Annotated in this window: 49 protein-coding genes (2 of these 49 cut by a window edge); 21 read left to right on the plus strand and 28 right to left on the minus strand. The window is 41.6% G+C overall.

Translation table 11 applies throughout. The features are described from left to right. Positions 1-1,869, plus strand: the 3' portion of a protein-coding gene (locus LEP1GSC185_RS10625) for an Eco57I restriction-modification methylase domain-containing protein (protein WP_008591331.1). 1,098 nt of this gene lie to the left of the window's left edge; only the last 1,869 of its 2,967 coding nucleotides appear in the window; its start codon lies beyond the left edge, outside the window; the stop codon is at positions 1,867-1,869. A 70-nt stretch (positions 1,870-1,939) separates the two neighbouring features. On the opposite strand, the gene LEP1GSC185_RS10630 is transcribed toward LEP1GSC185_RS10625, so the two are convergent. Next, positions 1,940-4,144 carry an AAA family ATPase gene (locus LEP1GSC185_RS10630; protein WP_008590176.1) on the minus strand — a complete coding sequence of 735 codons (2,205 nt, stop codon included), beginning with the start codon at positions 4,142-4,144 and terminating at the stop codon, positions 1,940-1,942. A 117-nt stretch (positions 4,145-4,261) separates the two neighbouring features. Between LEP1GSC185_RS10630 and LEP1GSC185_RS10640 the strand changes: the two genes are divergently transcribed. Further along, entirely contained in the window at positions 4,262-5,590 is a 1,329-nt protein-coding gene (locus tag LEP1GSC185_RS10640; protein WP_008589846.1) for a transposase, read from the plus strand. On the opposite strand, the gene LEP1GSC185_RS10645 is transcribed toward LEP1GSC185_RS10640, so the two are convergent. Continuing rightward, complete coding sequence (locus LEP1GSC185_RS10645; protein WP_010515158.1) at positions 5,558-6,421, minus strand: flagellar hook-basal body protein; 864 nt, start codon at positions 6,419-6,421, stop codon at positions 5,558-5,560. The two genes, LEP1GSC185_RS10640 and LEP1GSC185_RS10645, sit on opposite strands and share 33 nt — an antisense overlap. A gap of 501 nt (positions 6,422-6,922) precedes the next feature. Between LEP1GSC185_RS10645 and LEP1GSC185_RS10650 the strand changes: the two genes are divergently transcribed. Genes LEP1GSC185_RS10650 through LEP1GSC185_RS10665 form a run of 4 tightly spaced genes read left to right on the plus strand, consistent with a single transcriptional unit; the run spans position 6,923 to position 11,907 of the window. Beyond that, positions 6,923-8,173, plus strand: coding sequence for an ATP-grasp domain-containing protein (locus LEP1GSC185_RS10650; protein ID WP_008589547.1), 1,251 nt, complete (start codon positions 6,923-6,925; stop codon positions 8,171-8,173). After that, the gene (locus LEP1GSC185_RS10655; RefSeq protein WP_008591249.1) at positions 8,160-8,795 is read left to right on the plus strand and encodes a class I SAM-dependent methyltransferase; all 636 of its coding nucleotides are present in this window, start codon (positions 8,160-8,162) and stop codon (positions 8,793-8,795) included. Before LEP1GSC185_RS10650 ends, LEP1GSC185_RS10655 begins: the two co-directional genes overlap by 14 nt. Further along, complete coding sequence (locus tag LEP1GSC185_RS10660) at positions 8,771-9,658, plus strand: class I SAM-dependent methyltransferase (protein WP_010515162.1); 888 nt, start codon at positions 8,771-8,773, stop codon at positions 9,656-9,658. Before LEP1GSC185_RS10655 ends, LEP1GSC185_RS10660 begins: the two co-directional genes overlap by 25 nt. Next, positions 9,655-11,907, plus strand: a complete 2,253-nt coding sequence (locus LEP1GSC185_RS10665; RefSeq protein ID WP_008590726.1) for a YhjD/YihY/BrkB family envelope integrity protein — start codon at positions 9,655-9,657, stop codon at positions 11,905-11,907. The genes LEP1GSC185_RS10660 and LEP1GSC185_RS10665 overlap by 4 nt, the downstream gene beginning before the upstream one ends. Positions 11,908-11,999: 92 nt before the next feature. Here the strand turns inward: LEP1GSC185_RS10665 and LEP1GSC185_RS10670 are convergent, their stop codons facing one another. Genes LEP1GSC185_RS10670 through LEP1GSC185_RS10680 form a run of 3 tightly spaced genes read right to left on the minus strand, consistent with a single transcriptional unit; the run spans position 12,000 to position 15,668 of the window. Further along, entirely contained in the window at positions 12,000-12,950 is a 951-nt protein-coding gene (locus tag LEP1GSC185_RS10670) for a fumarylacetoacetate hydrolase family protein (RefSeq protein WP_008589627.1), read from the minus strand. A 16-nt stretch (positions 12,951-12,966) separates the two neighbouring features. Further along, positions 12,967-14,076 (minus strand): VOC family protein, encoded by a 1,110-nt coding sequence (locus tag LEP1GSC185_RS10675; protein WP_008590946.1) that lies wholly within the window; start codon positions 14,074-14,076, stop codon positions 12,967-12,969. After that, the gene (locus tag LEP1GSC185_RS10680) at positions 14,073-15,668 is read right to left on the minus strand and encodes an FAD-dependent monooxygenase (RefSeq protein ID WP_008589526.1); all 1,596 of its coding nucleotides are present in this window, start codon (positions 15,666-15,668) and stop codon (positions 14,073-14,075) included. Before LEP1GSC185_RS10680 ends, LEP1GSC185_RS10675 begins: the two co-directional genes overlap by 4 nt. 131 nt (positions 15,669-15,799) lie before the next feature. On the opposite strand from LEP1GSC185_RS10680, the gene LEP1GSC185_RS10685 reads away from it, so the two are divergent. After that, positions 15,800-16,432, plus strand: coding sequence for a TetR/AcrR family transcriptional regulator (locus LEP1GSC185_RS10685; RefSeq protein ID WP_008591699.1), 633 nt, complete (start codon positions 15,800-15,802; stop codon positions 16,430-16,432). 5 nt (positions 16,433-16,437) lie between these two features. Here LEP1GSC185_RS10685 and LEP1GSC185_RS10690 read toward each other — a convergent pair whose 3' ends face one another. The 6 genes from LEP1GSC185_RS10690 to LEP1GSC185_RS10715 all read right to left on the minus strand — a co-directional run bounded on the left by LEP1GSC185_RS10690 (position 16,438) and on the right by LEP1GSC185_RS10715 (position 22,110). Beyond that, a complete protein-coding gene (locus LEP1GSC185_RS10690) occupies positions 16,438-16,911 on the minus strand; it encodes a rod-binding protein (protein WP_024864115.1) in 474 nt (157 codons plus the stop codon). Continuing rightward, positions 16,908-17,975, minus strand: coding sequence for a flagellar basal body P-ring protein FlgI (locus tag LEP1GSC185_RS10695; RefSeq protein WP_008589658.1), 1,068 nt, complete (start codon positions 17,973-17,975; stop codon positions 16,908-16,910). Before LEP1GSC185_RS10695 ends, LEP1GSC185_RS10690 begins: the two co-directional genes overlap by 4 nt. Next, complete coding sequence (locus tag LEP1GSC185_RS10700) at positions 17,972-18,637, minus strand: flagellar basal body L-ring protein FlgH (RefSeq protein ID WP_008591175.1); 666 nt, start codon at positions 18,635-18,637, stop codon at positions 17,972-17,974. Before LEP1GSC185_RS10700 ends, LEP1GSC185_RS10695 begins: the two co-directional genes overlap by 4 nt. A gap of 1 nt (position 18,638) precedes the next feature. Then, positions 18,639-19,547 carry a flagellar basal body P-ring formation chaperone FlgA gene (gene flgA, locus LEP1GSC185_RS10705; RefSeq protein ID WP_010515168.1) on the minus strand — a complete coding sequence of 303 codons (909 nt, stop codon included), beginning with the start codon at positions 19,545-19,547 and terminating at the stop codon, positions 18,639-18,641. A gap of 5 nt (positions 19,548-19,552) precedes the next feature. Then, complete coding sequence (flgG, locus tag LEP1GSC185_RS10710; protein WP_008590869.1) at positions 19,553-20,350, minus strand: flagellar basal-body rod protein FlgG; 798 nt, start codon at positions 20,348-20,350, stop codon at positions 19,553-19,555. Between the two features lie 461 nt (positions 20,351-20,811). After that, positions 20,812-22,110: a DNA methyltransferase gene (locus LEP1GSC185_RS10715; RefSeq protein WP_008589415.1), complete on the minus strand. Its 1,299-nt coding sequence runs from the start codon at positions 22,108-22,110 to the stop codon at positions 20,812-20,814. Positions 22,111-22,156: 46 nt separating this feature from the next. Between LEP1GSC185_RS10715 and LEP1GSC185_RS10720 the strand changes: the two genes are divergently transcribed. From LEP1GSC185_RS10720 to LEP1GSC185_RS10730, 3 genes are all read left to right on the plus strand, one after another. Continuing rightward, positions 22,157-22,663: a hypothetical protein gene (locus tag LEP1GSC185_RS10720; protein ID WP_008589901.1), complete on the plus strand. Its 507-nt coding sequence runs from the start codon at positions 22,157-22,159 to the stop codon at positions 22,661-22,663. Continuing rightward, entirely contained in the window at positions 22,660-23,520 is an 861-nt protein-coding gene (locus tag LEP1GSC185_RS10725) for a penicillin-binding transpeptidase domain-containing protein (RefSeq protein WP_008591237.1), read from the plus strand. The genes LEP1GSC185_RS10720 and LEP1GSC185_RS10725 overlap by 4 nt, the downstream gene beginning before the upstream one ends. Before the next feature lie 75 nt (positions 23,521-23,595). Beyond that, positions 23,596-25,755 carry a cation:proton antiporter domain-containing protein gene (locus tag LEP1GSC185_RS10730; RefSeq protein WP_010515173.1) on the plus strand — a complete coding sequence of 720 codons (2,160 nt, stop codon included), beginning with the start codon at positions 23,596-23,598 and terminating at the stop codon, positions 25,753-25,755. A gap of 13 nt (positions 25,756-25,768) precedes the next feature. On the opposite strand, the gene LEP1GSC185_RS10735 is transcribed toward LEP1GSC185_RS10730, so the two are convergent. From LEP1GSC185_RS10735 to LEP1GSC185_RS10760, 7 genes are all read right to left on the minus strand, one after another. Next, on the minus strand, positions 25,769-26,440 hold the full coding sequence (locus LEP1GSC185_RS10735) for a response regulator (RefSeq protein ID WP_008591758.1): 672 nt from the start codon (positions 26,438-26,440) through the stop codon (positions 25,769-25,771). A 10-nt stretch (positions 26,441-26,450) separates the two neighbouring features. Continuing rightward, complete coding sequence (locus LEP1GSC185_RS10740) at positions 26,451-29,126, minus strand: sensor histidine kinase (RefSeq protein WP_008589896.1); 2,676 nt, start codon at positions 29,124-29,126, stop codon at positions 26,451-26,453. Between the two features lie 12 nt (positions 29,127-29,138). Further along, entirely contained in the window at positions 29,139-29,708 is a 570-nt protein-coding gene (gene kdpC / locus LEP1GSC185_RS10745) for a potassium-transporting ATPase subunit KdpC (RefSeq protein ID WP_008591254.1), read from the minus strand. Next, the gene (gene kdpB / locus LEP1GSC185_RS10750) at positions 29,705-31,795 is read right to left on the minus strand and encodes a potassium-transporting ATPase subunit KdpB (RefSeq protein ID WP_008591266.1); all 2,091 of its coding nucleotides are present in this window, start codon (positions 31,793-31,795) and stop codon (positions 29,705-29,707) included. Before kdpB ends, kdpC begins: the two co-directional genes overlap by 4 nt. Positions 31,796-31,805: 10 nt before the next feature. Continuing rightward, positions 31,806-33,542: a potassium-transporting ATPase subunit KdpA gene (kdpA, locus tag LEP1GSC185_RS10755; RefSeq protein ID WP_008591352.1), complete on the minus strand. Its 1,737-nt coding sequence runs from the start codon at positions 33,540-33,542 to the stop codon at positions 31,806-31,808. Positions 33,543-33,551: 9 nt separating this feature from the next. After that, positions 33,552-33,635, minus strand: coding sequence for a K(+)-transporting ATPase subunit F (kdpF, locus tag LEP1GSC185_RS19715; RefSeq protein ID WP_008590037.1), 84 nt, complete (start codon positions 33,633-33,635; stop codon positions 33,552-33,554). Positions 33,636-33,752: 117 nt separating this feature from the next. Then, positions 33,753-34,466, minus strand: a complete 714-nt coding sequence (locus LEP1GSC185_RS10760; RefSeq protein ID WP_008590254.1) for a nitroreductase — start codon at positions 34,464-34,466, stop codon at positions 33,753-33,755. Positions 34,467-34,573: 107 nt separating this feature from the next. Here LEP1GSC185_RS10760 and LEP1GSC185_RS10765 point away from each other — a divergent pair, with 107 nt between their 5' ends. Next, entirely contained in the window at positions 34,574-35,167 is a 594-nt protein-coding gene (locus LEP1GSC185_RS10765; protein WP_008591728.1) for a TetR/AcrR family transcriptional regulator, read from the plus strand. Positions 35,168-35,203: 36 nt separating this feature from the next. Here LEP1GSC185_RS10765 and LEP1GSC185_RS10770 read toward each other — a convergent pair whose 3' ends face one another. From LEP1GSC185_RS10770 to LEP1GSC185_RS10785, 4 genes are all read right to left on the minus strand, one after another. After that, positions 35,204-35,740, minus strand: a complete 537-nt coding sequence (locus LEP1GSC185_RS10770) for an LIC20153 family lipoprotein (protein WP_008590891.1) — start codon at positions 35,738-35,740, stop codon at positions 35,204-35,206. 158 nt (positions 35,741-35,898) lie between these two features. Then, on the minus strand, positions 35,899-36,942 hold the full coding sequence (arsS, locus tag LEP1GSC185_RS10775; protein ID WP_008591625.1) for an arsenosugar biosynthesis radical SAM (seleno)protein ArsS: 1,044 nt from the start codon (positions 36,940-36,942) through the stop codon (positions 35,899-35,901). A 14-nt stretch (positions 36,943-36,956) separates the two neighbouring features. Next, complete coding sequence (locus LEP1GSC185_RS10780; RefSeq protein ID WP_008590515.1) at positions 36,957-37,298, minus strand: arsenosugar biosynthesis-associated peroxidase-like protein; 342 nt, start codon at positions 37,296-37,298, stop codon at positions 36,957-36,959. 20 nt (positions 37,299-37,318) lie between these two features. Next, positions 37,319-37,804: a DUF4395 domain-containing protein gene (locus LEP1GSC185_RS10785; protein ID WP_008591371.1), complete on the minus strand. Its 486-nt coding sequence runs from the start codon at positions 37,802-37,804 to the stop codon at positions 37,319-37,321. An 80-nt stretch (positions 37,805-37,884) separates the two neighbouring features. Between LEP1GSC185_RS10785 and LEP1GSC185_RS10790 the strand changes: the two genes are divergently transcribed. The 4 genes from LEP1GSC185_RS10790 (at position 37,885) to LEP1GSC185_RS10805 (ending at position 44,744) form a co-directional block, all read left to right on the plus strand. Continuing rightward, positions 37,885-39,288 (plus strand): MptA/MptB family glycosyltransferase, encoded by a 1,404-nt coding sequence (locus LEP1GSC185_RS10790; RefSeq protein ID WP_008590103.1) that lies wholly within the window; start codon positions 37,885-37,887, stop codon positions 39,286-39,288. A 9-nt stretch (positions 39,289-39,297) separates the two neighbouring features. After that, complete coding sequence (locus LEP1GSC185_RS10795; protein ID WP_008591783.1) at positions 39,298-40,602, plus strand: adenylate/guanylate cyclase domain-containing protein; 1,305 nt, start codon at positions 39,298-39,300, stop codon at positions 40,600-40,602. After that, positions 40,602-41,330, plus strand: coding sequence for a class I SAM-dependent methyltransferase (locus LEP1GSC185_RS10800; RefSeq protein WP_008590316.1), 729 nt, complete (start codon positions 40,602-40,604; stop codon positions 41,328-41,330). The genes LEP1GSC185_RS10795 and LEP1GSC185_RS10800 overlap by 1 nt, the downstream gene beginning before the upstream one ends. Before the next feature lie 126 nt (positions 41,331-41,456). Further along, positions 41,457-44,744: an efflux RND transporter permease subunit gene (locus LEP1GSC185_RS10805; protein ID WP_008590291.1), complete on the plus strand. Its 3,288-nt coding sequence runs from the start codon at positions 41,457-41,459 to the stop codon at positions 44,742-44,744. A gap of 128 nt (positions 44,745-44,872) precedes the next feature. Here the strand turns inward: LEP1GSC185_RS10805 and LEP1GSC185_RS10810 are convergent, their stop codons facing one another. Together LEP1GSC185_RS10810 and LEP1GSC185_RS10815 are read right to left on the minus strand one after the other, a co-directional pair. Further along, positions 44,873-45,472, minus strand: coding sequence for a TetR/AcrR family transcriptional regulator (locus LEP1GSC185_RS10810; RefSeq protein ID WP_008591396.1), 600 nt, complete (start codon positions 45,470-45,472; stop codon positions 44,873-44,875). 3 nt (positions 45,473-45,475) lie between these two features. Continuing rightward, on the minus strand, positions 45,476-46,465 hold the full coding sequence (locus LEP1GSC185_RS10815) for an aldo/keto reductase (protein ID WP_008590282.1): 990 nt from the start codon (positions 46,463-46,465) through the stop codon (positions 45,476-45,478). 150 nt (positions 46,466-46,615) lie between these two features. On the opposite strand from LEP1GSC185_RS10815, the gene LEP1GSC185_RS10820 reads away from it, so the two are divergent. Together LEP1GSC185_RS10820 and LEP1GSC185_RS10825 are read left to right on the plus strand one after the other, a co-directional pair. Continuing rightward, positions 46,616-48,190 (plus strand): FAD-dependent thymidylate synthase, encoded by a 1,575-nt coding sequence (locus tag LEP1GSC185_RS10820; protein WP_008591326.1) that lies wholly within the window; start codon positions 46,616-46,618, stop codon positions 48,188-48,190. Between the two features lie 166 nt (positions 48,191-48,356). Further along, complete coding sequence (locus LEP1GSC185_RS10825) at positions 48,357-49,535, plus strand: M20 metallopeptidase family protein (protein ID WP_008590091.1); 1,179 nt, start codon at positions 48,357-48,359, stop codon at positions 49,533-49,535. A 74-nt stretch (positions 49,536-49,609) separates the two neighbouring features. Here LEP1GSC185_RS10825 and LEP1GSC185_RS10830 read toward each other — a convergent pair whose 3' ends face one another. The 4 genes from LEP1GSC185_RS10830 to LEP1GSC185_RS10845 all read right to left on the minus strand — a co-directional run bounded on the left by LEP1GSC185_RS10830 (position 49,610) and on the right by LEP1GSC185_RS10845 (position 53,785). Next, positions 49,610-49,963, minus strand: a complete 354-nt coding sequence (locus tag LEP1GSC185_RS10830) for a hypothetical protein (RefSeq protein ID WP_232298407.1) — start codon at positions 49,961-49,963, stop codon at positions 49,610-49,612. A gap of 383 nt (positions 49,964-50,346) precedes the next feature. Then, positions 50,347-51,636, minus strand: a complete 1,290-nt coding sequence (locus LEP1GSC185_RS10835; RefSeq protein WP_008589750.1) for an aminopeptidase P N-terminal domain-containing protein — start codon at positions 51,634-51,636, stop codon at positions 50,347-50,349. A gap of 2 nt (positions 51,637-51,638) precedes the next feature. Next, positions 51,639-52,661, minus strand: a complete 1,023-nt coding sequence (locus LEP1GSC185_RS10840) for a glycosyltransferase family 9 protein (protein WP_008591626.1) — start codon at positions 52,659-52,661, stop codon at positions 51,639-51,641. Further along, positions 52,661-53,785, minus strand: coding sequence for a thiolase family protein (locus LEP1GSC185_RS10845; protein WP_008589986.1), 1,125 nt, complete (start codon positions 53,783-53,785; stop codon positions 52,661-52,663). The genes LEP1GSC185_RS10840 and LEP1GSC185_RS10845 overlap by 1 nt, the downstream gene beginning before the upstream one ends. 131 nt (positions 53,786-53,916) lie before the next feature. Here LEP1GSC185_RS10845 and bfr point away from each other — a divergent pair, with 131 nt between their 5' ends. The 4 genes from bfr to LEP1GSC185_RS10865 form a co-directional block, all read left to right on the plus strand. Then, positions 53,917-54,384, plus strand: a complete 468-nt coding sequence (gene bfr / locus LEP1GSC185_RS10850; RefSeq protein WP_008591764.1) for a bacterioferritin — start codon at positions 53,917-53,919, stop codon at positions 54,382-54,384. Between the two features lie 115 nt (positions 54,385-54,499). Beyond that, positions 54,500-55,549 (plus strand): hypothetical protein, encoded by a 1,050-nt coding sequence (locus LEP1GSC185_RS20030; protein ID WP_024864120.1) that lies wholly within the window; start codon positions 54,500-54,502, stop codon positions 55,547-55,549. A 95-nt stretch (positions 55,550-55,644) separates the two neighbouring features. Next, a complete protein-coding gene (locus LEP1GSC185_RS10860) occupies positions 55,645-56,610 on the plus strand; it encodes a THUMP domain-containing class I SAM-dependent RNA methyltransferase (RefSeq protein ID WP_008589567.1) in 966 nt (321 codons plus the stop codon). A gap of 18 nt (positions 56,611-56,628) precedes the next feature. Continuing rightward, positions 56,629-57,671, plus strand: the 5' portion of a protein-coding gene (locus LEP1GSC185_RS10865; protein ID WP_008591027.1) for a hypothetical protein. Its footprint extends 136 nt past the window's final position; only the first 1,043 of its 1,179 coding nucleotides appear in the window; the start codon lies at positions 56,629-56,631; the stop codon falls past the right edge of the window.

Consider the following 57,671-nt stretch of genomic DNA (forward strand, 5'->3'; position numbering starts at 1 on the left):
ATAGTATTAAGTAAATGTAAAACTTTGCATGAAATTAGCCAGGTAAAAGTTTTAGACCCCGCATGTGGTTCCGGTTCATTTCTTATTCGCGTATTTGATGAATTTCTAAAACACCATGAAAGGATTAGTCCTATCGGACTATATCATTTTGAAGTTAGAAAGAAAATTCTTCAAAATAATATCTACGGCATAGACCTGGACGAAAGGGCTGTCGAAATCGCAAAATTAAATTTATTAGTAAAAGCGTTAGAAGGAAGTGCAAGAACTTCATTGACCGGAAGAAAACTTTTGCCAAACCTTAAGCTAAACATTCGCTGCGGAAACAGCCTAATCTTCGGAGAAGGCAATAGCTCGCAAATGGAATTGTTTCGAAATCAACATTTTCGAGATCTTGCCGAACTAACGAAACTCACTGAGCAATACCATCATGAAAAATACGATGATAGTGAGAAGGAAAAACTGTATAGTCAGATTCAAATAATTGAAGATACAGTGAATCGTAAGTTAAACAAAAATCTATTTAACTATTTTGAAAACCCAGATAACGTTAGACCGATGAATTACTCTGTGCTATTTCCACAGGTAAAAGCTGCTGGAGGATTTGATTGCATTGTGGGAAATCCTCCATATTTAAGCTACTACGCCCGATTTAAACAAGAAATGTTAAAAAAGGAAGAAATCTATTATAAAGAACATTATGAATTCATATCAGAATCCAATCGAATTATTGATAAAAATCAAATTAAAGGAAAATTCAATACGGTAATGTTCTTCTTTGAAAGATCGATTCACCTTTTGAAAGACAGAGGATTATGCTCATTTATCGTTGATTTAAATATTATCAAAGAGCCTTACAAAGATATTCGTCAATATTTAGTGAATACAGCTTCAATTAGTGAAATAGTTACTGATATTGAAGGGTGGGGAGAAGTCGGATCTGGCCAAATAATTATCAATTATCAAAAGGGGTTAAATAGTAATAAAAAAATTAGAATTAAAAAAACTCTACTTGATAAAAGCCCAAGATATGAACAGCAATCGAGTTTTATTTCATTCTTTACCGACTTTAACAATCGAAAGAGTAAGAAAGACTCATTAGAATCAATAATTAAGAAAATTGAAAATAATTCCAAAAAGCTAAGCGAGATTTTTCCAAATAAATTAATTCGTACGTCTATAAATTTCGCGGGGAAAAAATCCACATTTCTGACCACACGAAATGCAAATGACGCAAAACCTCTTGCTGAAGGCGGCGACTCGATTACGCACAAATATTGCATACCTCAAATTAATTCGTATATAAAATATGATAAAAATATAATTCATTCCATTAATAAAAGTAATAATAAGAAGGAAATTGCGAAACAAAACAAACAGGGTAAGGTTGGCGGCCTTGGTGATATTTCAGTCTTCCTGAATCCAAAGATAATAGTTCGTCAGGCTGGAGAGTCTATAGTGGCAACTTTCTATGAAAAAGAACTTTATTTAGATTATAGTCTGTTTTCCATTTCAAAAGGAGACGGACCAAATTTTAAAAGCGTAGATTTAAAAGAAGTATTAGCTATATTAAATTCTAAATTAATATCATTCTATGCTTGGAATAAAAATATTATTGAACACGGTAAAGGAGGGACTCCACAGATTCGAATAAAGGGCCTAAGGAATATTCCGTATCCAAATTTAACGAAAGAGGCCTCGGTAGCTCTAAGTCAATTAACAGATTCCATTTTAAAACTCAACAAAGACACAAACACATTGCAGAATAATAAAATTCGCATACAATCACTTTCTAGAGAAATAGATCAAATTGTTTATCAAATTTACGGACTGACCGAAAGCGAAATTAATATTATTGAAAATTCGAAATAAATTTTTCAAGTTTCATTTTAGTTAGCATTATGTACCTATCGTATGCGCTCTTAGCTTATTTAGCCTAAGCTTAATTACTATCATTGCCCATCATCATATTATAGTGGGCTTCGTGTCCAGACCTGTTAAAAATTTCGCGAAAAACTTGTAGATAATTCTCAATCTGGATATCGTCAATTGCTACATAAAGATCGTCCTGTGCAAAATGAGATCCATCATGAACCCAAGAAAAAAGCGACTTGCAAATCAGTTTATCCCGACCTTCAAACATATCACATATTCGATCAGGATCTATACCTCCCAATATCTTAAAATAGTTTTCTAAAATTCTTCGTAAAGTATTCTGAATTGTAAGATTCGATCTACTCGGATTTCGTATCTCAGACCATAGCAATTCATAAGATGTTTTTATCGGATTGCTTGTATGTTTTTGAAGTTTTTGAGTATTTTCTAGTTTTCTAATGATCCAAAAGGATTCATCATTTACTCCTCGAGTTCGTCTCTTAGGATTAAAAGCTACCTCCTTTTGAAAATAGACATTATGAGTAAGGACAAATATCTGCTTAATAATTCCAGCTTCCGATCTCACCTCTTCAAATAATTTCTTAATCAATGAGCTAACAATAAAAAGAACTTCACTATCTAAACTTGAAATAGGATCATCGAATACGACAATACGATCCGTTATCATGCCACTTTCCGATTCACTACCTTTTAACAAATAATAAAAGTACAAAAAGCATACAAATGTCTTCTCGCCTTCACTGAGCGTATCTTTCGCATTTGCGCCATTCGATCGGATCAATTTATAGAAATTACCGGCATCTGACTTATCGAGCTTGAAATTTTGAAAACCAAATTTCAAAAGCAAATCGTTAATTCCGTCAATAGTTGGCTGAATAGTAGTCATCCTCATTTCTAAGTCACGCAATTGCTGAGATTTAGTTCCAATCTCTCTATCATTTTCATGAATCTTATCTTGAATATTTGAAATGGCCTTTTGAAGTTCATGCTTTTTCTTTTTATAAGAATCAAGAATATCCTTTAACTCAGAAAGAACTAAACACCAAACTTCTCCGATAAGTTTATCTTTTTCTATTGAAATATTTGCAATGACTTGATTGTAATTATTAATTTCCAAATTCACTGTTGAAATTAAAGTATTGAAAACTTCCAAAATACTCTCGAGAGGCTCTAACACTACAATCTGACTAGGTTCCTTAACTTTCTCAGTGATCCTCTGATTATTTATGACTATTTTTGTATTTAATAAATCACTTTGAAATTTCAATTTCTCGAGATCCAAAAAACGAGATGGGTTAGCGATAATTTGATTGATTGACTGTTGTAAAAGGTCTGCATCAGCAGAGTAACGGAAAGCTAAATCTTGAATTCCTTTGGTATCTTTAATAAAAGTTTCGTCAAAGTATTCAGTCAAACTTTTAGTAAATGACTCTTCTGTAGTCCGTTGACAAAAGGGGCAAACACTATTATTAAGTTCGAAATAATTAAGGCCAGCTCGAACCCAATCACTATTCCCTAACTTTTTAATCATTGCTGCTATATCTACATCATCCTTACCTATGATACGTTTTGATAAGATGGCATTGCTTTCGTGCTTTACAAGAGAATTTCCGTCGATCTCAATAACCTTGTCTTCCGGTAGAGACTCTTCACTGAAAACATTTTCCGCTTTCTTTAGCAATTCACTTAGATCAAGAAGAGTTGATTTATTAGATGAATCTTCAATTAAAACTTTATCGCGAAATCTATCTGCAGAATTTCGATATCCTATAAATGCGGTACCAAACGAATCATCATACTTTTTCTTCATTTCCCAACAATCATCTTTAAATTTGGATTCAATGATCGTCATGTCTTTAATCATTCCATTGGAATCTTCATTTCCATTCAATTCTTCGGAAAGTCTTATATTCTTTCTTCTTAATGTATCAATCTCACCTTTCTTATTTTCTATCTGAGATAAAACTTCTGCCTGTTCTTCACCTAGAGTAAAAACCCCTTTCATTTCACTCAATTGAACGAAATTACGATCAACAAAATCGGAATTATAGACCATAGGCTGAAGCTTTGTTCCTGCCTTCCATAATACTGAGCAAGATCCATATTCTTCTTCATTAGCAATAATACGACTTATCGTTGTTTTTCCCGAACCATTAGAGCCAAAAATAAAATTAATTCTAGAAAGACTGCTAAGTTCCTCAGGTGTGGAACCAAAAGCCGCAACGTCGGAAATTCTAATCAACTCAATCATAGCACCCTACTGTTATTTGCACTTTATCGAAATAACTTTTTCAATATCCATTTTTTTTACTTTCTTTTTCTATGTGTCTACCGTTTTGCTTCCTTAAAAAACAAAAAAGTAATACTCATGCAAGCAGCCTTAAAATACACGGAAATCAACTCTCGCAGACAATCCTTCACTCCTACTCGACCTTGGATTGAATTCGGAATATTTAATACACGTAATCCGAACCGAGGACCACCTTTCCTCCAATCCAGAACCGCCCCTTCCATTAGAAATACCGAAAATATAAACCTCTTCCCAACACCCCTACCTAAACACTACAACCCAGCACTAAACACTGATTACTTCACGGAAATAACCAAGAAGATACTTAATGACTTCTACCCAAAACACTGTCCTACTCCTGAATGTAACAATAGAATCTTAGATAAGGAAATCTCAACAAGACCAGATCTAATTAGATGTCCTCAATGTAGATATCTAACATCAAGACTAAGTTACACTCCCCTTCATCATTTCAAACTTCCAATATGGATGTTCGGATATATCCTTTATGAATCACTAATACAATACCCAAAGGTAGTAACAGCAACAGAACTAAGTAAGAGGCTAAGAATAGGATATAATGCAGCCAGCTTACTAAAGAGAAGATTCCAACTCTTTGCATCAAACCAATTACCAAAGTATAAGAAGCTAACCTACGAGGCTCTAAATGATCAGTTCAAGGACTTCCTACTCCCTCCAAATGAGAATAGAGACATTACTAAGATCATGGCAAAGAAGCCTTATACTTGCGTAGACACTGTTGTATTATATTCAGCAGGTGAAAGAGCGAGCCAAGGTAGGAAACGTTACAGACATAGTGGACAAACCGCTTCTATATACCTTTCAGAGAAATTAGGAGGGAGACAAGTCGGAACTCTTGTACAGACTATAGCAATAAAGCAAGGACCAGTATTCTTCTCATCAGTATCTAATCAAAAAGCAGAGACTTTAGGACCTCTGATTAAAGAACACTTACCTACTACAACTCCACTTTTTACAGACCAAGGATACCCTTGGCTTTGGGAAATATACAAGAACCACAGATCAGTTAATCATTCTGCGAGATCGAAAGATAATAGATTCAGATTTGCTCGTAATCGGTGGAGTAAGAATGGAGTCCACAATCAAGTTGCAGAAGGAAACCATAGAGTTCTAAAAACCGCTTTTGCTGCTTACGGATATATAAAGCCAAAGTATTCCCAAATGTATCTGAATGAGTTTAGCTTCATTAAGAATGCTAACGTATTCGGACTGGATGTGCTGGTTAGTAATGATGATGCCAACAATGGAATGAGGTGTAGAGATAGGGATGCTTTTGCTGTCAATCCGAGAGCGCGACAGAGGGAGGCGGTTCGGATTGAGAGGAAAGGATTACTATCTCAATACGTCATTCAGAAGTTTACCTAACATCTGATCTTGGGTCTGAACAGTCTTCTGATTCGCCTCGTAAGAGCGGTTTACTTCGATCATTTCCACCATTTCGGTGACAACACTAACATTAGAAGCTTCTAAATAACCTTGGAGAAGGTTAGGCTCTTCTTCTAAAAGGAAAGGTCTTGGTTCACCAGACTCAGGAGTATCGTTATAGAAAGAATCGCCTTCTTTATCCAAATGACGAGGATTCTCTACGGTGCGGATCTTGATACGATCTAAAAGAACAGGAGTTTCGAATCTATTCTTATCGGCTCCAACGGAATTACGAGGATCATTACCGATCTCACCGTTAATCCAAACTTCTCCATTCTCTTTGATCAAAAAATTCCCACGAGCGACTTTGATCGGACCATTCTCGCCCATCAAAGGAAAACCTTGAGGAGTCACCAAGTAACCGTTCGTATCCAGGACAAATGCACCGGAGCGAGAAAGTCTTTCTCCTCTATTCGTCAAAACGCTAAAAAATGCAGGATGTTCGGTGCCAGGTCTATCTTGCAACATCATGTCGAAAGGATTGTCCGTCTTCTTCACTGCACCTTGTTCAAATCTAGTATAAATTTCATTTACCTCGGCGCCTAACCCGAGTTTGCCGACAACAGGAGCAGTATCAAAAGATCCCATAGGCACCTTCCCCACTCCGTCCTCACTAAATCTATGGATCAAAAGTTCAGGAAAAGTTTTGAACAACGTTGTGTCCCTTTTGAAGGCGGTCTTGTCAACGTTCGCAAGATTGTTGGAAATCACATCCATACGTGTTTGCTGCACGATCATCCCGTTGGATCCGGTGTACATTCCTCTTAACATTCTACTTTCTCCCGCTCTTTTTAAGGATCGGAGTTTTCCAAAAATCCCATTACGCTTTTGAAGACATAAAAAGAAAAAATAAGAAGGAGTTCCTACCAATTTTAAAAACCATATCGGGGAATTGGCCGCCCCCCTCCCTGGCGGGCGGGACCGGGCTGCTACGGATTCGGCGAGACCGCCTCATCCCACCTCCGGTGGGACAAAGTCCTTCGCATCCCTGGCGGAATACTAATTCGGCAAATCTATCCTAAATCAAGGCCGTTCACCGGAATTCAGAATCTACATTCCATCCCGGAAGCCCAAAACGAAACTTGAAAATCCGAAAAATTTCTGATATAGAACTTGGAAGCAACCTCCCCACGAGCCCTCCTCCACCACCCAAACTCGGGTGGGGGCCGCCTCTTTCGCAACCCTGTTGGAATTCCTACAAAGGAGCCGGATTTTGTCTCATTCCCAAAAAACCTTTGACATCTCTTGTTCAGGGCACTATCTATCCAGGGGATGAAGAAAAAAGGGTATTTTCTCTCCTTAGGAGCCGGCAAAAACCAGGTACCCTTGATCTCTGCAGCAAGAGCCTTAGGCCTAGAAGTAGCAGCGGTAGATAAAAACGATAAGGCCCCCGGATTTGCAATGGCGAGTCTACGAATCATAGAGTCCACCTTCGAATACAGAAGGATCTTGAGAGCCGTCGCCGAAAATCCTTTGCCCACCCCGATCATTGGGATCGGAACAAGATCCTTCGGCAAGGCAACCTATAGCGCGGCTTATCTTGCGGAAAAATTAAAACTCAAATATGCAAGCACAGAGTCCGTATTAAAATTTTCTGATAAACAAATCTTGAAAGAGACCTTAGCCCCTAAAGGAATAAGAGTACCTCGAGAAATCCCGTCTTCGGAGATCAAAGCAAAATCTAAATCATTTCCTTATCCATGGATCTTAAAACCGAGCCAAGGCAGCGGCAAATCCGGGATCCAACTAGTAGAATCCGATTCGGATCTTAAATCTATCGTAAATATAATATCACCCAAAAAACAATCCAAGTCAAAGACCTCTGCAAATTCCCCTCATCCGGAAACTTGGCTTTTAGAAGAATACATTCCAGGTCCTGAATATACCGTTTTGGGATTGGTAGATGAATCCGATTTTCATCTTGTAAATATTTCCTTAAAGGAAACTTCTTCCTTTCCTCCATTTCTGGAAGCAGCTCATAGACTCCCCTTCCCTAAATCCGAATTGGAAGGTGAGATCAAAATGTTATGTAGAGCGATCGTTAAGGCAACAGGTCTCAAAAACTGTCCTTTTGTAGCGGAGTTCAGATCGGATGAGAACGGAGATCTTGTTTTGATCGAAGCTGCTCCGGAAGTAGGCGGTGAATATCTGGCAGACGTTCTTGTGCCCGGTTATTCAGGTTACGATTATTTCACCAATCTGGTAAAACTTTTAGTGGGAGAGCCGATTATTCCGCCTCCTTCTAGTTTAGAAATTCCTAAAAAACTAAAATCTCAAGTTCGTTTCGATATTCCGCCAAGAGGCGTTTCCGTTCTGAAATCCTGGGAAGATTTTCCCGCAAATTACGGAGAGACGATTCTTTTCAACCAAAACTTAAAAGAACTCGGTTCTAAGTTAGATACATCTTTGGGCAATGAAACAAGAACAAGAGTTCTTTGTCTAAGATCAAAAGTATCTTCTTCCGAAGAAGAATGGAACGGTTCGGTAAAAAATCGTTTGAAGGCGGAATATGAAGCCCGCTGATCATCCTTCCAAAGAAGCTTGGGAAACTCATTATACCAGACCTAAAGCGAAACTTTCTTATCCGGATGAGAACTTAGTTCGAATGATCTCTAAGTTTCCATCTTCCTCTCCTTCCCCGAAAGCTTTGGATTTTGGGACCGGTTCTGGAAGACATTGTATTCTTCTAAAAGATTTCGGATATGAAGTGTATGCCGCAGATTACAGCGAAAATTCCATCCAATCGGTCAAAGATTCTTATCCTTGGGCTCATACTTTTCTTTTGAATTCTCCTCCTTATCCTTTTGAAGATGAAAAATTTGATCTCGTTGTTAGCTGGGGAGTATTACATTATAATTCTCCTGATCTCGCAAAATCCATGTTAGATGATACTTTCCGTATTTTAAAAAAAGACGGTTATCTTGCAGCCTCGGTAAGAGCGGAAGGTGATACTCACCTTAAGGCGGAAAAAGGTAAAATCGGAACTGCAGATCTTGCCGGCGGCGCCACCTGGTTTTATTCTCTGGAGAATGTAAAAGATCTTTTGAAAAAATTTTCTTCCTTCGAGATTGGTTATACTGAAAGAACTCCACTAGGAAAATTGGATGAGAGGATTTGTCATTGGATCTTTCTCGCCAAAAAATAATCCAAGAAGAATGTCCTTTAAACGGGGACTGCAATTGGGAACCGTTGTACCGTTCCGAATTCGGTGACTTTGACCTTCCCATCCAAATTTGTAAAACCTGCGGCTTCCAAGCACAATTTCCCAGACCTGAACCTGAATCATTATATACGGAAGAATATTATACGGGTAATCAGGAATTCACATATAGAGACGAAAGGCAAACCGAAAAATTCGATAGATATGTTTGGTTTGCTCGTTTAAAAAACATTTCCAAATTCAAATCTTCGGGAAATTTCCTGGATATAGGTTGTTCTTTTGGCGGTTTTTTAGAATGCGCTAAAGAAAAAGGATTTTCACCCTATGGAGTGGAAATTTCTCCCTTCTCCGCCAAACAAGCGGAGGCGAGAGGTTTCAAAGTCTGGCAAGGCCAATTCTTAGATGTAGATCTTCCTGAAAATTTTTTCGATGTGATCACTTTGATCGAGGTGATAGAACATTTGGAAAATCCGAAAGAAGTATTTAATAAACTTGCGAGGCTCCTGAAGCCCGGCGGATTACTTCTCATACAGACCGCGAATTTTGATGCCTGGCAGGCGATCGATGCCGGCAAAAAATATCACTATTATCTGCCGGGACATGTGTATTATTATTCTGCAAAAATGCTTCGGAAAATTCTTGCCATACGAGGATTCGAAAGACAGATTACCTACCTCGGAGTGGACTTCCCTCTTTCCGCTAAACTTTTAAAATCCAGGGGAAGTTTCTCAAGCTGGAAGGATTATTTAAAATGGTTTAGGATCTCTTTCTACCATTTCAAAAGTAAACTTTCCAAAAAAGGGATACCGCTCACTTCTTCTATGGTGCATTACGCAATTAAGAAATGAACTCTCATCCGAATACAAAGTATAGTAGATTTTTCGATTATATTCCGGACGCAGGCTTAGGAAGAAAACTAAACTTTACAGTCCGTGTCCTGGCGGCTTCCGCCTATCGTTTTGCCAAAGACGAATGTTTAATTAAAGCTTCCGGCATTTCTTACACTACCATCGTATCCCTGATCCCTATGCTCGTAGTGGCTCTTTCTCTTTTGACGATCACCTCCGGCCTAGACAATCGTAAAGAAGAAATATTCGATAAGATTAATGCGTTCTTCCTAGTTAGTAATATCAACTTAGACATCAATCCCTACCTGGATACTTTAGGAGAATTGATCGATGCAGCTAGACAGATAGGCGCTATCGGTTTTATTCTTTTAGTATTCTCCGCGACTACCGTGCTAAGGTCTTTAGAGAATTCCTTCAATTCTATCTGGAGGATAGAAGAGAAAAGATCTGTCCTGCAAGAGTTCGTATTTTACTTTTTTGTACTTTCTATCGGACCTCTACTTTTGGTGATCGGAGATAATCTTGCAAAGAAGGTAACCGATGTATTCCGTCCTCCTCATTATCTGAGCATGGACAAAGATCCAGAGAATCATATTTGGATTGCAGGAGAGAACGGAACACTCTTCCGAATGGATTCAGGTCTAAAACAGGATTATTATCTGGATGAAAAAGATATCGACCTCAAAAATATCCGTTGTTTGGATTCATTCGGAGTCAGGGCGGACTTTTGCGAAAAGCCGGACATTTCCAAAGAAAATTTTGTACGAGTTTCCATCAAAGACGGAAAAGTATATGCGCTCTCCGAAAAAGGCCTATTTCTTTCTAAACCCGTAGACGGCTCGGTATGGACTGCGATTTATTTCGATAATTCTAATTTTAAAGATTTCGAATATATCAACGAAGGGAATTTTTATCTAATCTTCTCCAACGGAGAAGTGTTACATTTTTTTGCCCAAGGAAGAAGTTACAAACCGGTATTTACGAATGTATTGAAGATCCGAGCAAATCGAGTTTATTTTCCGGAACCTTATCTCGGTTACATAGTAGACGAGGACGGGAATGTTTGGAAAAGTGAAGACGGCGGTTATACTTGGAATGCAACCAAGATCACCGGCCATGGCCTAAAAGATATTCATCGGATCAAACCAGAAGAACTTTTTGTAACAGGAGAAAGAGGTTCCGTTTTCAAAACGGAAGACGGAGGATACTCCTGGAAAAACCTAAGTCACAAAAGATATACATTTACTAAAGTCTGGTCCATAGAGAACGAAGAGTCTGCGGATATTTTCCTACTGGATGCTCTCGGAAACATCTTAGTCTCCATAGATGGAGGAGAACATTGGAATACTTTTTATATTCCGGCTAAGGGAAAAGTATTCGCTTCCGGCCTACTGGACAGAAGTGAGAACGGAAGATTCAGATTATTGAATATAGGTGAATATAGAAAGATCAGCCTTTCCGAATACAAAGACGTTAAATACGAAACAATTATCCTCCAAGGAGGAGAGTCGGTATTCTCACCTTATAATATTCTAAAATTCTTCTTTCCGTTGATCGGGATCTGGCTTTTCTTCTTGGCATTATTCACCCTGATCCCCAATACAAAAGTTCCGATCAGAGCCTCCGCCTGGGGAGCTGGATTTACTAGTGTGATCTTTTTGATCTTCCTGTATGGGTTCCAAGTGTATATTACATCCTTCTCCGAAACTACTATGATAGTGTATAAGGCGCTCGCTTCCATCCCTATCTTCTTAATCGGAGTATATTCTTTGTCATTGATCGTTTTGTTCGGAGCGGAGGTCACTGCCTGCGTCCAATATCCGGAAAGATATTACGCTCCTTTTCAATTGATAGAAGAACATCATACAGCATTTAGTTACGAATTCAGGAAGTTGATCGGAGTATTAAAAGCGGTCTACTCTGTCCAAAAAGAAAGTAAGATCGCTCCTCGAAACGGAGATCTTGCAGTAAAATCAGGACTTCATGCGGAAGAGATCCCAAGACTTACTAAAACGTTATCCGAAGCAGGATTACTTGTGGAAACAAACGAAAGCGGGGCTTGGTTACCCGTAGTCTCAGGCGAGGATCTGACTTTAGGAGATTTTTACAGAAGAATACCTGAGCCTCTTTTAAAAGAGGATCCTTCCTTCCACGTATATCCCGATAAAGTCAGGGAAAAAATGGATAAGGCGGAAACTTCTCTGCAAAAAGATCTGGATGCGATTAGTTTTAGAGACCTGATCGATTAAAAGATCCAATAGGTCCGATGTTGGCACTTCTACGATCTAAAAAGAAGTGCCTGTAATCCAAACCATCTTATCTTTAAAAAAATCGATCCGACTCAGGATCCCTGAACTACCTTTAAGAATTGGTCTCCCAGATCGATCCTCCGGTCCGCTGTTCTTATGGTAGAATGAATCGTATCCCCCGGCTGTAAATACTGGGATCTTTTACTTTGCCCTTTTACGAAAAGCTCCCATTTCTTTCTTTCTGATAAAAGTCCCGCGATCTTTTGCACCATCTTTCCGGGAGCCCTGAGAGCACATCCTGATGGAGTTCCTGTTAACAAAACGTCTCCAGGCGATATATTACAAAAGTTAGATAATTCAGTGATTGTTTCCTCCGGCTTGAATACCAAATTGGAAATAGTATCATGTTGTCTGACTTTATCGTTCACAAGCAAGGTCAGTTCCAGACTACCTAATATTTCAAAGTCTCTCGGTTCCAAAACGGCCAACACTGGTCCCGCTGGCAAAAAAGTCCGATAAGATTTTCCTTTATACCACTGCAATTGAGGAAGTTGTATGTCTCTTGCCGATACATCGTTCGCCATAAAGATAGCGGCTACATATTCCGATATATTTTGGGAATTTACTTCCGTATAAGAATCGATGGATTTGCCGAAAACAAGGCCGAGCTCGATCTCATAATCTAAAAGTTTGACAAGTTTAGGCCGGATCACTTCCCCCATGGGAGAAGTCAACGATGCGTCCGATTTGGTGAAAAAAAGATTATAACTCTTATCGTCGGGATCAAGTCCGGACTCGATCAGATGTTGTCTATAATTCGCACCCTGGCAGACGATCTGACAAGGTGAAGAAATCGGAGAAAGCAACTTTACTTCCGAAAGATTATAACTTTTGGATGCTGAATTAAAGTTATCTGTCCGGGAGAATTCCAAAAATTTTCGTGTATCCAAATCTCCTAGTCCGAGAGGATACACCTTACCTTCTGTGAATTTTGCCCAATCTATCTGTTTATCTTTTTCAAAACGTACGTAATTCCTCGCCATAGTCCATTCCCTTTTATTAATATTTAATCCAACTTCTAGGAGATTGTTCTGCGACCTTCTTTAACTCCATTAGCTTCCTCAACTCGATTTTCCTTCCGGAAAATAATCCTTTTACAAGCTGAATCAACTTAAACAAAGTAAGCTCAGTGTCTAAAAAGTCCTCAGGCATATCCTGTCCCCATTGGTATAAACTTTCCCTGCTGATAGGATGAAAGCCAACAGGAACGGTATCGTCGAATTTATCTCCGTCCGTATAATGCTCTACTAACATACCGCTCGGATCCCTCTGATAATCAAATATCTGGCTTCCTAAAATATGCCTTCCAATTCCCCAAGCTGGCTTCCAGCCTCTTTTCAAAAGCCATTCTCTTCCCTTAGCGACTTCATCTAAATCTTCCAATTCGAAAGCACAATGTTCCAATCTATCGTCTATGCCTAAGGCAATCACTATAGTATGATGGTCCGTAAGTGTCTCCCCCAGATCACATCTTAAAAAAGCGATCACAGGCTCCTTGGATTCCGGAAGTATTTGTATATCGGATGGGATCATACCGAACACGTCGCAATACCACTGTGCATTCTTTAAAAATTCCTGTTTTAAAAAAACGGCATGTCCCAATCGATTTACTTTAGCAGGCCCCACATCGTATGGTTGGGGCTGATTTTTACGTAATATCTTTCCATCACTATTCCAATCTCTACACTTTTTATCCTTCTTCTTTCCTTCAAAAGAAGAAGGAACTAATACTACATCTACCGGTAGACCGGAAGGATCTTTAATCGTTACAGTCGGAAAATATTCCGGGCCGAATCTTCCCCGAGGCAGGACTTCCGCCCCATCCATAAGTCTTAATCTTTCGAATTCTTGCGTAGAAGATATATATAATCCGAATCCTAGCAAAAAGTCCCTGTCGGCCTTTTCCAAAGACCAACAGGGCAGATTGGAGCTAAAGCCATGAAACAAAATCCTATTCTCAGACAATTCAAAGCGAGAAAGCCCGAAATCCTTATAGTATTCGGCCGTCAATTCCGGATTTTTTCTTCCCAACCTAACATAAGCTATATCTCTAGCCTTACTTATAGGATTCTTCGATCTTGTAGGACATTCGGAAGATAATTGTTTCATTGCATTTTTCCCTGATAGATTTCTGCAAATCTTAAAATAGCGTCGTCCGCTTCTTTTCCATAAAAGACTGCGGCGACAATCTTATCAGGACGAACGATTGCGAATCGGTCTGCTCCGCCAAAAAATTTCAAAAAAGAAGAAGTTACATCTTCAACTGAATCCGAGAGAATCCCAGTAGTCTGTTGTTGATTCGAAATATATAATATTCGTCCCCCCATTTTTTTCCAAACCTCCATACATGATCGACTTAGTGTCCCAGAAGGATGGACTCCGTAACCAACGAGGCAGAGATTTGGGCCCAATAAAGAGTCGGACAATTCCCAATTCCCTTTTTTCGATCTGAGAGGAGCTTGGGGGAAAACGGATCCGGGAGAAATGGAAGAATTTTTTAATGTATTCTTCTTTAAGAATAGGCCTTTGGAGAAAGAATTATCGGGTTTTAATCTCAGATCGGATAAATAAGGACGAGCAGGAGTAAAAGATAGGAACTTCATTAAAAAATCCCTAAAAAAAGCGGCGAGCCTACTTCTTGTCATGATGATCGATCCCAAAAAAACAGCCAAACGTATCATCTTTTTGGCATGTGGTTTTCTTTCCAGGTTATAGCTGGAAAGTATATCCTTCGAAGCTTCTTTACGTAAAACTGATGCGATTTTCCAGGCAAGATTGAAGGAGTCTCTCATTCCGCTCACCAATCCCTGACCGGCGAATGGAGGAGTTAAATGAGCAGCATCTCCCAGCAAAAATACTCGACCCTTTCCCATACATTCCGCCGTCTTTGCCTGAAATCTATAAACCGCTTTTCTCTGCACATTCATAGAAGAGAGCTCTCCCCAAGGACGAATGAGTTCTGCAACCTTTTCCGTCTTCTCCATCTCCTCCCTAGTTTCTCCGTTCCGAAGTAGAAACTCCCAGCGTTGGGATTTTCCAGGACCGGGAACATGTGCAATAGGTCTTTTTGGATCGCAGATAAATTCGACCTTATCTAGAACGTTAGGCATATCTTCTACATCTAAGATCAACCAATCTTCCTTGTAGGCAGAACCTTTCATTCTCCATCCTTGGTTTTCACGGATCCGGCTATGAGCACCGTCGCAACCTAAAAGAAAGCCTGTCGAAATTCTATAATTAGTTCCGTTACATTTTACTTTTACGATAACTTCCGAATCGGACTCTGTATGAGTTATATACGTACATTCTGACCAAAGTTTTACATGATCGAATCTTTCGAGTCCCTTTCTTAGAAGTCTTTCCAAGTCCGGCTGATAAATGGAAACCAAACGAGGATGCCCGTCCATAGATCCCATAGAGTTGATCTTAGCCAGTGTTCCTACATAAGGAGAGATCATTTCTACGTAGGAAATGGAGGGCATAATTTGAGAAGCCTCTTCTCCTAGTCCGGAAGCCTGGAGAATTCTCAAAGCGTCTTGGTCTAGGGAAATGGCTCTTGGAATTTCCAAAATTCCAGGATTCTCATCGATCAGCAGTACTGGAATTCCTTCGATTCCTAATAAGTTCGCTGTCAGAACTCCTACCGGCCCCCCGCCTACGATCAAAACGTTCGGTTTTTCCAATTCCTCAACTTCTCTCATACAATGAAATATTATTCAAAAATGACGAAATCGTCAATTAATTAAATTGAGGAAAATAAAGAAATGTCCATTTTTGATAAATTTATCAAAAATATAATTGTGTCACATTAAGGGGCCTGTATTGATATCTTATGGCCTCGCCACCCAAAAAACTACCCCCGAAAAGAGAGCGGACTCGTCACCAAATCCTAAAAGCGGCTCTCAAACTTTTCGCAAGAAAAGATGCTGGAGAAGCGTCCATCTCGGATGTGATCGCAGAAGCTGAAATCGCGAATGGAACCTTTTATAATCATTTCAAAACTAAAGAAGAACTTTTAGAAGCTTCCTCATTAACTTTGATAGAATCTTTAGCGTCCGAAGTGGAAACCATCATGGGAGATTTGGACGATCCCGCGGAAAGAATGGCGCTGGCGGGAATCTACTTTTTCAAAAAGGCAAGAATGGATTCAAATTGGGCCTGGGCACTTATCAGGATCGCTGCTGTGACTCCTAGAATGAGCGACATGCTTTTAAGTTATCCATTGAGAGATCTGCAAAGGGGGGTCTCATCAGGAAAATTCTCCATTGAATCAACGGAAACAGCACTCGGGCTTTTTGTTGGATCGTTACATTACGGGATCAGGAACATATTGGAAGGAAGAGCGAAAAATAAACTACACGATAGAGAGATGATGACCCTAGTGCTCAGAAGTTATGGAGTGAAGCCCAAGACCGCGAAGGACCTTTCTTCCAAAGGTTTCGAAAGAGCCTGGAAAGAAGACTGATTTTATTATACTTTAGAATCCAGCTTAGAAATTGGCGGAAGATTAGAAGATAAAGATTGGTAGATCTGTTCTGCCAGCCCCAAAGAAGAATTCGCAGATAAATTCTTAGAATATTCATCATAGAGCATATCTTCGAAAATTTCTTCCGCATATCCGCCGTCTATGAGCCCAGACTTGTGAACTGTGGCTTTCATTTCTTTCAACATCATCTTCACAAACATGGATTCGAATTCGCCGGAAGCATCGAATAACTTTTTGCGATAAGGGTCTGCAGCAATTTCCTCTTTTATGTTATGAGGCATTCTTACTTCGGAGGAAGAAACTTTTCCGGATAAAGTATTGTTAAATTCTTCTCTCAATTGATCCGGAAAAGTTTGGCCAGGCTTTAAGTTTTTTTCTTCACGTAAAAGTTTCTGTACTTCCGGTCGTTCCGTAAGATCCAATTTAGATCGATAGTCTTGGATTTTATCTATCATTATTGTATCTCCAGTTCCGCATGAAGTGCGCCCGCGGCCTTCAATGCTTCTAAAATTGCAATAATGTCTTTTGTAGAAGCTCCTACTTTGTTCAATGCTTCCACTACATCGGAGACTTGAGTGGCCTCCTCTATCACGAAAGATTCTTTTGTAGGAGGCTTCTCTCCGCTCAGTCTTGTTGGTCTTCTGTTCTTGTCCGCGACGGAAAGACTTAAACCTGATCTTGCAACGGCAACCTCGTCGATCGTGATATTCCCACCCATTACGATCACACCGGATCTTTCGTTAATCACTACTTTTGCTCTAGGATTTGATTCAACAGTGATGTTCTCCAGATCGGATAGAAGGTTCAGAAGTCCCGGAGACTTTGCGGAAAATCCTGGGCCCACTTCTATCACAATCTCGGAAGGGGTTAATGCCTGAATAGATTCCGTTTTTAATCCGAATTTTTCCGGAAGAGTTTCCTTGATACGATTGATCACGTTATTCATCAAAGAGAAGTCCTGGCTATTCAAACGGATCACCACTCTTTGGTTGGAAAAAAAATCTTCCTTCAATTCCGTTTCTACAATTGCACCCGCGTGGACAATCCCAACGGTCTTTTTGGAAGCTCTGCCTAGTCCGCCCGAGCTATTCTCTTTTCCGCCGAAAGAGATCACACCGCTTGCTACAGCGTAAATTTTATCGTTTGCAGTTTTCAAAGGAGATTGTAAAAGGACTCCGCCTTCCAAAGATTTTGCATCCCCAATAGAAGAAACAGTTACATCCAACCGATCTCCTTTACGCGCATAAGAAGGGATATTAGCGGTAATTAATACGGATGCGATGTTTTTAGTCTGTTCCGGTTTTAGGTTCGCATCCACTCCCAGATTTTTGAGATAATTTTTCATACTCTCTGTGGTCATTGGAGTTTTAGAATCCCCCGTTCCAGGAAGTCCGACTACGATCCCATAACCGGTGATCTGGTTGTCTCTGATCCCTTCTATCTTGGCAAGATCCTTCAAGCGGACCTCTGCTGCGGAAAGTGATGCGGAGAATATTATAAAAAGGAAAAATATTCTTTTCATTTAGACTCTCCCAACAATCGGTTCAACTGTTCCAGAATATATCTTTGTTTTTCTTCTTCCGAAAGTTCCGCTTTAACGGTCACGGTACCATCAGGGTTATTAATTGTTTTTAGAGTAATAGGAGGTTGTAGATTTTTAGGTTCTATTCTTCCCGTAAACTGGATCAGCAGGTCCGCGATCCGATCCGCATCCACGGAATTATCTCTCGCGATAAATTCAGGAGATAATCTGCCTGTCAATAGGACTTGGGAAGGTTCTCCGTTATAAGTGGAGGAACGTTGTCCTTGCAAGGTTAAAAGCCCGGTATTAGCGTCCACAGCGGTAACAACTGCAGTCAGATTTCCTTTTAATTTTCCGAGAGATTTGATCTTACCTTTATTCTTACGAACGATCGTACGATCCGTATTGTAAGTAGGATTATCAGGGATCACTTTTTTATCTGGCACAGCCTTGATGGTAATATTCTCATCCGCGGCAGATTCAATCTCAAACTCCGCCGTAAAACCTTCTTTCAATTTTACGAATATAGTAGACCCTACTCTTAGATTTTGGCTTCTGGAGTAAGGGTTTTTATCTTGCCATTGGGAAAGATCCTGTGCGAATAGAGCGATCATTCCGGATAAAAATAAAAGTGGGAGTAAAAATTTCAGGCTTCGGATCATATTAATTCTCTAAAAGGACAGTACCCTTCTCCACTACTCTGGCGGAAATTTTTCCCTCTTTAGAATGGGAAGAAACATCGACGATCTCTCCTATATTACCGGAACTTAATGCTTTTGTCTTGGACTTTACTACTAGGTTTCCCTTTGTATAGACAAGGTTCACATCCCCGCCTCTTTGTACATCGAATAGGAACCTAAATTGTTTTTTACGGAGAAGTTCCCCTGTTTGCAGATCTTTTAGCGCTGTGGAACCTATATCCTTACTGGAAATTCCGTCCGTAAAAGATTCTTCCATATAGACAGTTCTTTCTTCAAGATCGTCTGCTTGCAGTTTTTGTCCCTTGCGGATCTCTTTTTTGGCAAAGAGTGCGTTCGTTCTTCTTTCCAATTTAAATTTGATCCTTTGGGTATGCACCTTTCTACTCTCGAAGTAGAAATCCAAAGAAGCGACGATCTGTCCCGGATGGATTACTTGCGGAAGTCCCGCCCATTTTAATTCCACGCCTTGGCTTGGAACTAATCGTTCTCCGCTCAAATACGAAATTCTATACTCCCCTTCTCCATCTTGAGGAAGTTTAGAAACTTCTTTTTTCAAACTTTCCTCTAAGTCTTCCGGGTCCAATTCGGAATCCAAAGGTAAAACTAAGGTTTCTTTTCCGGAAACAGGGATACCTGCCAGGACTTCCTTCAGATTTTCAGGACGGATAACGACAGGAGCATTCAAATTTTTTAATACGACCCTATCTTTCATCCCGTCCGGAAGTTTTGCGATCTCGGATAATAAAACTTCTTTCTTTTGGGTTAAAAGTTTTCCGCGTAAATATACCGCTTCCATTCCTTCTATCTTGCCCAAACCGGACACAAAAAGTCCGATTAAGGCGCAGAATAGGATGTAAAAGCGAAAGCTCATATTAATTAACGTTTCAATCCGATCGCGGTAGATAACATGTTATCGGAAGTTTGGATGGCCTTAGAGTTGGACTCGTAAGCTCTTTGAGCCACGATCATATTCACCATCTCTTCCACGATTTTCACGTTAGACATCTCTAAGAATCCTTGCAGAACATTTCCGAAACCTTCCATACCGGGAGTTCCAGGAATTTCAGGACCGGAAGCGACAGTCTCTTGGAATAAGTTTTTACCGATCGCTTGGAGACCGGCCGGGTTTACGAAACGATATAATTCCACCTGTCCGATCACTGTAGGACGGATATCCGCCCCGATCTTTACGGTAACTTCTCCCTGTTCGGAGATCATCAGAGTATTCAAGATCGCTCCCTCAGGAAGGATCAGAGGCGGCTCCAACAAATAACCGTTAGACGTAACTACTTGTTGGTTAGAATCAATCTTATAAGAACCGTCACGAGTGAATGCAAAACTTCCGTCGGGCATTTGGATCTTGAAAAATCCCATCTCGCTTGTGATCGCAAGGTCTAGCTTGTTACCGGTCGCTTGGAAAGAACCGATCTCGAATAATTTCTGAGAAGCAGCTGCTCTCACCCCGTGCCCCACATTCACACCTGTAGGAATTTCACTCACGGAGGTTGCAGGAGTTCCTGCCAAAACCATATGTTGGTAAACTAAGTCCTCAAAATCCGCGCGGTTCTTTTTAAAACCCGTGGTATTTACGTTTGCCAAGTTGTTGGAAATTGTATCTATATGAAATTGCTGAGCGATCATTCCAGTCGCGGCAGTCCAAAGGGAACGCATCATTTGAGTTTATACCTCGATCCCTTTACCTATCGGCCATTCCCAAAAAATCCCCAGGGGTATTTAGGGATTTTTGAGACAAAATACCGGTTTTTCGGTAGTTGGACGGTTCTCGGGAAATCCATCTAAGATTTCCCAAATCCGATTTTAAACCCCTCGACCAGGCTGCTACGGGTTCGGCGAGTCCGCCTCATCCCGCTTTCAGCGGGACAAGCCCTACGCATCCTTACCGCGTGTTGGAAATCCTGAAAACAACCTTGAACAAATAAATCTATTCTTACACTTCTTGGTTCACGCAGAGGCGCTAAGACGCGGAGAAAAAGCTGTTGTGTAGGAGTTCCTACATTACTTTATAAGCTTTGCAATCTACTTGTTGGAATTCCAACAATACCCTCTATGGCTCCGTGACTCTGCGTGCAATTTCCCTGTGTCTCTAACTTCTCAGCGAACTCTGTGCGAGAATCCTATTTCAAATTACGGAACACAACGCAACGATTAGAATTCGTGCCTTTTTCGTTATTCGAAACATTCCAGCAATTGGCAAGTTTTGTGAACTTCTGGTCGTTGATGTATGTATTTTCCCAAACAAGACCTGTGGACTCCGCACATTTGATTACATATTCGTCTAAGTTGAAGACAGTCTTACCTTTTCGGACTTCTCCCACTTCCATAACCACTGTTCCGCCCGGTTTCACTACTCTGGAAAGTTCATCCAAAGTTCCTTGGATGAATTCGCACCAACCTGCCAAAGTCGCAAATATACTTGGCTTCTGATCCTTCTCCAATTCGATATCTAAGAACCAATATCTAAGCCAATTGTCCTCTTCGTAGTTGACCTTGTCCAAAAAAGGAGGGCTGGTCACTACAAGATCCACTGAATTCTCTTCCAAGCCGAAAAGATCCAAGGAAGAATGATTGGTGTATTCGTTTCTTGAAGAAAACTCATGATAAAAAGGTGTAAGAGATTCTTTCAAATCCCTTCTCATTTTCTGCAGAATCCTAGGTTTGATCTCCCTATAATCAGGAACGACTCCCTTTTTCTCATTATTCCTTTTTTGGGCCATAGGAGGAATAGAGATCTGAGGAAAACTATAAACGGAAAAAAAACCGTTACTATGGCCGTGAAGTCTGGATAATGCGGTTAGGCCCAAATATCTAATCTCAGGAGAATCCGAATCGGCTAAGATCTTTTTCAGGTTTTTGATCTCTTTTAAAGTATCTTTATGATAAAAATGTAAAAGACCCTCATCTTCTTTTTCTTCCTTAACCTTCGTATTCAGGTTAAGAGAATCAAGAGTTCTCTCCAGTCTTTCTAGAGAAGGAACAGTCTGTCTGGACTTCGCCAAGAACAAGGACATAGGACTGATATCGTTATGGATGGCAGCATAACCTTCTAAATTCGCCTGGACTGCCGTAGTCCCTCTTCCACCGAAAGGATCGAATACGATCCCTTTACGATTCTCCAAATATTTTCCAATAAAGAAGGCAGGCAATTCAGGCTTGAACGAGGCTCTGTAACTGACCACATAATGGATTGGATGAGACTGTCTTTGTTTTGAGGTCCAAAATTCCCCGGTGAGTATCTTTCTTTCTTTTTTACGAACAGTGCTGTTCATCCGCTCCGCCTTTTCTTTTTTCTTATTTTCGGAAGAAGGCGCGATTTTCAGTTTTGCTTTTTGAGATCTTGTCGGGACATAAGAAACGAATGGCGGAAGTGAGGACAGAAATACTTGTCTCCCTACCGAATCCAAAAATCTTAGCATTCAGATCCGGATTTTCCGGGAAGCTCAAGTTCAGATCGATAAGAGAATGAAAACCGTATCCTCTCAGCTTTACGAAGAATTTATAAAAGAGAAAAAGACGAATCGAAGATTCGAACTCGCCGGATTATACATAGGATACGGAGCTTATGTGGTAAGCCTTGGGATCGTATTCGGACTAAAGAGAGAAAATCCACTCTTCTCTGCAATGTTCTTCTTAGGATTATTCACAAGAGCTTCTAGCCTGATGATCGGAAGGGTATTCTTGGTCCCGAAAGTTTTTCTACAACTTCTCTCCTCCGACAATTCCGAAAAGGAAGAAGCTTGGGAGACTATCCAAGCTCATAAAGACGAGATGATAGGAAGACTCGCAGGAAATATTTTCGGTTGGAATGATTCGAGCGAGTTATTCTCCATGAACCGGGAAGAAATGATCGAATTCGTGAAAAAATATACCGTTACTGATTGGAGAAAGATCGGAAAAATTTTCATGATGTTTTACGTTCCACTTTTTCTATTCGTTACTTATCTCACAATTTACGCCTGGTTCCAATGAACCCAATCTTCCGTTTTTCTTTTGCGGTCCTTCTTCTTTCCTGTTCCACAAAAACAGGAACAGACTCGCCGATCATACAAAAAGAAGAACTAAATCTTTCCGACAAAAAGGTCTGCCTATTCCTAGCCGAAATGGAAGAAGGTACACTTTTAAAAGTCGGAGAAGATAACTGCAAAAAAAACTCCCCTTCTATGTATGTATTCCAACCGGTTCTAGCTCTGGCGGCATTGGAATTAGGAACATTAAAAGATCCTCATGGATATTTCCCTTGGGATAAAACTAAATTCCCTTACATTCGATGGCAGAAGGAACAGAACTTAAAGACTTCTCTGGAAAATTCCACAGTTTGGTATTTCCAAAAGATCTGGACGGATACAGGCACTACTAAGCTCAAACCTTGGCTGTCTTCCGTAGGACTTCCCACATCGGTCCCCTTCGAACCTTCCAGATCCTTTTGGATGGATGGAGGATATTCTTGGACCGCCGAAGAATTCTACTTATTCTTATGGAAATTATTCAACGGAGAGTTAGGTGTTAGAAAGAAAAACCTAAACTCAGTATTAGAAGGTCTGGAAAAAAATCCGGGAGAGATCAAAAACCCTACGGGCACCCATAAATTAGACGGGAACTTCGGGAACTACTCAGGTTTCTATTCCGATTCGGCAACAGGATATGCCCAAGGAAGATCGGTCTCTTGGTACTGGTTCTTTTGGAAGGGACCGAAAAGATCTTATCTATTCTTATCCAAAATAGAAAGTGAATCCGAAACTTTATCTCCCTTAGAGGCTGCAAAGTTTGGCATGGAATATTTAAGAGAAAAAGGGTTTTGGGAAAAATATTTCTCTTCCGCCAACTAAGTATTATTCTTTTCTCATTCTTTCCGTTTTTATAGTATGGAGGAACTCCAACATTTCGAGGGTTTCTTTCTAAGAATGAAACGAAACGCGATTTTCTATATAACACTATTAGTATTTTCTTTCGGAGCCTTCCTCTTCGTAGCGAAACAAGGCAAGTCATTAGAAATAGGTAAAGTTGCCATCGTCGAAACAAGTTCTTCCACTTCGGTCGAATCAACAGAAGATACGATAGAAATTTGGAAAAGAGCAGGTGCAAAACTATGGAAGGGTTTTCATGAGCCCCTTCCTCTCCTATTATTACAAATCGGAATCGTTATAGCCGCTACTCGAGTAATGGGTAAACTCGCAGTTCTAGTGAGGCAACCGTTCGTAGTTGGAGAGATCCTCGCAGGTATATTATTAGGTCCGTCCTTATTCGGATTATTATTCCCGGAACAGTATCAATTCTTATTCCCCAAAGTTTCCTTAAGCTCACTGCAACTATTAAGCCAGATCGGTCTGGTATTCTTTATGTTCGTGGTCGGAATGGAGTTGGATATAAAGATACTTAGGAACCAGGCAGACTCGGCGATACTTATCTCTCATGCAAGTATACTTCTTCCGTTTTTACTTGGTGCGATCTTAGCTCTCTCTATTTATAAAACGTTAGCTCCTCCTGAGGTAACTTTTCTATCCTTCTCCCTATTTATGGGGATAGGAATGAGCATCACCGCCTTTCCTGTACTTGCCAGGATCGTTCAGGAAAGAGGACTTACTAAAACAAAATTAGGCGGTCTCGCTCTCACCTGTGCAGCTTCCGATGATTTGACTGCTTGGTGTTTACTTGCGGTGGTGATCGCTCTTGTGCAAGCTGGCGGGATTTTAGCGGCGCTATTTACCATAATCCTCGCAATCATTTATGTTTTTGTAATGTGGAAGGTCGTACAACCTGCAATGCATAGAGCGGGCGGAATTTTCACAAACAGAGAAGCATTCACCAAAGTTGCAGTAGCAATGTTCTTACTCTTCCCGATCGCTTCTGCCTGGATTACCGAATCCATAGGAATCCATGCGTTATTTGGAGCGTTTCTAGCCGGGGTTGTTATGCCGGACAAACCCAAACTTAGGACACTTTTAGCGGAAAAGGTGGAAGACCTAAGCACTGCCATCTTTCTTCCATTATTCTTCGCGTTAACCGGAATTCGGACCCAGATCGGCCTATTGAACCAAGGCAATTTGTGGTGGGATTTCACAATGGTGCTTACGGTCGCGATAGTAGGAAAATTCGCAGGAAGTGCAATCGCCGCAAAAGCTTCCGGAAACAACTGGAAAGATTCCTTATCCTTAGGTGCGCTCATGAACACCAGAGGACTCATGGAATTGATCGTCCTAAATATCGGTTATGATATCGGAGTATTATCCTCTCAGATCTTCTCAATGATGGTGCTTATGGCATTGGTCACTACCTATATGACCGGCCCAAGTTTGAATTTGATAGAGAGAATTTTCTCGGTAGTCAAAGACAAGAGAGAAGAAGGTATACTGCTCGCATTCGCATTACATTCCAGAGGAGTGGATCTATTAAGACTTGCATCCGGATTATTCCAAAACGGGAATAAAACAAAAGAAGTAACTGCGCTTCACCTCACTCCTGATTCCTGGATCTCCGGTAAAACCGCTCAAAAATATGAGAAAAAAAGTTTTGAACCGTTATTCAGACTCTCCAAAGAACTCGGGATCAAACTTAACACTCTTTATAAACCTTCCGACAATGTCACAAGAGACATTCTAAAAACAATTCAATCAGGAAATTATAATATATTTCTAACAGGAGGGGCAAAATCCCTCTTTAGCGACGATGTTTTAGGGGGAAAGATCAGGACACTTCTTTCCGAGTCCGAAACGAATGCGGGAATATTGGTCGCGGAAAAATTAAAAAATTTAGATCGTTTTATCTTAGCAGTTTATTCCGAAAAGGACGTAAAACTATTAGGATTTTCTTTAGCAATGGCTAAAAACATTGGAGCCAAACTTTCGATTTGGGACCCTAATGGACGGGTTCCACAATTCTCCCAAAGAGAAAGAAATCTTCTCAAAAAAGAAAAGATCACTATCCTGAAAGGGGAAGATCCTCAAGTCCTTTCCGAGGCAGACCTAGTGATCTGCGATCTGGAAACCTGGGAAGAAGAAACAGAATTTAGGAATTGGGAACTAGCGGACGGCTCGGGTTTATTCTTGGTACGATATAAAGGATAATATTATAATATTATTAACTATCCGTTTTTAGAAAGTAACCTACTCCTGGCTCCGTGATCAGGATCTCAGGATTGCCGGGATCTTTCTCTATTTTTTTGCGGATCTGGTTCACATACACTCTCAAATAGCCGGATTCCGCCATTTGGTTCGGCCCCCAAAGTTCTTTTAAGATCTGAGTTTGGGTAACTATCTTTCCGGGATAAGTGGCTAATAATTTCAAAAAAGAATACTCTGTAGGCGTTAGTCGGATCTCTTTTCCTTCCTTTAAAACTTTTCTGGTCCCAAAATCCAGCTCCAAAAGTCCGATCCTTACTTTAACATCCGTTTTTTCAGGAGAAGAATGTCTCAATAATACTCTAATCCTAGCAAGCAACTCTCCGACGCCGAACGGTTTAGTGAGATAATCGTCCGCCCCGCTGTCCAACAAAAAGATCTTATCTTTTTCGGAATCCCTTACACTTAAAACCAATACTGGGATCTTAGAACCTGACTCTCTGATCTTTTTTAGGAACTCTTCTCCTCCCTTATCTGGTAAACCCAAATCCAAGATAATACTATCAGGACGGACCATATAAACTTTCGATAATGCATCATCGACAGAGATCGCCTCTTCTACCTTGTATCCTTCTTTTTCGAGAGCGACTCGGACCAATCGACGGATCTGGATCTCATCGTCTATGATCATAATGATTGGGCTAGACAATAGCATCCTCCAAAGGAGGGAAAGTAAGCACCGGAATTCTGATCAGGAATCTGGCCCCTCCTTCTTGTCGGTTCTCTGCCCAAATTTTTCCGCCTTGGGCTTCCACAAGACCTTTGCAGATAGAAAGTCCTAAACCAGTACCCTGCATAGAGCCGGAAACCTTAGTGAACTTCTCAAAAATCCTTTTCTCTTGTCCGTAAGGGATCCCAGGTCCGTTATCCTCTACCGTCAATAGAAGATGATCTTTCGGAACGCTTGCTCTTACAATAACCGTGCTATCCTTTTCAGTGTGTAAAAATGCGTTTTGCAAAAGATGGATCAATACTTGGATCATCAATCGTCTGTCCATCCTTACTAAGGGCATACTTTCATCGGTTTGGACAGTTAACGTATGTTCTCCTTTTTCATATTCCGCTATACGTATCGTTTCATTTACTAAATCGACAGGATCTTCCCATTGGAGGTCCAACATCAATCTTCCGGATTCCAACCTGGACATATCCAAAAGATCTCCCACCAATCTATCCAATTTTTTATACGCAATACGGATCTCCGAAAATAAGCCAGACTTCTCCTTTTCGTTTTTTACGCATCCAGATTCCAATAGATCCAAGGAGGCACGGATCACAGTCAAAGGTGTCCTAAAATCATGACTAACTGAATTGAATAACGCGGAATAAAATTTTTCAGATTCTTCCACCAACTTAGCGTTTGCACGAATTCCAAGTAGATGTATTCGTTCCAAGGCCAAAGCAATTTGGTTAAGCATAGAAAATAGAAGAGTCTCTTCCTCCAATTCCAAACTTTCTTTATATTCTCTGTCCAACCCGACTACCCCGAAACAGCCGCCCGGAGTAAGTAATGGAAGATACAACCCTTTAGACATTGGAACAGTGTCCGTATCTTTTCCGGAAGGTTTTCTATTTTGGAAGGTCCAAGCAGCCAAAGCGGACTCTTTCATGTCCGGCTTAAAACCGCTCTTAGGATGAGGAGTGCGGGAAAGTAAAGAATCTTGGTCCGCAAGTAAGATCAGAACTGAAGATTGGAATGTGTCCCCGATCGTTTCCACTGCCACGGATGCGATTTCATCCAAACTATGAGTTTTAGATAATGCAACTGAAAGTCTGTAAAGACCGGAAAGAGCTTCTTCTCCCGCTTGTAATGCTTCTTCTCTATCTCTTAATCTTGTGGTCAAGGCTCCTAGTACTAGGGCTAATACAAAATAGGTCCCGAACATCATCCAATCTTCCACTTTCTCTATATAGAAAGTAAATTTGGGAGGAATGAATAGAAAATTCCAAAAGATCGCACTTAATGAAGCTGTGATCAAGACAGGACCACGTCCCGCGAACAAGGACACAAACATTATGAAAAACAAATATACAAGTCCTATAGACCAATAACCTGTAATAATATTTAATAAAAGATTAAAGGAAGTGACTCCAAGCAAGGCCAGAAAAGAAATAAAATACTGAATAGGTTTGGATCTAGTTCCTTTCGTAAAAAAACCGAATCTAATCTTAGGTTTCTCTTTAGAAACTTCCGTAGGTGCCAAAAGGATCTGAAAATCCCCTGACTGCTCGCTCAGTTTATCTACAAAAGAGCCTCCTCTCAAAATCCTGGAAAATTTAGATTTGCCGCTTCTTCCTATAACTACATGGGTAGCTTTGCTACGATTGATCGCTCTTAAGATACCAAGAACAGGATCTCTGTCTGAAAAATTTAAAATCTCGGCTCCCAACTCTCTCGCAAGACCTAAGTTCTCTCTCAAGAGGCGCTTTTGATCGGGAGCCAAGATATTACCGTCATCTACATACACCGCTACCCAAGGACATTTTAATCCGAATGCAATTCGTTTCGCATAACGTATCAAATTGGCGGCTTGAGGAGAAGAAGATACTGCGACCAAAATTTTATCAGAAAGTTTAGAATCCTTAGTCGGCTCCAGTCTGGAAAGTTCCCGATCCACTAGTTTAGAAGTAAAATTTAAGGAAAGTTCCCTAAGAGCGGTCAGATTCGGGACTTTAAAAAAAGAATGTAATGCCTGCGGGACCTTATCCGAAGGATACACTTTTCCTTCCTTTAAACGTTTGATCAGATCGTCCGGAACGAGATCGACTAATTCCACTTCGTCGGCTATTTCTAAAATAGAATCGGGTACTCTTTCAGAAACGGGAGCTCCTGAAATTTCCTCCACGATACCCGCCCTACTTTCCAAATGTTGCACATTCAAAGTCGAATAAACATTTATGCCTTGGTCTAAAATTTCCAGAACGTCTTGGTATCTTTTAGGATGCCTGGAACCAGGAACATTGGTGTGCGCCAGCTCATCGACCAACACCAGATCCGGTTTTTTTTCCAGAATCGTATCTAGATCCATTTCTTCCAGATCTACGGATTTATATTTGAACCTTTTACGAGGTATGACGGGAAGTCCCTCTGCTTGTGCCTCGGTTTCCTTTCTATTATGAGTTTCTAAATAACCGATCCAAACATCGATCCCTTCCGACTTTGCTTTTTGGGCGTCTCGGAGCATTTCGAACGTTTTACCCACGCCTGCGGCCATCCCGAAGAAAATTTTCAATTTTCCTCTCGTATTAGTCTCTTCCCCTCCGATCCGAGAAAGTAATTCGTCAGGATCGGGTCTATTTTCTTCTGCAGGTCTCACTCAATAAATACTTTATTTTTTTAGAATATTCTCTTCCGAGTAAACTGATCTCAATTTCAGATTCAATTTCAAAATATTGATCTTAGAAGGACCGAATAATCCCAATTCGGGAGATTCTACACTCTCTTCGACCAATCGAGTTAATTTTTCTTCCGAAATTCCTCTCGTTTTCGCGACTAACGGAACTTGATATTTCACAGCTTCTATACTTAAATGCGGATCTAATCCGCTTCCGGAAGAATACAAAAGTTCGGAAGGTACAGTATCGGATCCTCCTCTATTAACCCAGTATTTTCTTCTTTCCTCCGCCTTTTTAGTAAGCTGGATACTCGTAGGCCCTAGATTAGAAGCTCCGGAAGAAGAAGTGTCATATCCGATTGCTGAAGGTCTAGGATGAAAATATTCCGGAGATTCGAAAGATTGAGCCAGTAACTCCGAACCGATCACTTTTCCGTCTAACTCAATTAAAGAACCTGAACTCTCTTTCGGAAAAACAAATTTAGCAAAACCGTATACAAGCGCCGGATAAAAGATACCGCATATAAAGGTCCAAAATCCGAATTGTAAAACTGCTCGTATCATACAAACACCCCCTTAGTAAAATTCAAAATCATATCTATCCCTTTGATCCCAAAAAAAGGAAGGATAAGCCCGCCAAATCCATAGATAAACACGTTTCGGGCCAAGACTGAATCCGCACCGGCTGGTCTATAACTCACACCTTTTAATGCAAGAGGTACTAAAAACACCAAGATCAGAGCGTTAAATATCACTGCGCTTAAAACCGCCGATTCAGGACTTGCAAAACCCAGAATATTCAGAATAGATAATGCACCTATTCCTCCTATGGGAAATAATCCCGCAAACATTGCGGGTAATATCACAAAATATTTGGATACGTCGTTCGCTATGCTAAAAGTAGTCAAAGATCCCCTTGTCATCAGAAGTTGTTTCCCGATCTCTACAATCTCGATGAGTTTGGTAGGATTACTATCCAGATCGATCATATTCCCGGCTTCCCTTGCAGTTTGAGTGCCTGTATTCATTGCAACACCCACGTCCGCTTGCGCTAAAGCAGGTGCGTCGTTCGTTCCGTCTCCGATCATCGCAACCAGCTTTCCGCCGGACTGTTCTTCTCGGATACGTTTCAGTTTTGTTTCGGGAGTTGCTTCTGCGATAAAATCATCCACTCCTGCTTCTGCCGCGATTGCTGCAGCAGTTAAAGGATTATCCCCTGTGATCATCACAGTTCTGATCCCCATTTGTCTGAGCCTTGCAAATCTTTCTTTGATCCCACCTTTTACGATGTCTTTTAAATGAATGACTCCTAAAATTTCTCTACCTTCTGAGACAACTAAAGGAGTTCCACCTTCTCTTGCGATCTCATCTACTATATCTGAAATTTCTTTTGGATATTCTCCCCCTAAGCCCGTAATATAATTTCGAACGGATTCGGAAGCACCCTTTCGGATGGGAGGTCTTGTTTTTCCTCCCAAGTCAGGATCAAAGTCCACACCACTCATTTTACTTTTAGCGGTGAAAGGAACAAATTGTCCTCCTAACTCGGATAAATTCCTTCCTCTTAAATCGAATTTTTCTTTCGCTAATACCACAATGGATCTTCCTTCCGGTGTTTCGTCAGAAAGAGACGCAAGTTGTGCAGCATCCGCTAAGTTCTTTTCGGAAATTCCAGGAGCGGGAACAAATCTGGTCGCCATTCTATTTCCCAAAGTGATGGTTCCCGTTTTGTCTAAGAGTAGAACGTCTATATCTCCCGCTGCTTCGATGGCTCTTCCTGATTTGGCAATGACGTTCCTTCTCATGAGCCTATCCATACCGCTGATCCCGATCGCAGACAATAATCCACCTATCGTAGTTGGGATCAAACATACCAAAAGGCCGACTAACGCGGGAAAAGAACCTGAGAGTCCCAAATTTCCTCCTCCTTCTTTTTGACTATAGAATACTGCAGGCACAAGAGAAGTGATCGCCACCAAAAACACCAAAGATAATGCGGAAAGAAGTATAGAGAGTGCAATCTCGTTCGGAGTTTTCTGTCTGGAAGCTCCTTCTACTAGAGAGATCATCTTATCTATAAAAGTCTTTCCAGGATCTGTAGTAATCTGAACTATGATCTTATCGCTTAAAACTTTTGTGCCTCCGGTGACAGCGGATCTATCTCCTCCCGATTCTCGGATTACCGGAGCAGACTCTCCTGTGATTGCAGATTCATCCACCGAAGCGATACCTTCTACCACTTCGCCGTCTCCCGGGATCTGATCTCCTGCTTGGCAAAGCACCTTGTCGCCCGTCCTGAGTTCGGAAGAAGGAACTATAACAACGGAACTTCCGTTTAATTTATTCGCCTTGGATTCCTTTCTCGTTTTTTTCAAGGACTCCGCCTTCGCTTTTCCTCTACCTTCTGCCAGCGCTTCCGCAAAATTAGCAAATAGGACCGTTGCCCATAACCAGATGGAAATCTGCAGACCGAAACTTAAATTTACCGGATGGAAGATTAAATCATAAGAACTTAATATTGCTCCTATATAAACTATGAACATGACCGGGTTTTTCCATTGAACCCTAGGATCTAATTTTATAAAGGAATCTAAGATCGCTTTTAGCAAAGACTTTGGATCTTGGAAAAAAGAAGTATTTTTGTTTTTCATAATTCTAAACCTAAAATTTCTGACCGTATTGCAGAAGGATATGCTCGCTACCAGGACCCAAAACCAAAACGGGCAGGAATGTCAAAGCTCCTACCAAGAAGATCACGGAAAGAAGAAGTAATACGAACAAAGGACTCTCCGTAGAGAATGTACCTTCTCCTTTTGGAGCGATCTTCTTGCCGGATAAAACTCCACCCAGTCCTAAGGCGGGAATGATCACTGCAAATCTTCCGACCAACATACAAAAAGAAAGAGTTAGATTATAAAATGGAGTATTCGCATTCAAACCTGCAAATGCGGATCCGTTATTCCCGGAAGCGGATGCAAATGAGTATAAAATTTCCGTTAGACCGTGGGGACCTAAATTCGTTCGAGAAGAAAGAGCAGATTCGTAAAGAAGAGAGAATGCAGTGAATAGCAGAATACAAAGCCCAGGTATCAAAACTCCCGCAAGTGCAAGCTTCACTTCTTTTGCTTCTATCTTTTTTCCCAAATATTCAGGAGTCCTTCCGACCATGAGCCCTGCGATAAATACGGTGAGGACCACATAAAATAACATTCCGATAAGTCCAACCCCTACACCTCCGAATACTACTTCGCCTAAAAGAATATTCCAAACCGCAATTCCTCCTGCGAGCGGAGAAAAGCTATCATGCATCGCATTCACTGAACCGTTAGACGCTGCTGTAGTCGCCATTCCCCAAAGAACGCTTTGGGCCACTCCAAACCTAGTCTCTTTACCTTCCCAATTCCCTATAAAGTTACTTTCCGACCAAAGAGACACGGAAAGACTTAGGACAAAAAGAAGAGTCATTCCTATGAATAAGGACAGACCGGCCTTCCAGGAGCCCACCCATCTTCCATAAGCAAAAGGTAATGCTCCAGGAAGAAGTAAGATCAAGATACACTGCAGCCAACTGGAAAAAACCGTAGGGTTCTCTAAAGGGTGAGCGGAGTTCACTCCAAAAAATCCTCCTCCATTCGTTCCTAATTGTTTGATCGCTATTTGAGAAGCAGCGGGCCCAAGCGGGATCTTTACCGATTGGCCTTCCATCCCGATCGCACTCACGTATCTGGAGAGATCCATAACAGTACCTTGCGAAACCAAAATGAATGAGGCGACTAATGAAATTGGTAAAAGAATATATAATATACTTCTGGTTAGATCGACGTAGAAGTTACCGATCCCGGAAGACTGTCCCGGTTTAGAAACTAGTCCCCTTGTCATAGCCGCAAGTACAGCGATCCCCGCCCCTGCACTCACAAAGTTCTGTACTCCCAAAAGTAACATTTGGCTAAAGTAAGAAAGAGAAACTTCTCCTGAATACGCCTGCCAATTCGTATTCGTCACAAAACTGACTGAGGTATTCCAGGCCAGATCCCAGGCAACTCCGGACTTACCCTCTGGATTTCCAGGAAGAATGTCCTGAAAATGGAGCCCCAATACCACCAGGGCCAAACTTAAAAGAGTAAAGATTCCAATATCTAAAAGATAAAATTTCCAATTAGAATTTTTATCTTCCTTGGTTTCGGAAATCTTATTGTCCGTTCCAAATCCACCGACTTCGAGAGCCTGAACCTTTAAGGAAAGGTTCTTAAATAGAAAAGATTCGAATTTAGAAAGAAATTTAAATCGTTTGGAAATTTCTCCCTTGAGAACATCGGCTATGTAAATTCCTAAGAATGGAGAGAGAAGAAATAATACCGCAAAATATAGAAAGAAGAAGATCGAGTCGTTTCCGTTCATTCCGATCTCCTAAAATTTTTCCGGTTTTAAAATTGAAAAGGAGAGATAACCGCATAATGCGATAACTAAAACGATTAAAAATGTATAAGACAAGATTCCTCCCAGGCGGAAACATTCCGTCTATTCCCAAAACCTAACCTGTTTTTGGAAATTCGTCAATGCGAACCCGCATGAGAGGAACCGATAAACGCGTTAATTTTGCGTTAAGATCTAAGCGTAAAATTTTACTAGATCGGAAACTTCTTCTCTAGGTGTATGAAACTTATTTAATGTGGAGTCCGGTTTAGGATAACCCAAGCTTAAACCGCAAACTATCTTTTCCGATTCTGCCAGACCTAATTCTTTTCGAACAACTTCAGGAAATGCGGATAACGCTGCCTGAGGAACAGTTCCGAGACCGTAACTTCTGGCAAGAAGCATCACCGTATTCAAAAAGCAGCCTATATCCAGTGCGATATAGAAATTAAGTTCGAATTCCGTCGTGATAAATACCGCTGTAGGAGCTCCAAAAAACTCGAAGTTCCGCAGCATAAACTTATCCCTGGCCTCCTTATCCTTTCTTTCGATCCCTGCCGCACCATAGATTTTCATACCTAGATCGAACATTCTACGTTTTGCATCCGCAGGAAAACCGGTGGGCCAAATCGTATCAGGCACGGGAGTTTCGGATTGTTTTGCCCTTTCTTGTAATAGCTCCGCCATTCTATCTCTTTTAGCACCGCTTACCACATGCACCTTCCAAGGCTGGCTGTTTTTCCAACTTGGAGCTCGCAAAGACTTAGCGAATAACTCTCTTAAGACGGAATCTTCCACAGGCTTGGAAAGATAATCCCGGATACTATGCCGGGTAAAAACCGCTTCTTCTACGCTGGAAGCTACTCCAGAAATATCTATGGATTCCGTTTCTGAGGATAAAGAAGACATATAGACCTCCGATTTAGACTTGCATTTTATCAAATTTCGGTCTTTCTGGAAGAAGAAAGAGTCGAACAGACAAGTCTGTCTGTTTATTCGATCTCAGGAAGAAAAAAATGTCAACCAAAGAAAAAGGGGTAAAAGACAGGATTTTGGAAACCGCAGTCAGGCTTTTTCAAACCCAAGGCTACGGGAACACAGGGATCAACCAGATCATCCAAGAATCCCAAACTGCAAAGGCCAGCTTTTACGATTATTACGCTTCCAAAGACCTATTAGGAAAAGCATATATAGAATTTTACGGAAAAGAGCAACTTGTCTTATTAGAAAAACTACGATCCAGATCGGAGAACGCTTTGGACTTTATACAAGCCTGGACACAAATCCTGAGAAGACAGACCAGAAATAGCGAGTTTGCAGGCTGCCCCATGGCAAACACCGCCGCTCAAATCGCATCCACTTCTCCCTCTATCTCCGAAGAAGTCAAAAAATTGGCCCTGAGAACCGTGGATTTTCTCTCCGTTTATTTAAAAGAAATGCAAAAGAAGGGACAGATCCCGAAAAATGCGGACACCCAATCTCTTGCGAGAAAGATATTCGCCTCTTACGAAGGCGTATTACAGATCTGGAAACTAACCGGAAAAATTTCCGCGTTAGACGATTTGCCGGATATGGTGGACGCGATCATTAAAAGTTCTGGAAAAAAGTGAATGGACCTGGTGTTCCACCAGGTCCAGAAAGAGCGATTAGTTGGAATAAGTCACAGTAGTTGTGATTTCAGTGGTTCCTACGATATAAAGCAGGAAGTAATAAGAACCTGCAACAGTGTTTGTCCAGGTATAAGTATCCGGCGCTGGATCTCCGAAATTCGGATTATTGAACTTAGTAAGTCCGTCCACGATCGCAGATTCTGCAAGAGGACAATCGGACGCTTCGTATACAGTAGCTTCCCCGGAGGCTTGCGGATTTTCCACAACGTTTGCTCCGTTCAGAACTACAGTATCTCCCACTTGGGCTCCTAAAATTTCAATGATCGCAATCGGGTGATTTACGAAAGGGATCCTTCCCCAAGTCACTGTGCTAGCTCCACCACCTTTAGTAGTTCGAGTACGGTTCACTCCAATAGCTGCCTTACCAGGGAAATCCACTAAGCAGTCTCCCCCTCCACTTAGAGCGCTGATGATTGCCAAATTATTCAGGTCGCCATCATCCTCCTTCTTACAATCAACGAATGAGGCCGAGAGTAAGAGCACCAATAATAACCAAATAGCTTTTTGTTTCATTTGAGTTTGTCTCCACAGAACAGTCGTTCCTAATACTCTTTTCCAAGAACGTGTCTGAGTTTCAATCTCAATATTTAAGAAAAAGCAGAAATTACTCTCAATTTATGCCATTATGGCTTTATATTTCAAAAAAAAGTCAGGTTTCTTACAATTTTTTCTTAGGCAATGGAACCACCGCAAGAAGAACCTTCTCCTGCAGTACATCCAAAACAATGTTGGTGCAATAAGATCTCTCTGGAATCTAGGACGGATTTGTTGAAGTCTGATATTTTGCTGACTCCACCTTCTATCTTCATATCCAACATTTGGTTAAAATCGCAATCATACAAGCTTCCATCCCAACCTACACTTAACGTGTTACGGCACATGACTGCAGTCGCCGCCATAGGATTAAATGCCGTTACTAGTCTTTCCAAATAAGAGTCTATATTATCTTTTTCTAGTAAGGATTCCAAAAAACGGCTGATTGGCATATTGGTCAGAGCGAATAATGAATTAAATTCGACACCATGGACCTGTTTTAGTTCCTTTTTAAAATCGTTTTCCAAAGTGGATTGTCCACCGGCGAGAAAGGGTCCCACCGGATTATAAACTAAATTTAATACAAGCCCGGAACCTGGGATACCGTATCCGACTGCATTCAGATTTTTTAATGCCTCTATAGAACGATCGAATACACCTTCTCCCCTTTGGGAATCAGTCCTTCTTTTTTGGAAATAAGGAAGACTGGAGACCACCTCTACTTTATGTTTTGCAAAAAACTCAGGAAGGTCTTTGTATTTTTCCCCTGCAAGAAGGATGGTGAGATTACAACGGACCATGATCTTTTTTCCTAATTTGGAAGCTTCTTCTACGAACCATCTGAAATTAGGATTCATCTCCGGAGCACCACCAGTGATGTCTAATGTGGTCACGCCTGGAGTCGCCAAGGCTAGCAGACATTCCTGCATGGTTTCCTTGTCCATGATCTCTCTGCGATCCGGACCTGCATCCACATGACAATGCTTGCAGGTCTGGTTACAGAGTTTTCCCACGTTCACTTGTAGTATGTCTACCCCTGTTGGGCGCAATGGATAGAGACCCACTTCCTTTAATTTTTCAGAAAAACCAGGCAGATTCAGTTTTTCGGAAACTTCCGTAAGAATTTTCAATTGTTCTTTGGAAGAAGCGAGTTCGCTCCCTCTTGCTAATAGGGATTTCATACTTTATAAACTTATTATATACCGAGTTCTTTAACTTTGTTTAATGCTTGAACGCTATGAACCAGACTTGCTCCCCCGCGGATAGCAGCACCTACATGGATCGCTTCCCAAATTTGTTCTTCGGTCACTCCTTTTTCCACCGTGTCCGTAGTATAAGCGTCAATACAGTAAGGACATTGTACCACGTGCGCTACCGCAAGAGCGATCAATGATTTTTCCTTAGCGGACAACGCTCCATCCGCAAAGACCGCTCCGTAATAGTCGAAAAACTTCTTTGCAAGATCAGGCTCAAATTCCCCGATATTCCCGAATTTTTTCAGATCTTCCGGTTTGTAATAAGTTGTTTCCTGTGCCACGAAGGCCTCCGTAGTCTCAATTATTCTTTAATTACGAATTGCAGGTTATTGCACTTCTCGCAGACTTCTTCCGGGATCCATCCCCATTTTATCAGAAATCCGAAAACAAAACAACCGGCGCAAAAACCTAAAATAGATTCTAAACTTGCAAAAATTACAAGAACTCCAAGCACAAATTGGAACGCTAACGACTGTCCTAAGGACAACAGAAGGAATGCAGTCCCGCTAAATATCACTCCCACAAATTGCGCGAATCTTTTAGGAGGACCGGCGACAACCTTGGACCCAAGACCGAATAACGGAACGATACCGTGTATCGCAAGTTTTGCGAATGGTGAATACTTTGGTCCATACAATACTCTGGCTGAAAATCCGTAGAAAAGCGCTCCCACCAACCAAAGCGATTGCGTAATTATTGCAGCCAAACTTAAGATGACAACTAGGCCTGCAACGGTCCTTGCTGCATATTCATTGACAGTGTCTGGAAAATTACCGATTCGAATCATTTTTTCTTGCCCGATGCCTTTTCACCTAGTTAGGCTTTGATCCCAGGGATTACAAGAATATTTTCGCTATATTGGACAAAATGGTTAATATAATTGCACAATATACAAGTAACTGCCGGGCTTTTGTAGGCACTTCTACCATTTTACTACTTTGGGCGGTCCCTCTCGCACTTTTCCCCTTATACTTCGAAAGAAAAGATATTTGGTTACTATGCGGAGCATTCTTCCTTAGCCTTTGTTTCTACTTCTTATTTCTAAAATTCCTTTCGAAAGGGAGAGAGAAGATCGGGATCTGGGCGGGGATCTTACTCAGGCTCTGGTTCTTATTTACTCCTGTATTTTTGTCCGAAGATACGTTTCGTTTTTTATGGGACGGGCTTTTGGTCTCGGAAGGTTTATCACCTTATTCAGAACTTCCCACAAATGTAAATTTAGGATTCAACCAAGAAATGGAGAAGGAACTGCTCTCCAACATGAATTCTCCCAATTATTACTCGGTATATCCTCCTGTATTGCAGGTTCTATTTTTAATTCCGGTATTCTTCTTAAAAAGAGGGCTTTCCGTTTTCTGGGCGATCTGCATTTGGAAAGGAATTTTAATTTTATTTGAATTAGGGATTCTTTATATATTTTTAAAAAAGAGAAAAGAAGAAGGTTCCGGGGATTTTTTGAAATACTGGCTCCATCCTCTCGTTCTTTGGGAAGGGATCGGGAACGGCCATCCGGAGCCTATCTTATTCTTCTTTTTATTCTTAGGGATAATCTTTTGGGAAAAAGGTAACGTTATTAGAGGATGCGTATTCTACATATCTTCCATACTTACCAAAATACTTCCATTACTCGCCCTGCCCTTTCTGTTCTTCTATTGGTGCAGAAGGTCCACTCCTCGTAAAATTTTCATCTTATTATTTTACTCTTTCCTAATATTCGGATCCGCTCTCATTTGGTTTTTATTCTCCGAGACTTGGGGAAAAATTATAATAGAACATTGGAGAAATGGGATCGGAGTATATTTTACATTATTCGAATTCCATGGAGGATTCTATTATCTTCTAAAAAATCTGATCAAATACACATGGTATCCCTATTCTGCCGGTATCGCATCTGCTATCTTAAGTATTTTTACGATCTGTTTTTATTCCTTTAGAGTTTCTAAGGTAGAAACAAACCGCAAGACGATCTTTCTTTTGACCGTATGGATCCATTTATGCGGGATCTATTATTTGTTCTCCAGTACAGTACATCCATGGTATTTTCTTCCGATCCTTGCTGCCTCCGTATTTACAAAAACGATCTGGCCATTGGTCGCTTCTTCCGTTTGGATACTATCCTACTCTACTTATTCGTCTTTTCCATTTTACGATAGGAACTGGGTCCTGGTATTGGAATATTCTGCAGTGCTTGGGACCTTCTTCTTGGAAAATTTTCTCTTGCTTAAAGAAAGAAGAAGGCAAAGATACATCGAAAATTCTCACCCTATTTAGGAATCATCTATGCTATCCAGACATTTTGAAACCCTGTCTAATACCTTGGAAAAAGAGATCCTGGCCAGCGAACAGATCCGAAGTAAGATCCTCCTGGCGGCCTTCGCATTTGCCGGAATTTCTTGGAGCGTTCTATTCCTATTTTTAAAAGAGGAATTTAATCGGAGCACCGGGATAGAATTCCCTTTCGAAGTTCTGATCGGCGCTCTTGCATTCGGCACAGTTTATGAATTCGGATTTTTAAAATTACTGAATTATCTGAAAGTAAGGGGATTTAAACTTCCGCTTCTACCTCGATTCGGGAATGCATTGATAGAAACTTCTTTGCCTGGGATCATATTATTTATTTTGATCCAAAAACATTCTCACCCGGTCGTCCCTTCCAATTCCCCTATCTCGAATCTATATTTCATTTTTATAATACTTTCAGTCTTAAGAATGGAATTCGGTCTTTCTTTTTTTACGGGAGCGATCGCAGCGATCCAATATTTGGTTACGGGTCTATTTTTTGTTCCAGACTCTCCTTTGGATGGAGAATCCGCTTATAGTTTCTTTTACTCCAAAGTCCCCACGTATATGCGCTCCGGATTGTTTTTAGCTTCCGGAATTGTCGCCGGCTTAGTCGGTCTCAGATTGAAAAAAATACTGAAAAACTCCGTAGAACGTTTGGAAGAAAGAAACGAAATTTTAGGAATGTTCGGGCAATATGTTTCCCCATCAGTAGTTGATAAATTGATGAGCCAGAAAACGGATACTGCTTCCGAAAACAAGGACGTATGTGTGATGTTCCTAGATATCCGCAACTTCACTAAATTCTCCGAAGATAAAAGTCCTTCCGAAGTGATCTCATATTTAAATACCCTATTCGAGGATATGATAGAGATAGTGAATAAGCATAACGGAATTATAAATAAATTTTTGGGAGACGGGTTTATGGCGGTCTTCGGAGCTCCGCTTTCCGACAATGGAAAAGACGCCAAGAATGCAGTCTCTGCCTCTTTAGAAATTCAGAAAAAAGTAATAGAGATGAATATCTCCGGCAAGATCCCTGAAACAAAAATCGGAATAGGCCTGCACTTCGGAGAGGCTATGACAGGAAGTGTAGGTTCTTCCCAAAGAAAGGAATATACCATCATCGGTGATACGGTCAATCTTGCGTCCAGAGTGGAACAACTGAACAAAGACTTCGGAAGCGAAATTTTGGCAACGGATACTGTTTACGAACATGTAAAACACTATTTGGAAGCGGAGTCCCTTCCACCTGTAAAAGTAAAAGGAAGAGAGAAAGAAGTCCTAATCTACAAATTGACCTAATGCAAACTCCAGAATCACATTACGAAAACTTTTTGGCCGAAAAATATTCCTGGATGTTGGGTGACCTTTCTGTCCGGGAAAAGGACCAACTCGAAGTATTTAGATCTTTCGAGATATTTCCGCAGGGAAACGGAGTTGCCTGGGACCTCGGAGCTGGAAGCGGGATACAATCCATTCCATTGGAAGATTTAGGATTTCAAGTTTTAGCGATCGATCTCAGTGAAAAATTATTATCCGAGATCAAGGCAAGGAAGCCGGATACCAAAATCAGGACCAAGGTTGCAGATATCAGATCCAGGGAATTATACCAAGGAGTTTCTCCCGAATTACTTTTATGCATGGGAGATACGATCACTCATTTGGGATCAGAAAAAGATTGGGAGGATACTGTAAGTCTTTGGTCTAGTTTTCTTTCTCCGGGAAGTAAATTAATTTTAGGATATAGAGATCTAAGTTACGGAAAACCGGGAGATCAAAATATTTTTGTGGTTCGTTCGGAGGAATCCAAAATTTTCACCTGCCAATTACAATTCACTCAAAACAAAGCGGAAGTTACGGATATATTTCACGAAAAGACCGACAAAGGTTGGACAGTATCTTCCAGTTCGTATAACAAACTCATTCTTCCGTTAGATGATTTGATCCGGACCGCATCTCGGAATAATTTTAAATTAGCAAAAAAGGATGAGAAAAACGGGATGAAGTTTTTACTTTTCGAAAAGCTTTGATTAGACCCACGTTCTTAGGATCCGTTCCTTTCTATCGTTCATTTTAAGAGATCCTTTTTCTCAAAAACCATTCGACAAGTCTGGACTGACTGGGAATTTGTTCGTATCCTTGCCAGGAATCCTTCCATGATAGATAAACTGATACGTATCTCCATTAAGAACAGGATTTTCGTCCTGATACTCACCGCTGGCGTGACCATTGTAGGTTTTTATAACGCGTATCAACTATCTATCGATGCAATCCCTGACATTACAAACGTTCAGGTTTCTGTAGTAACTCAATCTCCAGGACTTTCTCCAGTAGAGGTGGAACAGTTCATCACTTATCCGATCGAAATGGAACTGACCGGAGTTCCTCACGTAACGGAGATCCGTTCCATTTCCAGAACCGGAGTAAGTAGTGTTACCGTTATCTTCAAGGATGGAACGGATATTTACTTTGCAAGGCAATTGATCAACGAAAGATTGAGAGCCGCTGAAGCAGTGATCCCCAAAGGTTACGGTAGCCCGGAACTTTCTCCGATTGCAACCGGTCTTGGGGACATTTACGAATTCGTTTTAACAAGCGATCGTCATAATCCGGAAGAACTCAGAACCTATATGGAATGGGAACTTGCCAGAGAAATCAAATCTACCGAAGGGATTATCGACGTAAACATCATAGGCGGGGAAGCAAGACAATACCAGATCAAGATAGATCCCCAAAGATTAGCAGTTCATAATATTACATTATCGCAACTCTGCGATAAACTAGAGACCGCAAACCAAAACACAGGTGGTGGTTATATCTCAAAAGGCGCCGAGCAGATCGTGATCCGCGGAGAAAGCCAGTTCAAAACTCTGGATGAGATCCGTAACGTAGCGGTCCAAACCGAAAGAGACGGTGTTCCTCTACTTTTGGGACAGATTGCTACGGTGGAAACCGGCCCTGCGCTTCGTTTCGGACTTATGACCAAAGACGCAAAAGGAGAAGTTGTAGGCGCCACTGCAATGATGCTCATGGGCCAAAACTCCCTGGAGGTTGTAAAAAGGGTCAAAGAAAAGATAGAAATATTAAGAGCAAGACTTCCGGAAGGTATGAAGATCGTAACATTCTACGATCGTTCCGAATTTATCGGAAGAACGTTAGGCACTATTTTTACCAACCTGGCAGAAGCTGCGGTGCTCGTAATCATCGTTTTGATCTTTGCGCTGGGAACTGTAAAAGGTGCGCTCTTGGTCAGCTTATCCATTCCGATCCCGATGCTCGCCGCCACGATATTCATGAGAATGTTCGGAATCGTCGGTAACTTAATGTCTTTAGGAGCACTGGACTTCGGACTCTTAGTCGACGGAACCATCGTAATGTTGGAATCAGTTCTTCACGGTTTTATCCTAAAACAAGCATTCTACGAACAACAAAATTCGCAAGAAGACAGAAAACTCGCGGCAGAACAAATCATCACCGATTCTTGCGTGAGAGTCGCCAGAGCGGCGGCATTCTCCGTCGGGATTATCCTTTTAGTATACCTACCGCTCATGACATTAGAAGGTGTAGAAGGTAGAATGTTCAAACCTATGGCGATGACTGTCGCCATTTCCCTAGCAATGGCGCTTTTATTCTCTCTTACTACATTCCCTGCTGCTGCGAGTATACTTTTCCAAACTCCGGTATTCCATCATAGTAAGTTCTGGGACAGAGCGGAAGAGTTGTATATGCAACTTCTCGACTTTGGTATGGCTAACAAAAAACTTTTCCTAAGAGCAGGTTTAGGAGTATTTGCAGTTTCCCTAATATTGGGATCTACTTTAGGATCGGAGTTCCTTCCACGTATCGACGAGGGAGAATTTGCGATCGATATCAAAAGGCTTCCTTCCACATCCATCAATTATTCCAGAGATACGAATACTGAAATGGAAAAGGTTATCGCTCAGTTTCCGGAAGCAACAAGCGTTGTAAGCAAAATGGGTAGAGGTGAATCCGCTGCCGAGCCTATCGGAACGGAAGAAGGTGAATCCATGGTGAAACTCATTCCTTCTAAAGAATGGACTACTGCCTCTTCTCGCGACGAACTCATGGATAAGATGAAGGACGCAATCCTGAAATCCGTCCCTTCCAGTACGATTTCACTTTCTCAACCGATCGAGAACAGAGTGAACGCGCTTCTTTCAGGATCCAAAGCGGACGTCGTGATCAAAATTTACGGAGATGATCTGCAGACCTTAAAGGATACCGCGTCTAAATTTGCGGATAAGATCAAAAAAGTCCCTGGTGCAGCGGACTTAAGAGTGCAAAGAGTTCTTGGCCTTCCTTTAATTCAGATCAAATCGGACCGTCAAAAGATGGCGCGTTACGGCGTAGCCGCAGAGGAAATACTCACCACCGTCGAATCATTACGTATCGGAAGAAAGGCCGGAAAAGTTTTCGAAGGATTCAAACGATTCGACTTAGTCGTTCGCCTTCAATTGGATGTCTCCGATCTGGACAAATTGGAGAATATTCCAGTCATGACTTCTACCGGAGTTACGGTCCCTCTAGGTCAAGTTGCCACAATCGAATTCGTAGAAGGTCCCGCCGCTATTTACAGAGAATCCTTAAAACGTAGGATCATGGTAGAAGCGAACGTGCGAGGAAGAGACTTAGTAGGTTTCGTAAACGAAGCACAGAAAGTCACAGCAGATATCGAAAAAAATCTTCCGGAAGGATATAGAACGGACTGGGGAGGTCAATTCGAGAACTTCCAGAGAGCAAAAAACAGATTAATGCTCGTGGTTCCGATCGCACTCGGAATCATTTTCGTAATGTTAATAGCAGCATTCGGAAATATTTATTATGCTGCAGGAGTGTTCATCGTAGTCCCTCTTGCAGTCGCAGGAGGAATTATCGGCCTCGTGCTCAGAGGACTTCCGTTTAGTATTCCTGCAGGAGTTGGATTTATCGCAGTAAGCGGTATCGCGGTATTGAACGGGGTCGTATACGCCTCCACTCTCAAAGAAGAATTAGAAAAAGGTATAGCAGTTTCCAAAGCGGTATTGTCCGCAGGACTTCATTCACTTCGTCCAGTAATGACAACTGAGATCATCGCAGCAGTCGGATTTATTCCGATGGCGATCTCCACAATGGCGGGAGCAGAGGTACAAAGACCTTTGGCGACTGTGGTGATCTTCGGAGTAATCGTTGCGACCGTTCTATCTCGGGTGCTTCTTCCGATCGTGATGGAATTCCTACTGAATATCTACCAAGACCAGGAAAGAAGAAAAGAAGCTCGTAAAAGAAAATTAGAGTCCGAGTTCCAAGCCTCCAGAGCCCTAGAAAGAATACCGGAAACCTTAGAAGAAGTTTCCTGGGATTCAGAAGAGATCCAAGAAGAGCAGGAAGAAGTCCTAAGTTCTAAATCCAAACGTTCCAAAAATGGATTGAAGAAGAAAAAATAAGGGGGCGGCTCCTCACTTCGTTCGGACCGGGCTACTACGGGCTACGCTATCGCTCCGGTCCTTTCGCAGCGACCCATAGTAGCGAGAAAACGACCGCGAAGACGCAGAGGTTCAAGTTCCTATAGGTTTTACTTCTTACTCTTCAACCCGGATAGGATCGTAGTAACGACGGATCTTAAAAATTCGATCCGGTCCTCTTCTATATTATCGAATACCATGCGGGGATGGTGGAAAGCTGCTGTACCTTCGAAAATGATCCTTGCACCTTCTTTGGGAGTATTACAAAAAAATAATCCTTTTTGTATCCCTTCTTGGACCATGGCTTCCAGTTGCCCGTACATAGTCTGGATATGTTTTTTAACGAATGGTCTCGTTTTCTCTGCGGAATTATTAAATGCAGTGTAAATCCTAGGATCGGATAGGACCTTCTCCCGTTTCATCATATGAAGGGTCATTAGCCATTCTAAGATCCTTTCTTCCAACGGGTTAGTCTTTACGGAAATTTGAGAGAGAGCCAGATCGATACGGTCCAACCACCTTTTCGAAATGGAATCGAGTAACGCTTCTTTGTCCGCGAAATGTTTGTATAATGCGGCGTGGCTTAGATTCAGGTTTCTAGCCACGTCGGTCAGTTTCAAACGCTCGACGCCGTTCCTTCTGATCTCAATCTCAGCGGCATCGAGCACTTTTTCTTGTAGTTCTTCCGGTTTTAAACCTGTTTTAGGCATCTATCATTTAACGACGAGCTGCATTAAATGAGAAGGATATCTATCTCCTTGGAAGGCACCATCCGGAAAAGATTCGTCCAGGGTTTTCAGTTCTTCCGGACTTAATTGGACCGAAAGAGCTTCTAAATTTTCCCTAAGACTCGCTCTTCTTGTGGAACCGATCAGAGGAACAATATCCTCTCCTCTATGCAGCACCCAAGCGATAGCAAGTTGTGCAGTACTGCAACCTTTCTTCTTTGCAAGCTCTTGAAGCAGACTCACACGCTCCAAATTCGCTTCAAGGTTTTTTCCCAGAAAGCGTGGAGAATTAGATCTAAAATCAGGAACGCCCAGAGAGTTTTCTATCTTTCCGGTTAGAAGTCCCCGACCTACGATCCCATATGGAACGATCGCAACCCCAAGCTCTCTAGCGGTATCCAAGAGTTCCTTTTCGATTACGCGAGTGGCCAAAGAATATTCCACTTCCAAAGCGGAGACCGGATGAACTTTATGGGCTCTTCTCAAATTTTCAGGAGAAGCTTCCGAAAGTCCCAAATAGCGCACGTATCCTTCCTTGATCAGATCTGCAATTGCGCCTACTGTCTCCTCGATCGGAATTTCCGGGTCGACCCGAGATGCCTGGTAAATATCGATCACATCGACTCCAAGCCGAGTGAGAGAATGTGCCGCAAAGTTTTTTACAGAATTCGGACGGAAATCGTATCCGATGAATGCGCCGGAAGGACTGCGAAGTCCACCGAACTTCACGCTGATCATAGGTTTGTTCTTTCTTCCTTTCAGCGCTTCCGATATCAAAAGTTCGTTATGACCTGTTCCGTAAAAGTCTCCAGTATTTAGGAAATTGATCCCGGAATCTAATGCTTCATGGATGGTCGCAATGGATTCTTCCCTACTTCTGGTCTCTTTTGTTCCATAAAAATCCGACATCCCCATACAGCCTAAGCCGACTTGGGAAACTTCAGGGCCGTTTTTACCTAATTTTCTCAGTTTCATTCGAAACCTCCATTTAGTTACAGTTTACATTTTTTATTATTTGTAACTAAATACAAGCTTTTTTCGAAACTGTTTTGTCGGAGTTCCTACATTTCTTGCTTTTCGCTTTCCGACATAATACCATTTTAGTTTTCCGGAGTAGCAGATCCCATGGAACACCAGAAACCAATCGTCCAGCTTTTAGACGCGACCACAGAACCATTCAACCTAGCCATAGCGTCTGCGAGAACCTGCTATTCATCTAAGGGGATCCTTCTTCCGGAAGATATGATCCGCTCTGAAAAATCCCTGGAGATTAGGGACAAGGTGGCCAAATCCACTAAAAAGGCGGGCCATCTCACCACGAGACAACATCCTCATTTTATATTCACCCTGGACAAGGTATCCCGTCAGTTCGTTTGGTCCTTTTTACATTCTCATCCGTACTATAACTCGGAACAGGTGAGCCAAAGGTATGTGGAAGTTAAAAAGGAAAATTATTATATTCCACCTACTCTTTCCGGAAAGCAGAAGGAGCTCTATCTGGAAGCAGTTGAGTCTGCGTCTAACGCGTATTTTGAGTTTGTGGAACTACTGCATCCGTTCATCCAAGACGAATATTTCCTAGTATACAAGGCTCGGGCAAATTATCCGGAAAAATGGCAGCAACCGATTAAGAAGAAGTGTCTGGAAGTAGCACGTTACCTTCTTCCTTTGGGAACCTATACTTATTTATATCATTCAGTAAACGGACTCACCCTTCATAGATATAATCGTCTGATGAATTCGTTCGATGTTCCGGAAGAACAACGCTTGGTTGTAGAGGAGATGATCGAAAAGGTGAAAGAGATCGATCCTCTTTACGTAGAGGAAATGGACGATCCGATCCCTCTGGAAGAAACTGCAGAGTTTAAATTTTTCAAAGACTTCTACCAGGACAACGCTAACGAATATAGACCGGAAGCGGCTAAAAATTTCGTAAGAGAATTCGACGAGGATATGGATAACCGTTATTCAAGGTTAGTTTCCTATTCTTCTAACGGTCCGGAAGTTTTAGCTTCTTCTGTCCGAGCAGTTTTAGGTTTATCTAAAAATTCTCTAAACGATGAAGAAGCGATCCGGCTTGTGATGGATCCTTCCAAAAATAAACATCTGACCTCTACTCTGAACGAAACAACTATGAGTCCTCTTTCTAGAGCGATGTTCAATGTGCATTATTCTTTCAAAAAAAGGATCTCTCATTCCGCTGATAGCCAGGACCAAAGGCATAGAATGGTACCCGGTTCTCGCCCTGTGTTAATGAGCCAGTATACCGGAATGCCGGATTATATCGTTCCCAAAGTAGTATTAAAATATCCTCAATTAGAAGAAACTTATAGAAGAAGAATGGACGGCATTTTTAAAAGCTTGAACCGTTTTATAGAAGCAGGCGGATCTACTGAACATGCTTCTTATCTTCTACCGAACGCTTTTCCGGTACGTTTTTATGAAAGTGGGGATCTATTAAATCTTCATCATAAATGGAGAGCAAGGACTTGTTATAATGCTCAGGAAGAAATTTTCCAAGCTTCTATCAATGAACTTGTGGATCTAACAAAGGTACAACCTGAGATCGCAAAATGGATCAAGGCGCCATGTTGGATACGTCTGCAAGGCGATATCAAACCGTATTGTCCGGAAGGCGACCATTACTGCGGGACCCAAGTTTGGAAAAGAGAATTGGACGAGTATGATAGAACTCTGTGACTACAAGCTGCATTTTCGCACAAATGCACAGAGCTACAGCGACTATTAAGAAATCGTCCGAATTCGGATAAAAATTATCGGGCATCGATCCGATCGCTCACTCCAAAAAAATAAAAAAAGGCAGGACTAAAAACCGATTTCGGAGTAAATCATCCTATATATAATCATGAAAACAGTATCTCCTACAAGGGCCGAAGAACTAGTCCGATACCGCAGATTTATTCACAAACATCCCGAACTCAGATACGAAGAAGTCGGGACAGCGGATTTCGTCTCTAAACATCTCCAATCTTTAGGCTATACTTTTCAATCCGGGATCGCAAAAACAGGGATCGTTTGTTTGATAGATTCCGGAAAACCGGGTAAAACTCTTTTGGTTAGGGCTGATATGGATGCTCTTCCTATCTTTGAGGAGAACAAGACGGATTACACATCCGTTCACAATGGAGTTATGCATGCATGCGGTCATGACGCTCATACTTCCGTTTTAATGGGCCTTGCCTCCGAACTAAAAGAAAATCCAAGTGCGATCGTCCCAAAAGGAAGAGTCTTGTTGGTATTCCAACCTGCAGAAGAAGGCGGACAAGGCGCAGATCGAATGATCGAAGAAGGAATATTAGAAAAATACGATGTATCCGCTGCATTGGCGCTTCATGTGTGGAATCATATCCCTGTAGGAAAAGTGGGAGTTGTAGACGGTCCTATGATGGCCGCTGTGGATGAATTCCAGATCACTGTCCAGGGGATCAGCGGTCACGGTGCGATGCCCCAGCATACAGTGGATCCTATATTAGTAGGTTCTCATATAGTCACAGCTCTCCAAAGTATCGTGTCCAGAAACACCGACCCTCTGGATTCCTGTGTTGTCACAGTAGGCGCCTTTCATGCAGGACATGCATTCAATGTAATTTCCGAAACGGCTGAATTAAAGGGTACAATCCGAACATTCACAAAAGAAATGTTTGATAAAGCGCCAGATCTATTCAAAAGAGTCGTGGAAAATACTGCCTCCGCCTTTGGTGCTAAGGCAATAATCCATTACGAAAGGACAAATGCTCCGACGATCAATCATCCTGAAATGGCAAATATCGTCCGAAAAGCATCGGAAAATATTTTAGGTCCGAACTCTATAACAGAAGAACATGCTAAGACCATGGGCGGAGAAGATTTCTCCGCATTTTTGATGAGAGTCCCAGGATGTTACTTTTTTGTAGGCTCAATGAATGAGGAGAAGGGACTTGTACATCCGCATCATAGTTCCAAGTTCGATATAGATGAGACTTCTCTTCCGATCGGTTTGTCTGTGATGAAGGAAGCAATCCGACTTTATTTAGAAACTCATTGAGGATCTGATCCCCCGTAGGAATTCCAATGTGCAGACCAGGCCTTTTGTTGGAATTCCTACATAACATACTGGGTTCAAGCTCCCCAAGGCAAAAACTTCTCCTCATCTTTTGCAGTTTCCTTTTTCGGCCCCTGATTTCCCTCTCCGAATGGCCTAAATCCGGAATTCAAGTTCAATTCTATTTTCAAAAGCGAACTTAAAAAACTACTGGTGGAAACATTTCTCTCTTTGGCGTAACCCATCGCTTCCCAATAATCCGCACCATAAACTCGGACCCTTTTTCTGGAATCGCTACTCTTTACTTTTTCAAAATCTAATCTTGGGATCTTCCCTTTTTGTCTTTTTTCTCTAAAAGAAGAAATTATAGACTGAAGGATCATCTTTGGATCTCCCAAATGAAGTATAGCATCTCTCCAGATCGATTCCATTTCCATAGGAATTCTCCAATCAATTTGAATCGTCCCCCTATTCTCTAAAATTTGTTTCCTAAAAACTTCTTCCATGTTCGCCTCCGAATAATGGGATCGAATCCTTAACATGGAACCAATATCATCAAATTAAAAAAATATATAATATTAAAATTTTTGAATTTAGTTCGTCTTAGGCAAGAATTAGCGACTAAGACGAAAAGTTTGGAGACGTAAACAAGGATTTGCAGCAACCATCAACTCAAAAAATCGCATGACACAACGGATCGAAAAAATGACCGGAATCAATATTCCGGAGTATATTATAGAAATTTAATTGAAAAAATCGGATAAATCCCGGCCAAAGCTTTAGGATTTACAAAGACTCCCTTCCGTGCCACAGATTAAGACCTCATGGCCTCAATCTCATCTACTTCTTTTGCGATCATAGAAGTTAGGACCACCGGACTATCCCCGTTCACAAGTACGTCATCCTCTATTCGAACTCCGATCCCTCTGAAACCGACAGGGATTGTCTCATCGGCAGGATCAAAATACAACCCAGGTTCCACAGTTACGACCAGCCCGTTCTGCATAGGTTTACTTTTTCCGTTCTCAAAATAGCGCCCTACATCATGCACATCCATTCCGAGATAATGGCCTGTTCTATGCATGTAAAATCTGCGGTATTCTCCTTTCTCAATAATCTCCGAAAGATTTCCTTTTAACAAACCCAGATCCATCAATCCGGAAGTTAAATTTTTAACGGTCTTTTCATGAACCGCATTGAACTCTACACCTTGTTTTGTATCCAAGATTGCTTGTTTCTGCACATCCAATACGAGTTGATAAATCGTTCTTTGTTCTGAAGTGAATTTTTTCCCCGAAGGAAAGACTCGCGTAACGTCTGCGGTATAATAATCCTTCTCCGCTCCGCTATCTACTAAGATGAGTTCGTTATCGCCGATCTTTGCGCGATTGGTTGTATAATGAAGAATGGTTGCGTTCTTTCCTGCAGCGACTATATGGCCGTAACCTCCGCCCCAGGCACCATGTTTTAAATATTCGGATTCCAGAATGGACTCTAATTCGAATTCATACATTCCAACCCTCGTCTCTCTGAACAACCTTTCGTGTCCGAGAGCTGTTATCCGGGAAGATTCTTTTAATTTTTCGATCTCTTCCGGTGATTTTAACATTCTCATTTCATGAAGAAAATTAGGGATCTCCCATCTTTGTGGACCGAATTTACCTTCTCTCAATCTTCTATTCAAGGAGCTGATGAGTTCGAGTAATTCGGAATCTCTTTTAGAGTCCTTTCCAAAAAAATGATATAAGGTAAACTGATTGGTTAGAATATCAGAGATCTTGGAATCCCATTCTCCTAGATCAAAGCTTTGATCCAATTCTAATCTTTTTTTGATCTCTTCTTTTCCGAGACGGATGCCTGTCCAAATCTCTTTCTCCTTATCTTTTGGAAGAGCAAAATGAGAGGAGAAGTCCCTACGTAATACCAAAACACCGTCTTCTTCCTCGATACCTGTCAGATAATAATAATCGGAGTCCTGTCTAAACTTATACTCCACATCCCTATTACGGATCTTTTGAGGAGCGGCAAAAATGAGTAGGACTTCCGACTCTTTTAAAAGATTCTGAACTTCTCGGATCCGTTTTCTAAAAATGTTTTGGTCCATAATTATCCTTTAATTAGACGAATTCCCTCTTCCACCATTTTGTCTGTATCCTGTTCCAACATACAACGAAAATGTCTTTTAGGACAGACCCTTCCCCCATGAATACCACAAGGACGACAGTCTAGGCCGTTCACTTCCGAGATAAACACACTGCTAGCCAAAGGAGTATAACCGAATGCAGGAATTGTGGCGCCGAAAGCGGCCAAAGTCGGAATATTAAATGCGGAAGCAAAATGAATTGGAGAAGAATCGTTTGTCACAAGGAGGACCGCCCCGCTCATCAAATAGCTCATTTCAGGAAGAGAAGTTTTTCCCGCAAGATTGATCCCGAAATCCTGCGCTACTTCTTCGCAAAGTTTGGTATCTCCTTTGCCTCCGGTCAGAACGATTTTTAGTCCGGTCCTTTCATGTAGAAGTTTACTGACAGTTTTGAATTTATCCGCAGGCAAACGTTTTGTCTCCCAAACGGAAGAAGGAGAAACCAGGATATAATTCCCTTTTTCTAAACCGTTCTTTTTCATTTCTGATTGGATACCGGTAACGGATTCGGGTTTCCAAAATAGTTCAGGTTGTCTGGAAATATTTTTTCTTTCTTCTTCCGAATAGATCAATGAAAGAAGTTTGTCCACCTCGTGAGGTCCTCTTAACAACCTTGGCTTTCTTTCATTCAATAAGAATGAAAATCCTGCAGTCTTATATCCTATTCTCCTTTTGGCTCCGCTCAAAAATGAAATTATAGAAGAACGAAATGAAAAATGAGGAGAAATACAAATAGTAAAATTATGTTTTCTTAATTCTTTACAGAAGTTCCAAAAGCCGAAAAAAGAAGATTTGATCTGTTTTTTGTCCAAAGGGATGATAAGATCGATCCAAGGATTCGCTTCCAAAACGGATTCGGTCCCTTTGTTCACGATCACAGTCATTTTAGAACCGGGAAACCTTTTCTTGATCTCCCTAAAAAGTGGAGTAGTTAAGATCAGGTCCCCTAAGAACGCAGTTTGGATCACTAAAATATTTTCAGGCATTACTTTTGCGCCTCTAGGATAGTTGCAAAATTATTTACACCGAGCCCTCCGATGGACAAACTCAATGCAGTATCCGAATCATTTTCATTCATAAAATTACAAAGTTCGGCGATTTGTGCAAGGCCCGAAACTCCCACCGGATGACCTCTTGTTTTCAACCCTCCGGAAGGATTGATAGGAAGTCTCCCTCGTTTGTCAGTGACACCTTCCGCCACGTTTGCAAGCGCCTTTCCTTGAGAAAATAAGCCTGCATCTTCTGCGGCGATGATCTCAAAGATCGTGAATGCATCGTGCAATTCCGCGACTTGAATATCCGAAGGTTTTTTGCCGGATTCCGTATAAGCTTGCTCAAACGCGGATCTAGATGCCGGAAAACTAAGTCCACCTGGAACTCCGTTCACCTGCCCTAAACCATGCCCCGTACCGATTATCTTAATTTTTTTACGGTCCTTATCCAATCTTGCCGGATCAGTCTCTAAAAGTAAAGCGCAGGAACCGTCGGACAAAGGAGAAATATCATATAAACATAATGGACTTGAGAACATAGGAGAGGAGAAGTATTCCTCTTCGCTTAAGTTTTTTTGAATATGTGCGATCTTATTCTCGAGACCGTTATCGTGAAGTTTTTTAGATAACCTGAAAAGTTCCTTTCTGGAATATCCAAAATCCCTTAAATACCTGGTTGCAGTCAAAGCCCCACCTTGGGCCATGGACATTGCCAGATTCCTTTGTTGGGAAGAGAGAACAGAACCCAAGAGTAGATTATTCTCTTCTCGAGGAAGTCTACTCATGACCTCCGTTCCGATCACGATCCCTCTTTTAAATTTTCCTGATAGAAGAAGATAACGGGCCAGATGAAGAGCGGAAGCTCCACTGGAAGATGCAGTCTCAGAACGGATCGCGAATAAGGAAGAAAGTCCTAGATCTTCTTTGATCTTTGCTGGTAAAAAAATTTCTCCAGTATAACGTTCGGGGGCCATACATGCAAAGATCAGAAATTCAGGAACAAAGCCTGGATTCTTCTTAAGTAAATGATTCGCAGTATCATAAGAGAGCGATTGATAGTCGGAATCAGTCTTGCCGAATTTACTTAAGTGAGAATCGAGCACATAGGCCGAGGTCATATTCCTACAAATTTCCCGGCTCCTGATTACGAGCAAAGTCAAAAACTTAAGAGACGACGCTGCCTTTTTTCGAATCTCGCTTTTCAAAATAGGCACTCTCGTTTATAGTGATCTAAGGTAGGAGAAACGACGTGAAAGGAAACCAAGAAGTCCTCGAAATCCTAGCGGAAGTGCTCTCCGCCGAACTCACAGCGATCAACCAGTATTTCATCCACGCAAAGTTGAACAAGAACTGGGGTTACGAAAAACTTGCTTCTTATATGAAGAAAGAATCCATCGAAGAGATGAATCACGCAGACCAAGTCATCGAGCGTATTCTCTTCCTGGACGGAGTTCCCGATCTGCAAAGATACATGAAGATCAATGTAGGTAAGGATATCGAAAGTATCCTAAAGAATGATTTAGACGTAGAATACAATGCCGTAGAACGTTTGAATCGCGGGATAGAAATTTCCACCAAAAATAAAGACAACGGCACACGTGAATTGCTCGAGAAGATCCTCGTCTCCGAGGAGGAGCATATCGACTGGCTCGAGGCCCAGCTAGAGATCATCAAAACCATTGGGGTCCAAAATTATTTGGCCCAACAAATCACCTAAGCATTGAATTCCAAAAAACCATCCCCTAAAAAATCCCCTTCTTCCGGATATGGCGAGAAGGGGCCTGCTAAGTCAGGTTCTTCTTTTTCCAAACCGACTCGCTCCAAAAACTCGAGTGCCGATCGAGATTCAGATCGTAAACCCTATCGCTCTAAAGAAAGAGGCGACTCAGAAAGACCTTACCGTTCCAAAGACGGAAACTCTAAGCCAGGATATTCTTCCGACAAACCGAAAGAGAGAGGCGGATCTAAACCGTTTCGTTCCGGCAATGATAGAAACTCCCCTGCTCGCTCCGGAAATCGTAAATTTTCAGACGAAGAAAAAAAACCTTTTCGAGATAAAGATTCCGATCGCAGTGATCGCAAACCATTCTCACGTAGTTCAGATCGTGGGGACAGAAAACCATACTCTCGTGATTCAGATCGCGGAGAAAGAAAGCCATTCTCTCGCGATTCAGAACGTGGAGAGAGAAAACCATACTCTCGTGACTCAAGCCGAGGCGATAGAAAACCATTTTCTCGCGATTCAGAACGTGGAGAGAGAAAACCTTTTTCCGGAAACACAAGAGGAGAAGGTAGGAACTCCTACGGTGAAAATTCCGATCGAGGCGATCGTAAACCATTCTCACGTAGTTCAGATCGTGGAGAAAGAAAGCCGTATTCTCGCGATTCAGATCGCGGAGACAGAAAGCCATTCTCTCGTGACTCAAGCCGAGGCGATAGAAAACCATTTTCTCGCGATTCAGAACGTGGAGAGAGAAAACCTTTTTCCGGAAACGCAAGAGGAGAAGGTAGGAACTCCTACGGTGAAAATTCTAACCGTGGAGATCGTAAGCCATTCTCAGGAAATTCGGATCGTGGGGAAAGAAAACCATTCTCTCGCGACTCCGGCCGTGGAGAAAGAAAGCCATTCTCCGGTAACTCTGATCGTGGAGACAGAAAACCTTTCTCTCGAGACTCAGACCGTGGAGAACGTAAACCTTTTTCCCCTCGCGGAAAAGAAGGATTTCGTTCCGAACGTCCAACTCGTTCCTATGAAGAAGATAATTACAGAGAAGGCATCCGTGCGGGTTGGCAGTCCGCAAAACTTTCCCTCTCGGAATTTGATAGACCGGAAGCCCTCACCTATCATGCGTCATGCGGAGATGGTCTCGCATTCTTATTAAAAGAAGAAGTTATAGAAGCGGGTTTAGAAATTCTCTCGGACAACAGAGGAGGAGTTTTTTTCAAGGGACCTTCCAAAAAAGTCAGGGACTTTTGTTTGAGTTCGGGAATTTCTTCCGGGATCAGCTTCGAATTGTCCTCTTGGCAGGACATTCAAGGGCCAGACGATCTATACGAAGTTGCGGCAATGTTCCCTTTCGAAAAACTACTTTCTCCGGGCACCAAGTTCAGAATAGATGCTGCGACAAAAGATAGCCTTCAAGATTCACGTTATGCGACTTATCGCTTAAAAGACGCGATATTCGACAGATTCAGAGCACAAGGACTCGAGCTACCGGAAGCGGATCGTGAAGAGCCGGAGGTATTATTCTACCTTCGTTCCAGAATGAATCAGGTAAAATTATTCCTGGCATTACATGCCCAACCTTTACAAAGAAGAGGTCATGGAAGAGAAGGTGGAGAAGCTCCACTCAGAGAAACCTTGGCACAAGCGTTGCTCCGCTTTTCAGGTTGGAAACCGGGAGAAGCGTTATACGACCCATTCTGCGGTTCAGGTACTCTATTGATAGAAGCGGCGCTCAGAATGAGAAACGGTGGCTGGGTGAACTACAAAAGTTTGTCCAGATCCTCTATCTTCACCAGGCTGTTCGGACCTTGCAAAGCAAAAGAAGAATGGGACTCAAAGGAAATCCTACTCTTCGGTTCGGATATCTCGGAAGACGCAATAGAATTAGCAAAAAAGAATGCAAAAGAAGCCGGAGTCGCAGACTTGATCCGCTGGAAGGTTGCTTCCGCAGAAGAACAAGACGCAAGCCCCGGATTCAAAGAAGGTAAGATCGTAACGAATCCGCCTTATGGAGTCAGATTGGGAGACAAGGAATCCGTTTCCGAATTGTATTCTAGCTGGGGAGAATCTTTGAAAAAGAATTTCTCCGGATCCTATGTGGCTTTAGTGGCGGGAGATCCTTCCCTTTTGGGCTTCTTAAAACTCAAATCCGACAAAGAACAATCCGTCACCATCGCTAAGTTAAAAGGAAAATTAGTTGCCTATCGGATCGACTAAGCCAGACTCCCGGGAGAGATGAATCACCAGGAGATCCTACTCAAACTTTTAGAAGTCACGGAAAACTCCAAGGACAGTTTTCAGTTCCTGAAACTATTCCGGTCCTTGGAGCCTGAAAAATTCGCGGTCATCCATGCAAGCTCCGAGACCTTGACCGAATCCGCGGAAGCTTTTTTATACAATTTAAAATTATTACAAAAGTTACAGCTATTCCCTGTAGTCGTTCTGGAGAAAGACGGAGTATCTTACGCAAATCTTTTCTATCGCTCCCCCGCTTCCAAGATCAGTTTAGAGTCAATTAAGGACTCGTTGGAAGAAGGACAAGAACTTCCAGGTTCCAGAAACCTACCGGCAAAATGGTTCAGAAATCCGAGCCATGCAATGGAATCGGTTCTTTCTTCTATAAAGGAAAAGAAGATCCCCGTGTTTGTAACAGACCAAGGCGGATCGGAAATTTATCCTTATCTTTCCAACTTATGTAAAGAACTTAGGACTAAAAAGTTAATTCTCCTTACTACGAGAAGTGGACTTTATAATTTGGAAGATAAAAAGATCTCCATCCTGGATTTCGAATCTTCGGAAAGCCTGCAAAAGGAAGACGAGTCATTATTCAAAGAATGTAAAAAGATATTTGAATATACCGGGGATCCGAATCTTCAAATAGCGATCACTTCCGCTCCGGGCCTATTGAAGGAATTATTCACCATCAAAGGTAGCGGAACTCTATTAAGAAAAAAGAATAAAATAGAATTTCATACCGATTTCCGAAGGATAGACCCAAAAAGATTAAATGATCTGATAGAAGATTCTTTCGGAAGAGGATTAAAACAAGGTTTTTGGAATAAGGAATTTTCCGGGATCGTTTTGGAATCCGAATACAAAGGATGTGCACTTTTACAAAACACTCCCTGGGGCACCTTTCTTTCCAAATTCGCAGTGAATGAGATCGCGAGAGGGGAAGGTGTAGGAAGAGATATTTGGGATGAGATGTTAAAAAAGTCCCCTGTCCTTTTCTGGAGAGCCAGAGCGGAAAATACCATTTCCAAATGGTATGCTAAAGA

Source organism: Leptospira licerasiae serovar Varillal str. VAR 010 (genome assembly GCF_000244755.1).
GTDB lineage: Bacteria > Spirochaetota > Leptospiria > Leptospirales > Leptospiraceae > Leptospira_B > Leptospira_B licerasiae.

Excerpts from the sequence above, each read along its gene's own strand:
- LEP1GSC185_RS10840 (WP_008591626.1), bottom strand. The coding sequence starts at position 52,661 with ATGCCTGAAAATATTTTAGTGATCCAAACTGCGTTCTTAGGGGACCTG.
- arsS (WP_008591625.1), bottom strand. The coding sequence starts at position 36,942 with ATGAAATCCCTATTAGCAAGAGGGAGCGAACTCGCTTCTTCCAAAGAA.
- LEP1GSC185_RS10720 (WP_008589901.1), top strand. The coding sequence starts at position 22,157 with ATGAAAACCGTATCCTCTCAGCTTTACGAAGAATTTATAAAAGAGAAA.
- LEP1GSC185_RS10830 (WP_232298407.1), bottom strand. The coding sequence starts at position 49,963 with ATGGAATCGATCTGGAGAGATGCTATACTTCATTTGGGAGATCCAAAG.
- LEP1GSC185_RS10685 (WP_008591699.1), top strand. The coding sequence starts at position 15,800 with ATGGCCTCGCCACCCAAAAAACTACCCCCGAAAAGAGAGCGGACTCGT.
- LEP1GSC185_RS10645 (WP_010515158.1), bottom strand. The coding sequence starts at position 6,421 with ATGTTAAGAGGAATGTACACCGGATCCAACGGGATGATCGTGCAGCAA.
- LEP1GSC185_RS10680 (WP_008589526.1), bottom strand. The coding sequence starts at position 15,668 with ATGAGAGAAGTTGAGGAATTGGAAAAACCGAACGTTTTGATCGTAGGC.
- LEP1GSC185_RS10730 (WP_010515173.1), top strand. The coding sequence starts at position 23,596 with ATGAAACGAAACGCGATTTTCTATATAACACTATTAGTATTTTCTTTC.
- LEP1GSC185_RS10805 (WP_008590291.1), top strand. The coding sequence starts at position 41,457 with ATGATAGATAAACTGATACGTATCTCCATTAAGAACAGGATTTTCGTC.
- flgA (WP_010515168.1), bottom strand. The coding sequence starts at position 19,547 with ATGAGCTTTCGCTTTTACATCCTATTCTGCGCCTTAATCGGACTTTTT.
- flgG (WP_008590869.1), bottom strand. The coding sequence starts at position 20,350 with ATGATGCGTTCCCTTTGGACTGCCGCGACTGGAATGATCGCTCAGCAA.
- LEP1GSC185_RS10725 (WP_008591237.1), top strand. The coding sequence starts at position 22,660 with ATGAACCCAATCTTCCGTTTTTCTTTTGCGGTCCTTCTTCTTTCCTGT.
- LEP1GSC185_RS10815 (WP_008590282.1), bottom strand. The coding sequence starts at position 46,465 with ATGAAACTGAGAAAATTAGGTAAAAACGGCCCTGAAGTTTCCCAAGTC.
- LEP1GSC185_RS10630 (WP_008590176.1), bottom strand. The coding sequence starts at position 4,144 with ATGATTGAGTTGATTAGAATTTCCGACGTTGCGGCTTTTGGTTCCACA.
- LEP1GSC185_RS10670 (WP_008589627.1), bottom strand. The coding sequence starts at position 12,950 with ATGGCGAGGAATTACGTACGTTTTGAAAAAGATAAACAGATAGATTGG.
- LEP1GSC185_RS10700 (WP_008591175.1), bottom strand. The coding sequence starts at position 18,637 with ATGATCCGAAGCCTGAAATTTTTACTCCCACTTTTATTTTTATCCGGA.
- LEP1GSC185_RS10765 (WP_008591728.1), top strand. The coding sequence starts at position 34,574 with ATGTCAACCAAAGAAAAAGGGGTAAAAGACAGGATTTTGGAAACCGCA.
- LEP1GSC185_RS10770 (WP_008590891.1), bottom strand. The coding sequence starts at position 35,740 with ATGAAACAAAAAGCTATTTGGTTATTATTGGTGCTCTTACTCTCGGCC.
- LEP1GSC185_RS10665 (WP_008590726.1), top strand. The coding sequence starts at position 9,655 with ATGAACTCTCATCCGAATACAAAGTATAGTAGATTTTTCGATTATATT.
- LEP1GSC185_RS10820 (WP_008591326.1), top strand. The coding sequence starts at position 46,616 with ATGGAACACCAGAAACCAATCGTCCAGCTTTTAGACGCGACCACAGAA.
- kdpC (WP_008591254.1), bottom strand. The coding sequence starts at position 29,708 with ATGATACGAGCAGTTTTACAATTCGGATTTTGGACCTTTATATGCGGT.
- LEP1GSC185_RS10675 (WP_008590946.1), bottom strand. The coding sequence starts at position 14,076 with ATGAAACAATTATCTTCCGAATGTCCTACAAGATCGAAGAATCCTATA.
- LEP1GSC185_RS10810 (WP_008591396.1), bottom strand. The coding sequence starts at position 45,472 with ATGCCTAAAACAGGTTTAAAACCGGAAGAACTACAAGAAAAAGTGCTC.
- LEP1GSC185_RS10845 (WP_008589986.1), bottom strand. The coding sequence starts at position 53,785 with ATGACCTCGGCCTATGTGCTCGATTCTCACTTAAGTAAATTCGGCAAG.
- kdpA (WP_008591352.1), bottom strand. The coding sequence starts at position 33,542 with ATGAACGGAAACGACTCGATCTTCTTCTTTCTATATTTTGCGGTATTA.
- LEP1GSC185_RS10825 (WP_008590091.1), top strand. The coding sequence starts at position 48,357 with ATGAAAACAGTATCTCCTACAAGGGCCGAAGAACTAGTCCGATACCGC.
- LEP1GSC185_RS10735 (WP_008591758.1), bottom strand. The coding sequence starts at position 26,440 with ATGATCATAGACGATGAGATCCAGATCCGTCGATTGGTCCGAGTCGCT.
- LEP1GSC185_RS10800 (WP_008590316.1), top strand. The coding sequence starts at position 40,602 with ATGCAAACTCCAGAATCACATTACGAAAACTTTTTGGCCGAAAAATAT.
- LEP1GSC185_RS10650 (WP_008589547.1), top strand. The coding sequence starts at position 6,923 with ATGAAGAAAAAAGGGTATTTTCTCTCCTTAGGAGCCGGCAAAAACCAG.
- LEP1GSC185_RS10655 (WP_008591249.1), top strand. The coding sequence starts at position 8,160 with ATGAAGCCCGCTGATCATCCTTCCAAAGAAGCTTGGGAAACTCATTAT.
- LEP1GSC185_RS10640 (WP_008589846.1), top strand. The coding sequence starts at position 4,262 with ATGCAAGCAGCCTTAAAATACACGGAAATCAACTCTCGCAGACAATCC.
- LEP1GSC185_RS10795 (WP_008591783.1), top strand. The coding sequence starts at position 39,298 with ATGCTATCCAGACATTTTGAAACCCTGTCTAATACCTTGGAAAAAGAG.
- LEP1GSC185_RS10835 (WP_008589750.1), bottom strand. The coding sequence starts at position 51,636 with ATGGACCAAAACATTTTTAGAAAACGGATCCGAGAAGTTCAGAATCTT.
- LEP1GSC185_RS10785 (WP_008591371.1), bottom strand. The coding sequence starts at position 37,804 with ATGATTCGAATCGGTAATTTTCCAGACACTGTCAATGAATATGCAGCA.
- LEP1GSC185_RS10715 (WP_008589415.1), bottom strand. The coding sequence starts at position 22,110 with ATGCTAAGATTTTTGGATTCGGTAGGGAGACAAGTATTTCTGTCCTCA.
- LEP1GSC185_RS10790 (WP_008590103.1), top strand. The coding sequence starts at position 37,885 with ATGGTTAATATAATTGCACAATATACAAGTAACTGCCGGGCTTTTGTA.
- LEP1GSC185_RS10760 (WP_008590254.1), bottom strand. The coding sequence starts at position 34,466 with ATGTCTTCTTTATCCTCAGAAACGGAATCCATAGATATTTCTGGAGTA.
- LEP1GSC185_RS10695 (WP_008589658.1), bottom strand. The coding sequence starts at position 17,975 with ATGAAAAGAATATTTTTCCTTTTTATAATATTCTCCGCATCACTTTCC.
- kdpB (WP_008591266.1), bottom strand. The coding sequence starts at position 31,795 with ATGAAAAACAAAAATACTTCTTTTTTCCAAGATCCAAAGTCTTTGCTA.